This window comes from Shewanella metallivivens, from assembly GCF_028750675.1.
Lineage (GTDB): Bacteria > Pseudomonadota > Gammaproteobacteria > Enterobacterales > Shewanellaceae > Shewanella > Shewanella metallivivens.
On sequence record NZ_JAQQPZ010000006.1, the window covers coordinates 177108 to 228829 of the forward strand.

The 51722-nt window shown below is 42.3% G+C and carries 44 protein-coding genes, 1 tRNA gene and 2 pseudogenes (1 of these 47 only partly in view); 19 read left to right on the forward strand and 28 right to left on the reverse strand.

Annotated elements, in window-relative coordinates; translation table 11 throughout:
- Positions 1-328, reverse strand: the 5' end (the start) of a protein-coding gene (gene tyrS, locus PQR79_RS10190) for a tyrosine--tRNA ligase (protein WP_238102596.1). Its footprint begins 869 nt before the window's first position; only the first 328 of its 1197 coding nucleotides appear in the window; its start codon is at positions 326-328; the stop codon falls past the left edge of the window.
- Positions 329-453: 125 nt separating this feature from the next.
- Here tyrS and PQR79_RS10195 point away from each other — a divergent pair, with 125 nt between their 5' ends.
- From PQR79_RS10195 to PQR79_RS10210, 4 genes are all read left to right on the forward strand, one after another.
- Positions 454-1986, forward strand: coding sequence for a peptidoglycan DD-metalloendopeptidase family protein (locus PQR79_RS10195; protein WP_238102595.1), 1533 nt, complete (start codon positions 454-456; stop codon positions 1984-1986).
- A 39-nt stretch (positions 1987-2025) separates the two neighbouring features.
- Positions 2026-3141: an anhydro-N-acetylmuramic acid kinase gene (locus PQR79_RS10200; protein ID WP_238102594.1), complete on the forward strand. Its 1116-nt coding sequence runs from the start codon at positions 2026-2028 to the stop codon at positions 3139-3141.
- Positions 3142-3233: 92 nt separating this feature from the next.
- Complete coding sequence (locus PQR79_RS10205; protein WP_238102593.1) at positions 3234-3620, forward strand: DUF2750 domain-containing protein; 387 nt, start codon at positions 3234-3236, stop codon at positions 3618-3620.
- Positions 3621-3644: 24 nt separating this feature from the next.
- Positions 3645-4106, forward strand: a complete 462-nt coding sequence (locus PQR79_RS10210) for a hypothetical protein (protein WP_238102592.1) — start codon at positions 3645-3647, stop codon at positions 4104-4106.
- 75 nt (positions 4107-4181) lie between these two features.
- On the opposite strand, the gene erpA is transcribed toward PQR79_RS10210, so the two are convergent.
- Together erpA and PQR79_RS10220 are read right to left on the reverse strand one after the other, a co-directional pair.
- Entirely contained in the window at positions 4182-4532 is a 351-nt protein-coding gene (gene erpA / locus PQR79_RS10215; protein WP_055024237.1) for an iron-sulfur cluster insertion protein ErpA, read from the reverse strand.
- 21 nt (positions 4533-4553) lie between these two features.
- Complete coding sequence (locus tag PQR79_RS10220; RefSeq protein WP_238102591.1) at positions 4554-5327, reverse strand: DUF6776 family protein; 774 nt, start codon at positions 5325-5327, stop codon at positions 4554-4556.
- Between the two features lie 51 nt (positions 5328-5378).
- Here PQR79_RS10220 and PQR79_RS10225 point away from each other — a divergent pair, with 51 nt between their 5' ends.
- The 4 genes from PQR79_RS10225 to nhaD all read left to right on the forward strand — a co-directional run bounded on the left by PQR79_RS10225 (position 5379) and on the right by nhaD (position 11467).
- Positions 5379-7118, forward strand: a complete 1740-nt coding sequence (locus tag PQR79_RS10225) for a chloride channel protein (protein WP_238102590.1) — start codon at positions 5379-5381, stop codon at positions 7116-7118.
- A 239-nt stretch (positions 7119-7357) separates the two neighbouring features.
- The gene (locus tag PQR79_RS10230; RefSeq protein WP_238102589.1) at positions 7358-8377 is read left to right on the forward strand and encodes an aspartate carbamoyltransferase; all 1020 of its coding nucleotides are present in this window, start codon (positions 7358-7360) and stop codon (positions 8375-8377) included.
- Between the two features lie 26 nt (positions 8378-8403).
- Entirely contained in the window at positions 8404-9690 is a 1287-nt protein-coding gene (hemL, locus tag PQR79_RS10235) for a glutamate-1-semialdehyde 2,1-aminomutase (protein ID WP_238102588.1), read from the forward strand.
- A 529-nt stretch (positions 9691-10219) separates the two neighbouring features.
- Positions 10220-11467, forward strand: a complete 1248-nt coding sequence (gene nhaD / locus PQR79_RS10240; protein WP_238102587.1) for a sodium:proton antiporter NhaD — start codon at positions 10220-10222, stop codon at positions 11465-11467.
- A gap of 155 nt (positions 11468-11622) precedes the next feature.
- Here nhaD and PQR79_RS10245 read toward each other — a convergent pair whose 3' ends face one another.
- Together PQR79_RS10245 and PQR79_RS10250 are read right to left on the reverse strand one after the other, a co-directional pair.
- Complete coding sequence (locus tag PQR79_RS10245; protein ID WP_238102586.1) at positions 11623-12666, reverse strand: general secretion pathway protein GspB; 1044 nt, start codon at positions 12664-12666, stop codon at positions 11623-11625.
- Positions 12666-14315, reverse strand: a complete 1650-nt coding sequence (locus tag PQR79_RS10250; protein WP_238102585.1) for an ExeA family protein — start codon at positions 14313-14315, stop codon at positions 12666-12668. The genes PQR79_RS10245 and PQR79_RS10250 overlap by 1 nt, the downstream gene beginning before the upstream one ends.
- Positions 14316-14445: 130 nt before the next feature.
- Here PQR79_RS10250 and PQR79_RS10255 point away from each other — a divergent pair, with 130 nt between their 5' ends.
- Positions 14446-15678: a multifunctional CCA addition/repair protein gene (locus tag PQR79_RS10255; protein WP_238102584.1), complete on the forward strand. Its 1233-nt coding sequence runs from the start codon at positions 14446-14448 to the stop codon at positions 15676-15678.
- A gap of 279 nt (positions 15679-15957) precedes the next feature.
- The gene (locus tag PQR79_RS10260) at positions 15958-16224 is read left to right on the forward strand and encodes an Lpp/OprI family alanine-zipper lipoprotein (RefSeq protein WP_124017059.1); all 267 of its coding nucleotides are present in this window, start codon (positions 15958-15960) and stop codon (positions 16222-16224) included.
- 245 nt (positions 16225-16469) lie between these two features.
- Here the strand turns inward: PQR79_RS10260 and PQR79_RS10265 are convergent, their stop codons facing one another.
- The 4 genes from PQR79_RS10265 to folB form a co-directional block, all read right to left on the reverse strand.
- Positions 16470-17303 carry a putative RNA methyltransferase gene (locus PQR79_RS10265; RefSeq protein WP_238102583.1) on the reverse strand — a complete coding sequence of 278 codons (834 nt, stop codon included), beginning with the start codon at positions 17301-17303 and terminating at the stop codon, positions 16470-16472.
- 99 nt (positions 17304-17402) lie between these two features.
- Positions 17403-18200 (reverse strand): undecaprenyl-diphosphate phosphatase, encoded by a 798-nt coding sequence (locus tag PQR79_RS10270; protein WP_238102582.1) that lies wholly within the window; start codon positions 18198-18200, stop codon positions 17403-17405.
- Positions 18201-18225: 25 nt separating this feature from the next.
- A complete protein-coding gene (folK, locus tag PQR79_RS10275) occupies positions 18226-18750 on the reverse strand; it encodes a 2-amino-4-hydroxy-6-hydroxymethyldihydropteridine diphosphokinase (protein WP_238102581.1) in 525 nt (174 codons plus the stop codon).
- Positions 18751-18790: 40 nt separating this feature from the next.
- A complete protein-coding gene (gene folB, locus PQR79_RS10280) occupies positions 18791-19144 on the reverse strand; it encodes a dihydroneopterin aldolase (RefSeq protein WP_238102580.1) in 354 nt (117 codons plus the stop codon).
- A gap of 242 nt (positions 19145-19386) precedes the next feature.
- Here folB and plsY point away from each other — a divergent pair, with 242 nt between their 5' ends.
- A complete protein-coding gene (gene plsY / locus PQR79_RS10285; protein ID WP_238102579.1) occupies positions 19387-20013 on the forward strand; it encodes a glycerol-3-phosphate 1-O-acyltransferase PlsY in 627 nt (208 codons plus the stop codon).
- Positions 20014-20037: 24 nt separating this feature from the next.
- Here plsY and tsaD read toward each other — a convergent pair whose 3' ends face one another.
- A complete protein-coding gene (gene tsaD, locus PQR79_RS10290) occupies positions 20038-21054 on the reverse strand; it encodes a tRNA (adenosine(37)-N6)-threonylcarbamoyltransferase complex transferase subunit TsaD (protein WP_238102578.1) in 1017 nt (338 codons plus the stop codon).
- 302 nt (positions 21055-21356) lie between these two features.
- Between tsaD and rpsU the strand changes: the two genes are divergently transcribed.
- The 4 genes from rpsU (at position 21357) to rpoD (ending at position 25839) form a co-directional block, all read left to right on the forward strand.
- A complete protein-coding gene (gene rpsU / locus PQR79_RS10295) occupies positions 21357-21572 on the forward strand; it encodes a 30S ribosomal protein S21 (protein ID WP_006080725.1) in 216 nt (71 codons plus the stop codon).
- A gap of 7 nt (positions 21573-21579) precedes the next feature.
- Positions 21580-22023, forward strand: coding sequence for a GatB/YqeY domain-containing protein (locus PQR79_RS10300; RefSeq protein WP_238102577.1), 444 nt, complete (start codon positions 21580-21582; stop codon positions 22021-22023).
- A gap of 89 nt (positions 22024-22112) precedes the next feature.
- Positions 22113-23840, forward strand: coding sequence for a DNA primase (dnaG, locus tag PQR79_RS10305; protein WP_238102576.1), 1728 nt, complete (start codon positions 22113-22115; stop codon positions 23838-23840).
- A 151-nt stretch (positions 23841-23991) separates the two neighbouring features.
- A complete protein-coding gene (gene rpoD / locus PQR79_RS10310) occupies positions 23992-25839 on the forward strand; it encodes an RNA polymerase sigma factor RpoD (RefSeq protein ID WP_238102575.1) in 1848 nt (615 codons plus the stop codon).
- Between the two features lie 121 nt (positions 25840-25960).
- Here rpoD and PQR79_RS10315 read toward each other — a convergent pair whose 3' ends face one another.
- The gene (locus PQR79_RS10315) at positions 25961-28537 is read right to left on the reverse strand and encodes an FAD-binding and (Fe-S)-binding domain-containing protein (protein WP_274408475.1); all 2577 of its coding nucleotides are present in this window, start codon (positions 28535-28537) and stop codon (positions 25961-25963) included.
- A 1215-nt stretch (positions 28538-29752) separates the two neighbouring features.
- Here PQR79_RS10315 and PQR79_RS10320 point away from each other — a divergent pair.
- The 4 genes from PQR79_RS10320 to PQR79_RS10335 all read left to right on the forward strand — a co-directional run bounded on the left by PQR79_RS10320 (position 29753) and on the right by PQR79_RS10335 (position 32758).
- A tRNA-Ile gene (locus PQR79_RS10320) sits at positions 29753-29829 on the forward strand.
- A 388-nt stretch (positions 29830-30217) separates the two neighbouring features.
- The gene (locus PQR79_RS10325; RefSeq protein WP_238102573.1) at positions 30218-30844 is read left to right on the forward strand and encodes a GNAT family N-acetyltransferase; all 627 of its coding nucleotides are present in this window, start codon (positions 30218-30220) and stop codon (positions 30842-30844) included.
- Complete coding sequence (locus tag PQR79_RS10330) at positions 30837-31721, forward strand: ImmA/IrrE family metallo-endopeptidase (protein WP_238102572.1); 885 nt, start codon at positions 30837-30839, stop codon at positions 31719-31721. The genes PQR79_RS10325 and PQR79_RS10330 overlap by 8 nt, the downstream gene beginning before the upstream one ends.
- Positions 31718-32758: a beta family protein gene (locus PQR79_RS10335; RefSeq protein ID WP_238102571.1), complete on the forward strand. Its 1041-nt coding sequence runs from the start codon at positions 31718-31720 to the stop codon at positions 32756-32758. The genes PQR79_RS10330 and PQR79_RS10335 overlap by 4 nt, the downstream gene beginning before the upstream one ends.
- Here the strand turns inward: PQR79_RS10335 and PQR79_RS10340 are convergent.
- The 17 genes and pseudogenes from PQR79_RS10340 to PQR79_RS10420 all read right to left on the reverse strand — a co-directional run.
- Positions 32731-33333, reverse strand: coding sequence for a sce7726 family protein (locus PQR79_RS10340; RefSeq protein ID WP_238102570.1), 603 nt, complete (start codon positions 33331-33333; stop codon positions 32731-32733). The genes PQR79_RS10335 and PQR79_RS10340 overlap by 28 nt on opposite strands.
- A gap of 452 nt (positions 33334-33785) precedes the next feature.
- Positions 33786-35849, reverse strand: a complete 2064-nt coding sequence (locus PQR79_RS10345) for a replication endonuclease (RefSeq protein WP_238102569.1) — start codon at positions 35847-35849, stop codon at positions 33786-33788.
- A complete protein-coding gene (locus PQR79_RS10350) occupies positions 35842-36147 on the reverse strand; it encodes a hypothetical protein (RefSeq protein WP_238102568.1) in 306 nt (101 codons plus the stop codon). Before PQR79_RS10350 ends, PQR79_RS10345 begins: the two co-directional genes overlap by 8 nt.
- Entirely contained in the window at positions 36140-36397 is a 258-nt protein-coding gene (locus PQR79_RS10355; RefSeq protein ID WP_238102567.1) for a helix-turn-helix transcriptional regulator, read from the reverse strand. Before PQR79_RS10355 ends, PQR79_RS10350 begins: the two co-directional genes overlap by 8 nt.
- 85 nt (positions 36398-36482) lie before the next feature.
- Entirely contained in the window at positions 36483-37382 is a 900-nt protein-coding gene (locus PQR79_RS10360) for a hypothetical protein (protein ID WP_238102566.1), read from the reverse strand.
- Positions 37383-37400: 18 nt separating this feature from the next.
- Positions 37401-38636, reverse strand: coding sequence for a site-specific integrase (locus PQR79_RS10365; RefSeq protein WP_238102565.1), 1236 nt, complete (start codon positions 38634-38636; stop codon positions 37401-37403).
- Positions 38637-39001: 365 nt separating this feature from the next.
- Positions 39002-39724: a DUF599 domain-containing protein gene (locus PQR79_RS10370; protein WP_238102564.1), complete on the reverse strand. Its 723-nt coding sequence runs from the start codon at positions 39722-39724 to the stop codon at positions 39002-39004.
- A gap of 74 nt (positions 39725-39798) precedes the next feature.
- Positions 39799-40458: an RluA family pseudouridine synthase gene (locus PQR79_RS10375; protein ID WP_238102563.1), complete on the reverse strand. Its 660-nt coding sequence runs from the start codon at positions 40456-40458 to the stop codon at positions 39799-39801.
- An 83-nt stretch (positions 40459-40541) separates the two neighbouring features.
- Entirely contained in the window at positions 40542-42659 is a 2118-nt protein-coding gene (locus PQR79_RS10380) for a methyl-accepting chemotaxis protein (RefSeq protein ID WP_238102562.1), read from the reverse strand.
- A 127-nt stretch (positions 42660-42786) separates the two neighbouring features.
- Positions 42787-44061, reverse strand: coding sequence for a 4-aminobutyrate--2-oxoglutarate transaminase (gabT, locus tag PQR79_RS10385; RefSeq protein ID WP_238102561.1), 1275 nt, complete (start codon positions 44059-44061; stop codon positions 42787-42789).
- 11 nt (positions 44062-44072) lie between these two features.
- Positions 44073-45521 carry an NADP-dependent succinate-semialdehyde dehydrogenase gene (gabD, locus tag PQR79_RS10390; protein ID WP_238102560.1) on the reverse strand — a complete coding sequence of 483 codons (1449 nt, stop codon included), beginning with the start codon at positions 45519-45521 and terminating at the stop codon, positions 44073-44075.
- A gap of 72 nt (positions 45522-45593) precedes the next feature.
- Positions 45594-46880, reverse strand: a complete 1287-nt coding sequence (locus PQR79_RS10395) for an NAD(P)/FAD-dependent oxidoreductase (RefSeq protein ID WP_238102559.1) — start codon at positions 46878-46880, stop codon at positions 45594-45596.
- Between the two features lie 184 nt (positions 46881-47064).
- Positions 47065-47881 (reverse strand): annotated as a pseudogene (locus tag PQR79_RS10400) (ABC transporter permease subunit).
- Entirely contained in the window at positions 47878-48777 is a 900-nt protein-coding gene (locus PQR79_RS10405; protein WP_238102557.1) for an ABC transporter permease subunit, read from the reverse strand. The pseudogene PQR79_RS10400 and the gene PQR79_RS10405 overlap by 4 nt, the downstream one beginning before the upstream one ends.
- Positions 48774-49910 carry a polyamine ABC transporter ATP-binding protein gene (gene potA / locus PQR79_RS10410; protein WP_238102556.1) on the reverse strand — a complete coding sequence of 379 codons (1137 nt, stop codon included), beginning with the start codon at positions 49908-49910 and terminating at the stop codon, positions 48774-48776. Before potA ends, PQR79_RS10405 begins: the two co-directional genes overlap by 4 nt.
- 154 nt (positions 49911-50064) lie before the next feature.
- Positions 50065-51162 (reverse strand): annotated as a pseudogene (locus PQR79_RS10415) (polyamine ABC transporter substrate-binding protein); the annotation flags it as partial.
- Positions 51163-51425: 263 nt separating this feature from the next.
- Positions 51426-51722: aminotransferase class III-fold pyridoxal phosphate-dependent enzyme (locus tag PQR79_RS10420; protein ID WP_274408478.1), on the reverse strand; the 297-nt coding region annotated here is incomplete at its 5' end.

Below are 51722 nucleotides of genomic sequence, written 5' to 3' on the forward strand. Positions count from 1 at the left end.
TATAAACCTGCTCTTTGTACGTTTCAGCGTTAGCAAGTACTTGCTCGCGAGTGAGTGGAGGACGAGTACTGTTTTTCCCACTTGGATCGCCAACCATACCAGTAAAGTCACCAATCAAGAAAATCACTTCATGACCTAACTCTTGAAAGGTACGCATTTTGTTTAAAATAACCGTGTGACCTAAATGAATATCTGGAGCGGTAGGATCTGCACCTAATTTGATGCGTAAAGGACGCCCTTCTTTGAGCTTCTCAAGCAAATCCGCTTCAAGTAATATCTCGTCGGTACCACGCTTAATTTCTGCCAATACTTGATCTAAATTCGCCATCTCTACTGCAACTCCTAGGGCTTGCACAAAAAATAAAGAGGCCTATGTTACTTGTTAGCCACGGCAAATGAAAGAGTGTACACTTAGCATATAATAACGCGAGAGAGAAATTGGTACCTGAGTCAATGGCAAAGCTTCTAACTTTATTCACATTGTTGCCAAAAGCACATCAAATCACATTGTCTTTATTAGTGATGTTGACCGCGATTATTCTGATGTTTCCATCGGAAGACGCGCAAGCCTCTAAACAAACCGGTTTAGTCGATAAATCCGCCCCTCAAAAAAACATCGAAACCAACACGCGTTATACCGTTCCATTGGCCTTTAGAACCCCTTCTGCACCAAACGCTGACACCAGCAATAAAGAGCCCGCTGACAATATTTTTGATGACACAATCCAATCATTACAAGTTGACTCAGATAACAACGGCCAAGCCACCGCTGACGATGAGGCATTTAGCCAACATTTAGCCAAGCTAAAAACACGCCCTAACGACGTAGATGACGTCATTAATGAGCTTGATGAACAAGTTGCTAAACAAAAAGCGCAACTAAAACAGCAAGCGAGCAACGATGATGACAACGTAGAATATTATGAAGTGGTTAAAGGCGATACTTTAGGCGGTTTATTTAGCCGTGCAGGCCTTAGCGCAAAAGATGTATATGACATTACCCAATTGCCCTTAGCAAAAAAGAATTTGCTTAAAATCATGCCCGGCGAAGAAATTGCCATCACCAAAAATGACTTAGGTGAGTTAACAGAGCTGAGCTATCGTATGGACAAGGTTTCAACCTTAGTCATTAGCCACATAAATGATACTTACAAAGAAGTGGTTAATACCAAAAAAGTTGAAAGCCGCACTTCGTTCATTACCGCCACCATCAAAAGCAACTTTTGGAATGCCGCTGCTGACGCGGGTTTATCGGGGAATCACATTATGGAACTGGCCAATATTTTTGGCTGGGACGTCGACTTTGCCCTAGACATCCGCAAAGGCGATCACTTTTCATTATTGTTTGATCAAGAGTACGCCGACGGCCAGTTTTTACGTAACGGTAACATTTTAGCTGCCGAGTTTATTAACCAGGGTGAACGCTACACTGCTGTACGTTATACCGATGGTGAATATTACTCTGAAACGGGTAATAGTATGCGCAAGGCATTTTTACGCTCACCAGTTGATTTTAAATATGTCAGCTCTAACTTTAATCCTCGTCGTTTACATCCTGTCACGGGTCAAGTTAAGGCCCACCGTGGCGTTGATTACGTAGCCGCCATTGGCACTCCCATTAAAGCGGCGGGTAAAGGTAAAGTGGTAGAGTCAGGTTATAACCAATTTAATGGTAACTATGTATTCATTAAACACAATGAAACCTACACCACTAAATATTTGCATCTTACCAAACGAAAAGTCAGCCGTGGCGACACCGTTAAACAAGGCCAAATTATTGGTACACTTGGCAAAACAGGCCGCGTTACAGGTGCTCATTTACATTATGAATTTATTGTTAATGGCGTACATCGCAACCCTCGCACCATAGACCTGCCTAAATCAATGCCGATTAACCGTAATGAATTAGGTAAATTTACGTCTTTAAGCAAGCAGTTAATGGCGCAATTAAAATCAAATCAACAGCAACAATTGGCAAGCAATTAACTCGTTTGTCAATTCGCAACATCAAACAGAGAGCATTTCATGTCTAAGCCAGAATATTTTATCGGCCTGATGTCGGGCACCAGTATGGACGGTGTCGATGCCGTATTGGTTGATTTTGAAACTGAGCAGCCCAAATTAATTGCAAGCCATACCGAAGCGATCCCTAGCCATTTATTGAAAGGCTTACAGCGCTTATGCCAAGCAGCAACCGATGATGAAATAAACCGATTAGGTCGCCTTGACCGCAGTGTCGGAAAATTATTTGCTAAAGCCGTAAATAACTTACTCGCAAAAACCGATATCACACCAGAACAAATCATCGCGATTGGTTCACATGGACAAACTGTGCGCCACATGCCTAACTTAGAAATGGGATTTACCTTGCAAATTGGTGACCCGAATACCATCGCAGTTGAAACCAATATCGATGTCATTGCCGACTTTCGCCGCAAAGACGTTGCCCTTGGAGGGCAAGGTGCGCCATTAGTACCGGCGTTTCATCAGCAAGTATTTGCCAAACGGGGACACACCCGAGTCATTTTAAACATTGGCGGTATCGCTAACATTACCTATTTACCCGGTAACAGCGATGATGTGCTTGGCTTTGATACCGGCCCAGGCAATACCTTAATTGATTATTTTGTTAATCAAAGTCTCGGGCAACCATTTGATGAAAACGGCGCATGGGCGGCATCAGGAAAAACCCATCCTGCGTTTCTTGAACAGCTATTATCCCATTCTTATTTTGCGCTTGCAGCCCCTAAAAGTACTGGCAGAGAACTGTTTAACCAAGCATGGCTTGAACAACAACTTGCCGACTATAGTCACTTAGATCAGGAAGACATTCAATCCACGTTACTCGACCTTACTTGCCACAGCATTGCCAACGACATTAATAAATTATCGGCCACTGGCGAGTTGTTTATTTGTGGTGGTGGTGCACTAAATAGCGAATTAGTTCGCCGTTTGACACCCTTAGTTGCAGGTTACAAGGTCGATACCACTGGACGTTTAGGTGTTGATGCTAAATGGGTAGAAGGCATCGCCTTCGCTTGGCTGGCAATGCGTCATCATTATGACTTGCCAGCTAACTTACCCGCGGTTACCGGCGCGTCACGCCAAGCCGTGTTAGGTGGACGCTTTAAAGCAAGATAACTTTTGCAATGCGAGCCTCAATGTTATGATGACCGCAAATTTGCCAAACTGATAGGGGTTGGCAAAGCCTTTACTAAATAATGAGAGTCAATATGAGCAACAAAGCCAAAAGTGTATCAGAACTAATGAATCTAACCCCAGAAGGTCGTTACGATTACATGGTTGAGCAAGTTAAAGTCGAAAAAACCATTTGGACCCTGCAAGATCAAGATGGCTGCGTGATGTTGACCACTGAAGATGAAGATTGTATTCCAATGTGGCCGTCAGAAGAAACCGCTGCACTTTGGGCTGTTGATGAATGGAAAGATTGTGAGCCATTGGCTATCCCGTTATCTGAATTCCAAGAGCGTTGGGTTAGCGGTATGGAAGATGACGACCTGTTTATTGCGGTTTTCCCTGTGCAAGAAGATTTAGGTGTCGTAGTGCCGCCTTACGAAGTAAATGAGCGCTTAACGCCAAAGTCACAAGCTAAACATTAATCTGTACTTAATGAGTACAACAAAATGACACAAGAAACACCTCAACCAGACAATGCACCAGATGCAGTAAAACCTCATCTGCCTAAACGATTAATCGCGTTAATGCTGGTGTATGTCATTGGCTCTGTGACAGGCTTAATGTTAGTTCAATCGATGTCTGAACTCAGTGCAATGCTATGCATATTAACGTTGATGTTAGTGCTGGGCATTATGGGTAGACAAAAAGCGGCGCTTTATTTATTACGAACTTATAGCCTGCTGCAATTGGTGCTATACAGCATGATACCAATCATTATGTATGACCCAGAAAACCTAGATGCGGGACCAACCACCATGGACTTTGGTTTATTTCAAAGCGTGGTTCCCGAGTGGCTTATTTATAGTGTTTTTATCGCGTTAGCTATGTTGCAAGTGTGGATAAGTTTTAATAGCAAGGTAAAAGCGTGGTTTAAGCCGCGTGTTAACTTCAACATTATTGCAAGTTAACATGCAAATACGCACAAAAAAGCCGTCAACAAGACGGCTTTTTTATTGGCCTGTTATAATAAATATTAAAAACTATTACACCGAGAAACTTGCTCCACAACCACAGGTTGTTGTTGCATTAGGGTTTTTCACAAAAAATCGAGAGCCTTCAAGGCCCGAAGTATAATCTACTTCTCCACCCACTAGATATTGAAGACTCATAGGATCAACGACAAGCTGTACACCTTGTTTTTCAATAGTGAAGTCACCTTCGTTGACTTTTTCATCGAACGTAAAACCATACTGAAACCCAGAGCAACCACCGCCGGTAACATATACTCGCAGTTTTAATTCAGGATTCTGCTCTTCTTCTAACAGCCCTTTTACCTTAGTCGCTGCAGCATCGGTAAATTGGATCGGCATTGCTGCATCAGTTTGTTCAGTCATTACTACCTCTTACTTCGGTTTCTACTGAGAATTATCCTTTACCTGACTATTTTGTTCAAGTATTACCCGCAGTTCTTTTTCACCCATCAATAGCTCAGGTACATTATACACTTGCTCAATCTCACCACCCTTAACGCCACGACTCGCTTTCACCTTCACTTTCACGGCGATTCGTTGCAAGTTAAAGCCGTCAGGCAGAGCAAAATCACTGTCCATGATTTGAAAATAATTAAATTCAAAGTCTAACTTTTTATTAAGTAATTTATCTAAGGACAACTCTTTAGTTTGATCATTTTCTATCCCAATTAACATTACTTCAGCTTGCGCTTTTACTTTTGCTTTGCGTTTTTGTAACTGGGTTAACACTATTCGCAATGTAAACTGCTCAGCGGTAATGCCTTGTGATAATTCAACAGCATTAATCGCCACTCCTTCAACGTCGGCATCGGTCACCATAACACTGCGATAAAATGCCAACTCTTTTTCCAATGCTTTTTGGTCTGTAAGTTGGCGGCTAAACATGTCTTGCATTTCTTTATTGGCATTTTCAGCGATACTTAATGCCAAATTACGGCTGGCCAACACCTGCGCTTGCTCATCCAGTTGTTGCAATAATTTTCGTTTACCACTGGCACTATTTGAAGTGGTTTCTGGCGCAAATGATAACCATAAATTATAACTTAACGCACCTAATAAAAAAGACGCTAACATTAAGCTAATTAAGTATTTGCTCGACGTCCGGTTTTTATGCTGTAACACTTGCAGTCTGTCTAACCAACGGTGATAATTTAACATTAGGTAACAACCCTTTAAAAATACAAATGCCAATGAGCCTAGAGCCAAACAGTGCAATTTAAGATAAATAAAGTCGCTATTATTCACGCCAAAAGAGCTGCGCGCAAATATCTGCATAACGAATTTAGAGATAAGTTATCTCAAGCCAAAATTAGTGTGCAACTTTGTGCGCTAGCGCTGCTGTTTGCAATTATTGCCTCATTGGTGATTATTTTATTTCGACTGATTTTATTATGGGCCGAACAATATCTGCTTTCTGACACGAATACCATTAGTTCTACATTGTCAGACTGGCGAAGTTATCTGCCTTTAATAGGTGCGGCACTGATTTGGCTATTATCGTTAATCGGTTCGAAACGCTATCGCCGTATGGGTATCGCCTACGTGCTACACCGATTTAAACTCCATTACGGTAAAGTGCCTCTGCAGTCGGCTCCGGGGCAATTCTCACAAGCATTAATCGCCTTAATGACGAACTTTTCAGTCGGAAAAGAAGGCCCGGCGATTCATCTAGGGGCCGTTAGCGCCAGCGTGATGGCTGAAAAATTCAGCCTACCAGATAACAGCGTGCGTATTATGTGTGCCAGCGGAATTGCCGCAGGAATTGCCGCCATCTTTAATGCACCACTGGCAGCGGTGCTCTTCGTGTTTGAAGTGATAGTGCGCGAATATAAAATCCATTATTTCTTCCCCATTATGTTGTCGGCCATTTGTGGCGCTGTGTCGAGCCAGTTGGCGTTTGGTAACATTCACGAATATGAACTGATTAATGTGATCCGTATTCCACTCGACCATTACCCCATTTTACTTATCGGCGGCGTGGTATTGGGTTGTGTGGCCGCATTGTTTAATTTTTCTCTGTTAAATGTCACCGCTAAAGGACAAAATTGGCCGTTAATTTACCGCTTATTGATTGCCGCAGTGGTTACCACCTCGATTGGCCTAGTGATGCCGCAAGCTTTAGGTTCAGGTGACTTTGCGATTCACGAAGCCATTAGCGACCACCCAAGCTTGCTGTTTTTAATCGGTCTGTTACTCGCAAAAATGGTGGCGACAGTTGCCGCCATTGGGTTTGGTATACCGGGTGGGATCATTGGCCCTCTATACGGAATTGGAGCCCTAGTAGGCGCTATTTTAGCCATCATCAGCAGTTTACTGTTTCCCTCTATTGCCCCGTATGTAGGCTTGTATACCGTTATCGGCATGACAGCCATGATGGGAGTTTGTTTGAGTGCACCGCTAGCTGCATTGGTTGCACTGCTGGAGTTAACCAATGATGCATCGATTATTTTACCGGCGATGTTTGTGACCATTCCGGCCTATCTGATTGCATACCAGGGCTTTAACACCAACTCTATCTTCTTAAAACAATTAGATATTATGGGATTAGGCTATAAAGTTGCCCCATTAAACCAAGGCTTACAAAATAAAGGCGTTAGAGTGTTAATGGACCGACGTTTTGTGATTGTTAACGATGACGATGAACTGCTGCTTGAAGTATTAAAACGCGCCGAGGGACGACCCGTTTTGGTACGAAATAGCGAAGGTCAAATAGAAATGTTACGCCTCGAGATGCAATCGTTTGAAGACTCGACCACCTTGTCGCGCCACCCAATGCCAGGGTTGCCTGACAGCGCTACGCTCAATGAAGCCTATGAAGCGCTAGCCGCTAAGCGTTCAGGTGAGGTATATATTTATCGCTTCAGCCCTAATAATCCTAACAACCAAAAAGTGGTTGGGGTCATCAGTTGGTCAAACTTGTTGCAAGAGATCCGTTCTGGACAAATTTAATCGTTAGTGGCTAAAAGCTGTGCTCATTTTCAGCGAGATATTCTACACCTCAATCTCGCTAGGTTGTTCTATTTCAAAGCAAGTGAATCTTGTAGGACATATTTATCTGCTGTTTATTTTCTGCTACAATTTTGCCTCAGCCATATCGTAAAAAAACCACAAAATACCCTATAAAAATATCGGTGAAATAGCATGCTGTTCTGGTGAATATTTTACCCTACACTTTGGAAATTAGGCTGATGATGCAGTTCGAAGGTTCACATATCCTTTCCGTAAACCAGTTAGATCTGGATTCAATTAACACTATTTTTAATGTTGCCAACAAAATGACGCCCTATGCATTGCGTGAAAAACGCACCAATGTGTTAGATGGCGCGATTTTAGGCAATCTGTTTTTTGAACCCAGTACCCGTACTCGCGTCAGCTTTGGCTGTGCTTTTAACTTGCTTGGTGGTCATGTACGAGAGACAACAGGAATGGCTTCGTCGTCATTATCCAAAGGTGAATCTTTATACGACACTGCACGAGTGCTATCAACCTATTCAGACGTTATCGCCATGCGTCACCCAGATGCTTACTCAGTCAAAGAGTTTTCAGAAGGAAGCCGTGTACCTGTGATTAATGGTGGCGACGGCCCAAATGAACACCCTACTCAAGCATTACTTGATTTATTTACCATCAAGAAAGAACTCAGCCACGCAGGTATGGGCATCGATGGTATGCACATCGCGATGGTAGGTGATTTAAAATATGGCCGCACAGTGCATTCTTTATCGCGCTTACTTTGCATGCATAAAGACATTAAGTTCACATTGATTTCACCCAGTGAACTAGCAATGCCTGACTATGTGATCGCCGACATTGAAAATGCTGGGCATAAGATCACAATAACCGAACAACTTGAAGGTAATTTGCATCAAGCAGATATATTGTACCTAACCCGCATTCAAGAAGAGCGTTTTCCGTCACAAGAAGAAGCCAACAAGTATCGCGGCAAGTTTCGCTTAAATCACAATATTTATACGCAACATTGCAAATCAAATACCGTGATCATGCACCCGTTACCACGAGACTCGCGCGCCCAAGCAAACGAGCTCGACAATGATTTAAACAGCCATCCAAGTTTGGCTATTTTTAGACAAGCCGATAACGGCTTACTTATCCGTATGGCACTTTTTGCATTAACACTTGGGGTTGAAAATCAACTCGAAAAGTATGAGTGCCCAGTAAACTGGTATTCACGTAAAGCCGATAGATAATTGGCATACAAAATTAAGGATTAGACATGACCCGCTCCGAAGTCTTATTTGAACAGGCTAAACAAACCATTCCTGGTGGCGTAAACTCACCTGTTCGTGCCTTTAATGGTGTTGGTGGTTCACCGTTATTTATCGAAAAAGCCGATGGCGCCTATATTTTCGATGCAGACGGTAAAAAATATATCGACTATGTTGGTTCATGGGGACCGATGATTTTAGGCCATAACCACCCTAAAATTCGTCAAGCCGTGTTAGCAGCCGTTGAAAATGGGTTGTCTTTTGGTGCACCGACAGAACTTGAAGTCAAAATGGCTGAAAAAGTGATTTCAATGGTGCCGTCAATGGAACAGGTTCGTATGGTGAGTTCAGGTACTGAAGCCACCATGAGTGCCATCCGTTTAGCACGTGGCTTCACTAACCGCGACAACATTTTAAAGTTTGAAGGCTGCTACCACGGCCATGCAGACTGCTTATTAGTCAAAGCAGGTTCTGGTGCATTAACCCTTGGTCAGCCAAGCTCACCGGGGATTCCAGAAGATTTCGCAAAACACACTCTAACGGCAACCTACAATGATCTTGATTCTGTGCGTGCCATTTTTGAACAGCACCCAGACGATATTGCTTGTATCATCCTTGAACCTGTTGCGGGTAACATGAACTGTATTCCTCCAGTAGAAGGTTTTTTACAAGGATTACGTGCTATTTGTGATGAATTCGGTGCGTTATTGATTATCGATGAAGTCATGACCGGTTTCCGCGTATCAATGAGCGGTGCACAAGGTCACTATGGCGTAACACCTGACTTAACCACTTTAGGTAAAGTGATTGGTGGCGGTATGCCAGTGGGTGCATTTGGTGGCCGTAAAGAAGTGATGCAATTTATTGCGCCAACAGGCCCCGTTTATCAAGCAGGCACATTGTCGGGTAACCCAATTGCAATGACCGCAGGTTTAGCGCAAATGGATGCGTTATGTGAGCCTGGCTTATACGAAGCGCTTGCAGCCAAAACCAAGCGTGTAGCAGAAGGATTTAAAGCCGCGGCAGACAAGCACGGCATTCCATTAAGCATCACTTGTGTGGGCGGTATGTTTGGTTTCTTCTTTACTGAAGACACAGCGCCAATGACTTCATTTGCTCAAGTGACCAAGTGCAACATGGAACATTTCCGTCATTTCTACCATGCAATGTTAGATGAAGGTGTGTATTTAGCACCAAGTGCATATGAAGCCGGATTTTTATCAATGGCTCATGGCGACGAAGAAATTGACTACACCTTAGCCGCTGTTGACCGTGTTTTTGCTGCAATGAAGTAAGTACACCGAATTAACAAGAAAAGGATAATCAACTTAGTGGTTATCCTTTTTTATTTGTCCCCCAACTTCTCCTCTGCTTATACCATTTCGATTAATTATGTGATCAATCAGAGTCGCTCAGGCGGTTTTCAGTGCCTCCTATGCTGCTTAATAGCATTTGGGAGTACGACTGCATGGATGCAGGAGCTAGAGCAACGCAGGAGCAGTTGCCGAGAGCAACTATGCCTGCAATCCAATAACTTGCCTATAAGGCACAGAATTCCCGCTGAATGACCAGATAGTGAGTGGAATTGGTATTAATCTTCTCTGATCGACTTTGGTCTATTTTTGCTTAAATAAGTGTGATCTCTGTTGCGAAATATCCATTAGTGTGATGTGATCGCGGCGCAAAATAAAAAGCTTAATTTAACCTTAAAATGAGGTTGGGTTAAGTGAGCAAAAATTCTCGGTAATGATGTTAGGGCTTTGAACCAAGCTTGAACGCTCAATAGCACCTAATTACCTACAACACAAAGTTGGAATTGCAGTCATGCTACATACCTTTCTTATCTCTCTCGCGGTGCTCGCACTGCTCAGTATCGTGCTCGAAGAAGTTACTCATATAAACAAAGCAAAAACCACTTTATTCCTTGGCTGTATCGCCTGGATTACCTTGTTTATTGCCTCTGGTAGTCCAGAAAAAAGCAAACTGGTTGGTGAAGAATTGAATGAAAACTTGTTAGAAATTGCCACATTATGGTTATTTTTAATGTCAACCATGACCTTTGTTGCTTATTTAAACGCTAAAGGAATGATCCAGGTTTTAGTGCAAAAAATCTTTCCACAACAAGTCTCCGTGCGTATGTTGATGCTGCAAGTGGGCATGTTCGCATTAGTGTTATCAACATTTTGTGACAACGTCACCGCAACCTTAGTATCTTTAGGCCTGTTAACGACCTTTAATCTAGACAATCAAATGCGTCGCCGTATGGCGGTATTGATTATTTTTGCGGTTAACTCGGGTGGTGTTGCGCTTATTACCGGCGATGTCACCACATTAATGATTTTCTTAGCCGGTAAAGTGCATATTTCAGAGTTACTGGTATTGTTTATTCCTGCTGGGATCAGTGTTGGTTTGTTAGCGGTACTCTTTTCACTAAAAGCAGAAGGCCACGTCAGCACAACTCCAATTGCGCAAAGCTATAACACAGTTGATATCGTAATTGGAGTCATCTTTTTTGCGACTATTATTTTAACCATGGTTCTAAACGTACTGTTTGGCATACCGCCAGTGCTGACGTTCCTATTTGGTTTGTCGGTCATGTTCTTGGTTGGCCGCACCAGTAAGAGTAAAACAGAAGAGTTGCAAGTATTAGAGTATATTCGCCAAGTTGAGTTCGACACTTTATTATTCTTCTTAGGCATTTTATTACTCGTAGGTATGCTTAAAGAAATTGGTACGCTTAACTTATTGACCGACGTGTACGGCATGTACAACCCAAGTATTTCCAACTTCTTCACTGGTGTTGGCTCTGCATTGTTAGATAACGTACCGCTCACTGCTGCGCTATTAAAAGCAGACCCAGTGTTAACCACAGTGCAATGGTTAGGCTTAACTTACGCTGTAGGTGTGGGTGGCTCATTATTAATTATCGGTTCAGCGTCAGGCATTATTGCCATGAGCAAAGTAGAAGAGCTGACCTTTGTGAGTTATTTAAAATATGTACCTGCGTTGTTGTTATGCTACAGCCTAGGTTATGTATTAACGCTATTTTTAGCCAACCATATCCACGGTTAGAGCGACGTGAGTCATACTTAACAAACAACAAAGGCGCATTACGCGCCTTTGTTGTTTCTAGTCTATTGTAAGTCGATTCAACGCAGTTAGCAGAGCAAAGCACTGTTTGAAAGGCGTTTATTATCCCGAGTTGAGGTTAACTAGTAATCATAAAACTAGATGGCGGGCACCCTAAATTGCTCGCCATTAATATCCAATATAATATCCCTTGGTCGGATCTCAATGATCGTCAGTTTATTCTTAATCATGTCACCTTGCTGAAGCTCTGCACCATCTACATTTAACCACCGATTCTTTGGATCTGTGGAGTAAACATGTGCGTTAACATTAAACTCTGGCACCTGTAATTGCACACTTGCAGGTAAATCGCCATATCTAGGAATTTGGCGGTTACTCGGTGTCGGAATAGGGTCAAGCTTAGCCTCTGTCATCCGTTGATTAACTGATTCCTCAAACTCGACGTCTTTAAGTGCTGTTTCAAATGCGGCCAATAAATTATTTCGCTCTTCAACTGACGGTGCTTTCACTGACGCAAAATCAACTTCTTGAGCCGCTGCGTTCACTTGCATACGCAACGCTTCAAGCTCAGCAAGTCCACGACGGTTCGCATTAGCCCCTAATACTATCGGTTCTTGTTGCGATAATTCTGTATAAGTTTGCGTTTGCTGGCTGGGATTATTTTGTACAGGCGTTAATTGCTGCTGCGAATATTGCTGCGAGTTAACAGAAGCGATATTGGTCTGCGCAAACTCAGCAGAGCCTGTATCAAGGTTATTGCTTGCAGTTGCAAACATCGCCGTTTGATTAAACGGCTTGGCTATCGGTAGCGCAACTTTACCCGCTAAGCGAACATCATTGGTGACTGGGGCAAACGTGTCAGGAATATTATTAGCAACCACGACAACGGAAGTCACTGGATTTTCAGCCACAGATACTGACGGATTAACCGTTGCAGGTTTAGGTAAGTTTTTAACTGAACTTAATGGCGCAGCTAACTGCGTTGCAGAAGGTACAAGTAATAAACTCATTCCCCAGGCTGCACCAATACCAACAAGCACAGCAGTTGCCAGTAAACTGTACTTTTTCACCATTCCAGATTTTTTGGGTGGCGATGAATATTGTGGGGGTGTCGACAGTAAGTCGGCCACATTGCCTTGCTGTTGTTTATTACGATTAACGGCATCCAATAAAATCGACATTAACGACGTTCCTCAGAAGCGCTTAACCTAGGGCCTTGTTGGCTCAAATATAAATTAAGTTGTATTAGGGTTTGATTACCGGCAATGCCATCTGGTTTTAAACCATGTTGACGCTGAAACTGCATAAGTTGTTGTTCTAATTCTTTGTCAAATTGAGTTAATAAACGTGCACGTCGCTGGCTTACAATGGCTAAACTATTTTCTAACCACTGCACCTCGGACAAACTGGATGCTTGGCCAATTTCACGAGGTAAAATGCTGTCAGGTTGCCATAAAATTTCAAACGTGCCGCTAAAGTGACGATCAAACCAATCTTTATTCACCCAAAATTGTTGTTCACCTAACTGCAATAATATTTGATCAACTTGACGCTCAACAATTACACCGTAAAACACATTAGCTTGTGTATCCTGCAAATACACAACAGCAGGATAATTGAGGCGCATAATACTGTACCAATTACCTTGTTGTTGGTAACACGCTAGGTTTTGTTGTTGTGCAGCCTGGCATGCAGACAAGCCTATAATGGGTTGCTTACCCCATAAACCAAACAGCCCAGCAAAAGCATTATCGATACTGCTACTTTGTAGCATTGCCTGACGTAAAATTTGTTGCTCTGCATTAGTCGCAGGCGTTGGCTGCACTTGGCTAAGCGGTTGCTCTACAGTAGAGGTTGCCATGGGCTCATCTACGGGTTGCTGTGCTTGAGCCTGGGGTAATGCAGTTGCGGCACTGAGATTTTCGTCAATCGCTGTTCGATTAAACAAATAAAATGATAAGCCAAAAGCCAGTACCAGTGCAGCCGCGGCCACAAACGGCCAACGCTTTTCATTCGATTCGTCAATGTCACCCAATACTTCAATCGCCGCTTGATTAACCATTTTATGATCGATCGGTACTTTGCCCTGGCCATAACCGGCCATTAATGCACGCTCACATAATAAGTTAGTTAACCGAGGAATACCGCCAGAATGCTTATGCAGTGCCGCTATCGCTTTACGAGTAAACAAAGGTTCATGACGGCCCGCGACTTGCAAACGATGTAATACGTACAGTGCAATTTCTTCTTTATTTAACGGTAACAAATGATATCGAGCCGTGATCCGCTGAGCTAGCTGACGTAAGTCTTGGCGTTTCAATAATTGCTGTAATTCAGGCTGACCAATTAAAATAACCTGTAATAGCTTTTTAGTGTTGGTTTCTAAGTTCGTTAATAGGCGCAGCTGTTCTAACACTTCTGAACGCAAATGCTGTGCTTCATCAATAATCAAAACCGTATTGCGGCCATTTTTATGATTATTGAGTAAATACATGCTAATGAGATCTGTAAGCTGTTTTAGGGTTGGATTTTCACCATAACTGATTTCTAGCTCATCACACAATGTGGCTAACAACTCGAGTTCGGTTAAAGAGGGATTAAGAATAAAAGCGGTATCAGTATTCTCAGGGATTTGCTGCAATAAACAGCGTGAAACAGTGGTTTTACCCGTTCCAACTTCTCCCGTCAATAACACAAAACCACCGGTTTCACCCAAACCATAAGTTAAATGGGCTAGCGCCTCACGATGACGGTCACTTAAGAACATATAATGAGGGTTAGGCGCAATTGAAAACGGATTATCATTTAATCCATAGAAGGCTTTATACATTCGACCAAAAATCCTTATTTGAAACTGACGGCTCACGTTAATGCTTGTATCACAGCTTGTCAAAAGTTAGCCGTAAAAATCTAACTCTGGTAATATTTATCACACTTATTATTACACGTTGTGGTACGCCATGAAGATTTATTTAGTAGGCGGGGCCGTGCGCGATTCCCTTCTTAATCAACCTGTGGTCGACAAAGATTACGTCGTTGTGGGCAGCAATGTTGAACAAATGCTAGCACTTGGTTATCAGCAAGTAGGCAAAGACTTCCCCGTTTTCTTACATCCCAAAACACAACAAGAATATGCCCTGGCCAGAACCGAACGAAAAACCGGTAATGGTTACCAGGGATTTAGTTGTGACGCTAACCAACAAGTCACTCTTGAAGAAGACTTATTACGCCGCGATTTAACCATTAATGCCATAGCCCAAGATGAACAAGGTAAGTTGCACGACCCTTATCATGGCGTTAACGATATTAACGCTAAAGTACTGCGTCATGTTTCTGATGCGTTTATTGAAGATCCTTTACGCGTATTACGCGTTGCACGCTTTGCCGCTCGTTTTCATCATTTAGGCTTTAGTATCGCAGCAGAAACATTACAGTTGATGAGCGATATTGGCAATAGTGGAGAACTTGACCACCTCACCCCAGAGCGCGTATGGCAAGAATGCGATAAAGCATTAGGTAGCCAAAGCCCGCAAGTGTTTTTTGAAGTGTTAAGGCAGTGCCAAGCGTTAAAGGTGTTGTTTCCTGAAATCGATGCTTTATTTGGTGTACCACAGCCTGAAAAATGGCACCCAGAAATTGATAGCGGCATCCATACCTTAATGGTGTTAGAACAAACCAGTAAATTAAGTCCAAACAAAGCAGTGCGTTTTGCGGCGTTAGTCCACGACTTAGGCAAAGCATTAACCCCCAAACAAGATTGGCCAAAACATTATGGCCATGGACAAAAAGGATTAGCTGCAATTAAAAAGCTATGCCAACGAATACGAGTACCTAATGAGTACCGCGATTTAGCGTTATTAGTGAGCGATCAGCACCAAAATATTCATAATGCCTTTGAACTAACAGCAAAGACCATAATCAAACTGTTCGACAAGGCTGACTTTTGGCGAAAACCACAACGGCTAACAGACTTATTATTATGCTGCCATGGCGACATAAGAGGCCGTACTGGGTTTGAAGAAGCAGAGTATCCACAGGCTGAGTATTTACAGCATTGCTTGCAACTGGCAAACCAAGTTGATGTGCAATCGATTATTGCTGAGGGACACCAAGGCGCTGCGATAAAAAACCAATTACAGTTAAAACGCATAGCACTTGTTAATGAGTATAAATTACAATTGATTAAAAAATAACATTCACGTTACAACTATCGTTATTGCTTCGATAGTAAAAAAGCGAAAAAATGCAATTTTTAGCAGTGAATAAGCAATAAATCACTAAGATTTATACAAAATCGATAAAAAAGAGTAGTTTTAAGTCAGTAGACTTGCAATTTTCATTTATTTCGCTATTTTAGATAAATAATCTTATATTTGCCTATAGCAAATAAAAAAAACTGTGACATAATTACGCCGTTGCAAAGGCACACGCCGTTGCACTATTTAACAACCTATATATTAAGGGATTTACCCATGAACAAAAAAGTACTGATGATTGCTGGTGTTGCGATGACTGCTTTATTAGGTGGTTGTGCTAACACTACTGCTTTAGAAGAAAGCGTAGCAAACCTAGGTAACAAAGTTGATCAACTATCAGCAGAAGTTGGTTCTTTAAAGTCTGAGCAAAGCAAGCTATCTGCTGATGTTAAAGGCGCTAAAGCTGCTTCTATGGACGCACAAGCCGAAGCTAAACGTGCTAACGACCGTTTAGACAACATGGCTTCTTCTTACAAAAAGTAAGAATTGCTATTAAAAATTAGCTTATATTAATAGGTTGATTATTAGGGCTTGATTGTTGATTAACTACTTAGGTAGCCTTCAACGTCAAGCCTTAATTGTTTGTGCTTTTTAAACATTCAAACACGAACAAGCAAACACATCATCGCAGTTGCAGTTAATGACCCGGTCTTAGTCAACCGCCAACATAGCTTGGTTAACCCCAATATACACAGCATCATTCCCATCACCTGATGACGTCATTTACGTTAACGTTTTTTAACAACGATAATGTGCCAATCAAACTCCAACGCTTCAATGTTAGTCGATTTAATCTGATGCTTTAATTCATCATTGGCGCGCCAGCCAAAAACAGACATATCTAATAGCGTAAATGCTTGCTCACCACTCACCTTTTGCGTAAAGCTCACTTGCTGTTGCGCTTCAATCACCAGATCATTAGGTAAGTTTAGTTGTAGCGGCTTTTCAACAAGATCAGGATACACTTGTTGTTTAATTTGCCACAAATGACGTACGCCCGGTTGCAGTATCACAATATGGCCATCATCTTTTAACACCCTAATGCACTCCTTACCTTTTAACGGTGAGTCGAGCACAGTAATTAAATCAATAGATTGGCTCGCAAAAGGCAGCTTTTTAAGTCCGGCTAAAATCAGTTTTGCTGGGGTTTGTGCTTTCGCCGCGGCAAAAATAGCGTTTTCAGCATCGGTAATCCCCCAAAATTGGCAGTCTTGCCGTGCATTGTCTAATGTCGGCACCAATTGGCGTAAATAGTAGCCGTCTGCACATTGATAATCGAGATAGTGAAAATCCGCTTGTGACGCCACATTAACCCGTTGCAATAATAGCGTTTGCAACGTTTCAATAAGCGGAGTGAAAAGCCCTGACTCGAGTAAGAAATGGCGACCGCGCATTTGCTGGCGAGATAACACTTGTGGCTTAGTTTTACTATTGCTTAATAAAGGCCAATAACCTTGCGCATGCTTATCAAAATGGTGTTTATTGTCACAATAAAACCCTTGCGAAGCTTGGTGTTGTTTTATGGGCGTAGCACACACAGGACATAATAGCGGTAGTGTCATTGTTGACCTTTACTCGAAAATTCGATTATCTGAAATAAAAACAAAAACGGGTATTGCTACCCGTTTTATAAATCTAACAATAGCCTGAAGCTCATTACCTTAAAGGTAAAGCATCCCCAGTAATAAACCTCCTAATAGTAGGCGATAAATCACAAATGGGGTCATACCAATCTGGCTAATAAATTTTAAGAAGTAGTGAATACATAAATAAGCCGATACAAACGACACCACAACCCCTAATCCAAGTGCCTGATAATCGATTGCCGCAGGGCTTTGAACTAAATCTTTAGTCACTAATAGTGCTGCACCAAAACTCACTGGTATCGACATTAAAAATGAAAATCGTGCAGCTGCTTCACGGGTTAAACCAAGCATAAGTGCTGCGGTCATCGTAGCCCCTGAACGTGATGTACCAGGAATAAGCGCCATTGCTTGAGCGACACCTATCAACAACGCTTTTTTCCAACCCATTTGAAACTCGTTTAATTGCGCTTTTGACATCCTGTCGGCAAACCATAACAACAAACCAAACACAATGGTGGTCGTTGCTATTACAAGTGTGTTTCTAAAATGAGTTTCAATAAACTCTTTAGCCGTAAAACCGACAATCACTGCAGGAATTGTCGCTAAAATAATCCACCAAGCCAGCTTACTTCCCTCGCTGGGTTTGCCTGCAAGACTAATAAACCAAGCTTTAGCTAAGGCAACAATATCGTGGCGAAAGTAAATCACTACCGCAAATAAAGAGCCGGTATTGACCGCAACATCAAACGATAAGCCTTGATCAGACCAACCTAAAAGTTGCGACGGTAAAATTAAATGTGCCGAGCTAGAAATCGGTAAAAACTCGGTTAAACCTTGAATTAATGCCAGCAGAATAACTTGAAACGTTTCCATATTTTTCCTTGTGAAGAACCACGCTTTAAAGGGTTGATAATGTTATATTGGGTTGTAACTCAGCAGGGAACTCAAACGCTATAGGCCATAATTTTTGACGTTGTTTGTCATAAGCTTGCCACAGTGTGAGATAGCTCTTTTGCACGACTGGATGCTTCAAATTAGGGGCAACCTCAGCAAGAGGCCATAGTACAAAGGCATTAAATAAAATTTCACCACGAGGCAGCTCTACTGGCGTTTCACAGATCTTGTCATCATATAAAAGTAAATCAATATCTAGGCTACGAGGGCTGAACTTTTTTTCACCTTTAATTCGCCCATTCGCTTGTTCAATACGCTTAAACGTTGCAACAACCTCAGCAATGCTCAGTTCGGTTTCAGCCACTGCCACCATATTTAAAAAGTTGGTGCCTTTAAAACCAACAGATTCACTTTCAAATACCCGCGACAACTGCAAAGGACCAAAATATTGCTGAAGATCTAATAAGCCAGCGTTAAGGTGTTCTTCAGGCGATATGTTCGTGCCTAAACTGATGTAAATACGTGCCATTAGCTAACCTAAATTGCGAATAAAATATATAGAAACACTGTTAAATACGGCCACGTTCAATCTCAACACCCACAGATGCGGCATGTGGCACTGCACCGGGTTTCATTACGACAACTTTTACCCAAGGCACGTTAAATTCATCTTGAAGGCAGTCGGCAATCATTTCCGCAACGGTTTCAATCAATTCGATAGGTTTTTCTGTAACCAAAGCCGTTAATCGATTCGATACGGTTTCATAACACAACGCATGCTCATAATTGTCACTGGCAGCCGCTAGACGGTTGTCCCACGCCATATCTAAATCAATTAATAATGTTTGATGAAGCTTTTTTTCCCAGTCATAGATACCTATCACGGTTTCTATGGCTAACTGACGTATAAGCACCTTATCCATGTAACTACCCACCTTGAACGACTGAAAAAGACCCTAAGATCATCCTAATCAAACTTTATTACCGATTATATGCTTAATAATACACATTTAACCTTTTTCCTAATGAATTAAAGCAGTAGGATAAGCGCTATTGTGCAATTAACATCTTTTTACTGATGTGAATTTGCCCAGAGTCAGCACAGTTTATTGCAGACTTGCAAATCAATGCGCGATGATACCCTAAGAAGACTAAGGAAACCAATTTGAACACCGTTATTGTCACAATATTGATGATCATAGCCGCTTATTTAGCAGGTTCGATCTCAAGTGCCGTATTGGTTTGTAAAATAAGAGGTTTACCTGACCCAAGAACCAGTGGTTCTGGTAATCCTGGGGCGACAAATGTATTGCGCATAGGGGGCGTTAGTTCAGCAGGATTAGTGCTGTTTTTTGACATGCTAAAAGGCGCACTTCCCTCTTATCTCGGTTATAAAATGGGTTTGGATGCCGCATCGCTCGGTTTTATTGCCGTGTGCGCTTGTCTTGGACACATCTTCCCACTGTTTTTTGGTTTTAAAGGCGGCAAAGGTGTGGCGACGGCATTTGGCGCAATGGCTCCCATTGGTGGCGATTTAGCACTGTGCCTTATTTTAACCTGGGTGGTGGTTGTGTTAATCACTCGCTACTCATCTGTTGCGGCAATGGCTGCGGCAACGTTGGCACCTTTTTATACTTGGTGGCTAGATGATAGATTTATTTTACCAGTAGCGATGCTTTCAACGCTTATTTTGATCCGCCATAAAGACAATATAGGCCGTTTACGAATTGGTGAAGAAACTAAAGTTTCCCGAAAAAAATCCATAAAAAAACCTAACTCCACCAAGCGTTAGGTTTTCATATCGCCAAGCTAAAGTTTAATCAACAGCAGGCAAAGTATCTAATGGCCAGCGAGGTTGACCTTTAACGGCTAAATCTTCAACTTGCCCTGCACGTAACCTTTGTATACCCGCATAGGCAATCATGGCGCCATTATCGGTGCAAAACTCACCACGAGGGTAATACACTTTACCGCCCAAATTAGTCATCATTTTTGCTAATGATTCGCGTAAACGTGTATTTGCACTCACGCCGCCTGCAATCACTAATCGTTTGTAACCCGTTTGTTTTAAGGCTCGCTTACACTTAATGGCCAATGTATCCACCACAGCCTCTTCAAAAGCACGGGCAATATTCGCACGAGTTTGGTGATCATCTGGTTCAGCGGCAATGGTATTTGCGGTAAACGTTTTTAAACCAGAAAAACTAAAGTCTAAACCGGGTCTGTCTGTCATAGGCCGTGGAAACTTATAACCTGCTGGTAATCCTTCCTGAGCCAACTTGGCCAGGCGCGGTCCACCTGGGTAATCTAATCCCATTAATTTAGCGGTTTTATCAAATGCTTCACCGGCTGCATCATCAACCGACTCTCCTAATACCTGATAACGGCCAATGCCTTCAACTTGTACCAACATCGAATGGCCGCCAGACACTAAAAGCGCAATAAACGGAAATTCAGGAGCATCATCTTCTAACATAGGAGCTAATAAATGCCCTTCCATATGGTGGACACCCACAGCAGGCTTGTTCCAAGCATAAGCTAAAGAGCGCCCAACACAAGCGCCAACCAGCAAAGCACCAATAAGACCAGGCCCCTTGGTATAAGCAACACCGTCGATATCATCTAAGCTTGAATTAGCTTCACTTAAGGCCTGCTTGATTAATGGCACAATTTTACGAACATGATCACGAGATGCGAGCTCAGGCACCACACCGCCATAATCGGCGTGCAACTTAACTTGGCTATAGAGGACATGCGACATTAAGCCTAACTTATCGTCATACACCGCAATCCCAGTCTCATCACAAGATGTTTCTATACCTATAACCCGCATAATCTCTCGTCTTCATCAAAAATAAGGCCGCTAATTCTACCCGTGTCAGCTTAAATACTCCAACATTTCAGCATTAAAGCCGATAATTATAAAAAAATGAAAGTGTTAGGCCTTAGTCAAAGAGAAACTCAATCAGGGGTTTACAAATGGACGCTGCTCGGTGTAAAATTCCGCACCATTTTAAATAGCCTTTGGATTGAGTTGAGGTCCTGCTGTTTAATGTCTGTCATTAATTTATGCCAGCAAAATTTAAACCGTAGACTTAGCCAACCAACATAACTACACCTAAGGGGTGATGGCGTATGCCAATTATTAAAGTACGTGAAAACGAACCATTCGACGTAGCTCTTCGTCGTTTCAAGCGCTCTTGTGAAAAAGCTGGTATTTTAGCTGACGTGCGTGCTCGTGAATTCTACGAGAAGCCAACTACTGCTCGTAAGCGTGCAAAAGCTGCTGCAGTTAAGCGTTTAGCTAAAAAGCTTTCTCGCGAAAACGCACGTCGCGTACGTTTATACTAATCTCATTATGAACTTAACCGATCAGCTAAAAGACCAAATGAAAGAAGCCATGCGCGCTAAAGAAAAAGTGCGCTTGGGGACAATTCGTATGGCACTTGCCGCCATCAAACAGATTGAAGTGGATACCCGCGAATCTCTGAATGATGAACAAGCGATAGCTGTATTAACCAAAATGGTCAAACAACGTCGCGATTCGATTGCTCAGTATGAAGCAGCCGGACGTCCGGAGTTAGCCGCAGCAGAGGCAGAAGAGATTCAAGTTATTGAAGCTTTTTTACCACAACAACTAACCGAAGAAGAAGTTGCAACGATTATCGATGCCACTATTGCCGAAGTTGGTGCTGCATCCATGGCGGATATGGGTAAAGTAATGGGAGCATTAAAATCAAAAGTTCAAGGTCGTGCAGATTTAGGTGCTATTGGCGCCATGATACGTGCTAAATTGAAATAATTGCTTTTTAATGTTGAATAAGCCGTGCACTTGCACGGCTTGTTTGTTTAAATCAGTTGATAAAGTAAATTCGAGAACAATAGCAATCAATGGCGATACCTCGTGATTTTATCAATGAGCTTATAGCTCGCATTGACATTGTTGATCTAATTGATCGCAAAGTCCCTTTGAAAAAAGCCGGTAAAAACCACTCGGCTTGCTGCCCTTTTCATAGTGAAAAATCACCTTCTTTCACCGTCAGCAGAGATAAACAGTTTTACCATTGTTTTGGCTGCGGCGCCCACGGCAATGCTATTGACTTTGTCATGGAATACGATCGCCTCGAATTTGTTGATGCCATTGAAGAACTTGCAAGTCAACTCGGATTATCCGTACCAAGAGAGCAAGGTACAGGAAAAAGGCCAGACCAAGGTTTAAGCCGCGATTTATACCAATTGATGGAAGAAGCCAATATCTTCTACCAAAGCCAGTTAAGACAACACCAAGATAAACAAAAAGTAATTGATTACCTTGAGTTTAGAGGCTTATCAAACGACGTAGTTGAACAATTCGGTATTGGGTTTGCCCCCGATGGCTGGGACGGTTTACTTGGACGTTACCGCCAAAATCAAGCCGCACAAGATAAATTACTGACAGCAGGCATGCTCATTGCCAACGATAACGGCAAACGTTATGACCGTTTTCGTGACAGATTAATGTTCCCAATCCGTGATCGCAGAGGTCGCGTTGTCGGATTTGGTGGACGTGTTTTGGGTGAAGGTACCCCAAAATACTTGAATTCTCCAGAAACGCCCATATTTCATAAGGGTAATGAGCTTTATGGTTTATATGAGCTCAAGCAAAAACACCGCGATCCACAGCACGTTTTAATTGTTGAAGGCTATATGGATGTAGTCGCCCTAGCGCAATTTGGGGTAGATTATGCGGTAGCCTCACTAGGCACGGCAACCACAGCTGAACAATTTCAGCTTTTAGTGCGTAGTGCTAAACAAGTGATTTGTTGTTATGACGGCGACAGAGCCGGTCGAGAAGCAGCATGGCGAGCACTAGAAACAGCCCTGCCACTGCTCAAACCTGGCGACCAAGTAAAATTCATGTTTTTGCCTCAAGGCGAAGACCCTGACACCATGGTCAGAAAAATTGGTAAAGATGCATTTGAAACATTAATGCAGCAAGCCATGTTACTACCGGAGTTTCTTTTTGACACGTTAAGTAACAACCATGGTGCAGACAAAGGGGCATTAGCCAAGCAAGCTATTGGCCTAATTGAAAAGGTACAAGATACTGTCCTACAAAATTTGTTGCTAGAAAATTTAGCACACAAACTGGGCATGAACAGTAGCGAAGATTTAAAGAAAAAATTAGGTTTTGCGGTAAAAAAAGCACAACCACTTAATGCAAAAGGCTTACAAGGCCGTGGCACACCATTAAGGCTAGCCATTGCTCTGTTGGTTCAACACCCTCATTTAGGGTTTGGATTAAAAGAGCAAGCAGCATTAAAACGACTAAAAATGCCTGGAGTTGAATTACTCGGGCACTTGTTAGAAATAACTCGTGAACAATCGTTAAACAGCGCACAACTACTTGAACTACATAGAGAGCATGAACAAAAAAGCACTCTAATAAAGCTAGCCCAATGGGACCATCAAGTGGCGGATGAAAACGTATTGCTAGAGTTTAAACAAACCCTGATTTGGTTATACAATCAATCAATTGAACAACTTTATCAGGAACTAAGCCTTAAGCAGACTTTGACCAAAGTTGAAAAGCTTCAACTAACAAAGCTGATTTCGATAATAAAAGGCAAGGCAACATAGTACTCATTGATTGTTCAACAATCTGCGTACAAAACGCTGCCATGGACTAGCTAAGATTAGTCCACACAGTTATAATTGACGATTTGCGCGCCACTTTAGCTCGGCTAAATGGCCTATCGTTTTATCAGTTACCCAAACTTGGATGATATCTATGGATCACACTCCGCAGTCGCAACTCAAACTGTTGCTCGCTAAAGGTAAAGAGCAAGGTTACTTAACCTATGCTGAAGTGAACGACCACTTACCAGCAGACATGGTCGATTCAGATCAGATTGAAGATATTATCCAGATGATAAATGACATGGGTATCCGCGTTTTTGAAGAAGCGCCAGATGCCGATGACATGATGATGTCGGAAGACAACACAGACGAAGATGCTGCAGAAGAAGCTGCAGCAGCACTCGCAACCGTAGAAAGTGAGTTAGGCCGTACCACTGACCCTGTGCGTATGTACATGCGTGAAATGGGTACAGTTGAGCTACTTACTCGCGAAGGCGAAATTGTTATTGCTAAGCGTATTGAAGAAGGTATCAACACTGTACAGAGCTCTGTGAGTGAATACCCTCAAGCGATTGCAATGATCTTAGAGCAATTCGACCAGTATGAAGCTGACGAATTACGCTTGTCTGATATTATCTCTGGATTTATCAATCCTGACGAAGACGATGTTGCCCCAACAGCAACAAACATCGGCTCTGAACTCTCTGAAGATGATCGTGATGATGACGATGATGACGATGATGACGACGATGACGATGATTCTGACGACGAAGAAGAAGGCAACAAAGGCCCGGATCCTGAAGAAGCTAAAGAGAAGTTTACTCAATTAAGAGAAGCTTACGAAAAAAGCTTAGGCATTATTGCTGAAAAAGGCCGTGACCACCCTGAAGCCATTGGTTCTTTATTTGTTATCGGTGAGTTATTCAAAGAATTCCGCCTTGTGCCTAAACAGTTTGACCGTTTAGTAAAAAGCATGCGCAACATGATGGATCGCGTTCGTGTTCAAGAGCGTCTAGTGATCAAGCTTTGTGTTGAACAAGCTAAAATGCCGAAGAAAAACTTCATCAAAGCATTTACCGGTAATGAAACTAATCTAACTTGGTTTGAAACCGAAAAAGCCAGCAGTAAGCCTTACGCTGAAGGTCTTCGTATGATCGAAGATGACGTTGCACGTTGTGTTGGCAAGCTACTCGCGATTGAAGAAGAAACCGATTTAACCATCGCAGGTATTAAAGACATTAACCGTCGTATGTCGATTGGTGAAGCCAAAGCACGTCGTGCTAAGAAAGAAATGGTTGAAGCCAACTTACGTCTGGTTATCTCTATTGCGAAAAAGTACACCAACCGTGGTTTACAGTTCTTGGACTTAATCCAGGAAGGTAACATCGGCTTAATGAAAGCGGTTGATAAGTTTGAATACCGTCGTGGTTATAAGTTCTCAACTTATGCAACCTGGTGGATCCGTCAGGCGATTACTCGCTCGATTGCAGACCAAGCACGTACGATCCGTATTCCGGTACACATGATCGAAACCATCAACAAGCTGAACCGTATTTCACGTCAAATGCTTCAAGAAATGGGCCGCGAGCCGTCTCCTGAAGAATTGGCAGAACGTATGATGATGCCTGAAGATAAGATCCGTAAGGTACTTAAAATCGCTAAAGAGCCAATCTCAATGGAAACCCCAATCGGTGACGATGAAGATTCGCATTTAGGTGATTTTATCGAGGACACGACCCTCGAGCTACCATTAGACTCAGCCACAAGCGAAAGTCTAAAGAACGCCACTCACGAAGTGCTAGCCGGCTTAACAGCCCGTGAAGCAAAAGTACTGCGTATGCGTTTCGGTATCGACATGAACACCGACCACACATTAGAAGAAGTGGGCAAACAGTTTGACGTAACACGTGAACGTATTCGTCAGATTGAAGCTAAAGCGTTACGTAAGTTACGTCACCCTTCTCGCTCAGAGATTTTGAAGTCTTTCCTAGACGAATAAATAATCGTCATAGTCTGCAAAGGCAACATCAAAAAACCCAGCTAAATTGCTGGGTTTTTTATTGCGTGCAAGCCCAAAAAAAGCCCACGCAATTGCGTGAGCTGTAATTGAAATCAACCTGTTACAGTTGCTTTCTGCTCGATGCCTTATCGAGTAACGTTAAGATATTTTTATACGGGATACCGGAGTGGGTGGTTAAACCAACATCACAAGTCGCTGAAACAGAATAACCATGGGTACAACCCTTATCCTTTGTTTCCTCTTTTAAGTGGCGTAAACCATGCTCATTGAGCTCAGGGTAATTCATACCACGGTTACCCGCCATACCACAGCAGCCCACTTTTTCGGGAACCACAACATCTGTAGCGCACAGACGGGCTAAATCTGCGAGTTTCTCAGCCATGCCTAACTTACGAGTTGTACATGTTGGATGCACTGCAATTTTATCGACAATTTTATTGATTGAAAGGCGATCAACCAAAAACTCAAAGGCAAACTCTTCAGGACCGTACATTTTCAAACGGCTATCACAAGCACGGCGCATTCTTTCAAGGCAAGCGGTTGTTGCCACCAAGATAGGATATTCGCCATTGTTTGACGCCTGTAATAACCACTTTGAAAGCTCATCAGATTTACGATCAGCCGCTTCATCATGACCATAAGACTCCCAAGGTTGACCACAACACAAGCCCTTAGGCTTCTCACCAGACACCATTTCGATGTTGGCCTTTTCGAATAGACTCACAATCGTTTCAGGCAGTGAGCGTTGGTCGTCATGCTTAGCACTGGTGCCCATCATACGGTTCAAACACGCAGGGAAATATACTGCTTTTATGTCTCCCTGAGTCTTAGTTTTTGGCAATGCTTTACCACGCGTAGGCATACCTTCTGTCCATAATGGCACAGGCATACCCGGTGCAATACTGCGAACAATCTTAGTGATTGCCCCCATACCAGATTCACCGATAATTTTACGAGAAATGTCTGTTGCACCTAAAGCAAATCGAGCGACAGACTCCATTGTGCCAAAACGATCAGCGGTAAAGTCTGAGATTTTCTTATCCATACTGCTTGCGCCTTCAGCGCGCAGCACTTTGACATATTTACCGGTATCAATGCCCATTGGGCAACCCAATTTACATAAACCATCAGCCGCACAGGTATCAATTGCGTAGTAAGGATAATTCTTTTTCAACTCGGCCAATACTTCAGGCTCTTTGCCTGTTGTCTCTAGGGTTTTCATCACCCTTGAAACAGCAGTACGTTGACGAGGAGACAGGGTCAAACCATGGGCGACACAGTGCGGTTCGCAGAAGCCACATTCAATGCATTTATCAACAATGTCGTGTATGGCCGGCATAGGTTTAAAGCCTTTGGCATGACAAAATGGATCATCATTAATAATCACGCCTGGATTTAAAATACCGCTTGGGTCGAGGGTGTTTTTCACTCGTTTCATTAAGTCGTAGACTTCGGTGCCCCATTCTTTTTCAACAAATGCAGCCATACCAAATCCAGTACCGTGTTCAGCTTTAAGCGAACCGTCATACCCTACGACAAGGTCAACAACCGCTTGCATAAAGCCATCAAAACGGTCGACTTCAGCTTGAGTCGAAAAGTCTTGAGCAAAAATAACATGATAGTTACCCTCTAGCGCATGACCATAAATTACCGCATCGTCATAACCATGTTTAAATGACAAGTTTTGTAAGTCGATTGTCGCTTGAGGTAACACTTCAATTGGAAACGCAATATCTTCAATAATACAAGATGTTCCAACAGGTCTCATTGAACCCGCTAATGGGAAAATCGCTTTACGAATAGCCCACATATTAGTGATTTCAGCGGCATCTTGAGTAAACTCAACATCACGATATAAGCCGTGCTTTTTCATAATGGCAGACATTTTGGCAACGTTAGCATCAATCTGCTCTTGGTTATCACCAAAGGTTTCAAACAATACTGCCGTGACATCTTTATGCACATCATTTAAAAAATCTGGCGTGTCATATTTAGACTCAGCAACCGCTTTAAGCGCAAAATTGTCTAATAGCTCTGCAGCGTTGGTCTCGTTAAATGCTTCTCTGCGTAGCTCAACAATCGACTCACAAGCGCCACGCAATGAATCAAAGTAAACCATTGCAGAAGCCGAATGGCTTTTTTTCTCTACACTGTTCAACGTGATTTCAGAAAGGAAACCAAGCGCACCTTCTGAGCCCACCATAAGATGCAAAATAATGTCGATAGGGTCATGGTGTTCAACAAAAGAGTTCATACCAAAACCGGTCACATTCTTAATTGAATACTTACGCTTAATACGCTGCACTAAGGCATCGTTAGACATAATGTCATCGCGAATAGATTCAATACCTTGTACCATCTCTGGGTGTTCTTTTTTAAACGCCTCACGGCTTTGCTCACTTGCCGTATCTAAAATTGAACCATCAGCAAAAACGATTCTGGCCGAATCAATTAACTTATATGAATTATGATGAGTACCACAGTTCATGCCAGAAGCATTGTTAGAGACAATCCCACCAGCCATTGCAGAGGCAATCGTGGCTGGGTCAGGGCCAAACTTCCATCCTAATGGCGCTAATGCGGCATTAATTTTAGCGCCGATAACCCCAGGTTGCATTTGTACTTTTTTCCCGCCGTCCAACACCTTGAATTTATTCCAATGCAGGCCCGCAACCATTAACACCGAATCAGAAATAGNCYKRACCGCAAAGTGCAGTACCGGCAGCTCTAAAGGTCACTGGCGTGTTAGTTTGATAACATTGTGATAAAACGCTAGAAGCCTCAGCTTCAGTTTTTGGGTGGACAACGATTTGTGGTCGTTTTTGATAAAAAGAAGCATCAGTACCCCAAGCGATGCGGCGGAGGTAATCGGTGTAAACTCGTGAAGGCTCAAGATCTTGGCCCAATTTATCTGCAAGAACTGTCAAATTAGATTGCAACATGTGAATCCCCATTCATGTCATCAATATGTGAGAAGAGCTCGATAAGCTCCATCTAAAGAACGCTATGCCGACGCTATCCCCTAGCAGGGAAACCGAGACATATATCAAGGTGAGTTTATTGACCAGACATGTCGTATGCTCATGAAGCACACGAATGTTACGCAAATATCAATCTCGAAACAGTTTCTGTTAATCTTTATTGCCCGCGCTTGTCATATTTCTTATTTAATACAAGCTCAAGCCTCGCTAAAACGATAAACTATTCATAAACAGCAGACGAACCCACGAGCTAGTTAGTGCGTTATAACGGGGGTTGCACATGAGTTTATTGACTGACACAATCACACCTTACTTAATCTTTTTAGCAGNATAATCTATCAACATACCGCAAACACAGTAGCCCTTAGTTTGAATCTTTAAATCAGCTCAAAATTCACACAGTTAACGTGAACAACCGCCCAAACCAAAGCCGCCTCACACCAACCAATCTCACACAACGACCCAGAAAAACCACCTCGATCACGGTGATAAATCACAAAAATCGGTTAAATTAGTGATTAAACACACCCGCAATTGCGCAATATCATCACAGCCCATTTTTTGCACTCATGTTATCGAAATTGATAACGGTTCTCGTTAGTAATTAACCTTAAAAACCCATTCGTCAACTTCTGGTAACAATGACAGCTAACAATCACTAATTTCAATAACCAGCAAAGATATGCGGCATTTAGCATTAGCCATTTCAAATATTCAGCTTCACAGTGAGTAAAATGCTTAAGCTTGCACAAAGGGTCATAAGCAACAAACATATCGCCAGTAATGTGGAGACTGATTAACAGATAACCACTTGAGTCATTTAAGCTAAATTCATGTACAAACAGAGGTGACAAGCGGAAATAAACTTCGTATACTGCATCCGCTTTTGTTAGTGACGACTAGCTTAAGTCGGCCCCTTAGCTCAGTTGGTTAGAGCATACGACTCATAATCGTCAGGTCCCCAGTTCAAGTCTGGGAGGGGCCACCAATTCAGATAAGCCGTAGCAGGTTAGTACTTGCTACGGTTTTTTCGCATCTGGAGTTCTGTGTAGCAAATATGTAGCAGATTTATCGGTCATGTAGTTGCCTTTATGCAGAACTGCCCATACCTATCTTTAAATTATTTTCTTACTCTACTGCACTAGTAATTCCTTGGCTTACATAATTAAGGCTCCCAGCTACAATGTGAGTTTTATAATGACGTTCATTTTTTTCTCTTTGTTTATCTGTGCAACAATCCAATGAATACGAAACAAAATAAGCCAGCAACATGTTTATCACCGTTGTTAGTTACACTGATAAAAAACAAGGTTATTTTGAAAGTGGAGAAATATGATGTAGTATGGAAAAATTCTTAATTTAATCAGAGTTTTGTCGTGATCAATATAATCGCAAATGGAAGTGTTGCTGGAGAAGATGGAAAAGCTCACCTTTATGAAGTAAAGGAAGGCATAGATTTACTTAAGACAATGAAAATTCAATCTGATTGGACAGATGCTTTTATTAAGAGATTTTCCCAACTAATAATTGACAACCCAAGCACAACCCAAGCTGCACTAATCACTGACAATAATCTACAAGATAGTCATTGGGACTGGATAAATAAAGCAATACACTTAAATACAAGTGATTATATTTGGTTTAGCTTAGAAATTGATAACCACATACAAGCAGTTGTTGTTATCTTTCACCCTAAAAAAAGTCGTATAGAAGATAGAGATGTATACTACATTGACTATTTGGCTGTTGCTCCTTGGAATCGAGTAATAGGACAAGATCAACGACAGTTTAAAGGGCTTGGTAGCTTGCTACTCAAGGAAGCTGGTAAATATATCGATTCTCACCTACTGTATCAATACGGGTTTTCATTGCACTCCCTCCCGCAAGCTGCAACTTATTATCAACGAATTGGCATGGTTGATTTTGGACCTGACCCCACAAAGGATAATTTGCATTATTTTGAGATGGACTCAGTCAAATCGGAGGTGTTTGTATATGCCTAGAAAAAATTATGATGGCTTTGATGACCTAACAGTGAACTCATCCCCACTCAAGTCAAACCCTACTATAGATCTATATAACTACTTATTGAGTGTTGAAGATAAATTACCTCTAAAGTCTTTAGCCAAAAGTGGAGTTATTGCTTCTCCTGAATTGTCGTCTTTAGTCGCACTATACTCAGTTAGCGGCATTAAAGACTCCGGTAATTTTTTTAAAAAAGCTACTGACTCAAACTCTATTCATGCAGATGTCTGGTCTAAAGTAGTTCTTAAAGAAGTAATGATTAAAGAACTTTCTAATAAATGGTGTGATTTCAATGTTGAAAAAATTGATGTTCGCTTAATAACTCGTTTAAAAGAACTTTCAATAACTGCTGAAGGAATAAAATCTGTATCTGAAGTCCTACAGAGTATTGGAGTGATTTTGGTCTATGTACCTACTGTAAATAGTGCAAAAATCGACGGAATGGTTGGAAGAACTAATACGGGCAGACCATATATAGCTATGACCCTGAGGCATAATCGCCTTGATAATTTTTGGTTTTCTTTATTGCACGAAATAGGCCATTTAAAGTATCACTTTCTTTTACTGGATAGCCCAATAGTTGAAAACTTAGATGAGGTATCCACTAATGATATGGAGATTGAAGCAAATAAATTTGCTTTAACAGCCTTTATTCCTAGAAGATTATGGAGCAGAACTTCTCTAAAGTTTGGGTTACAGAACAATGAAAAATTGTTTGAAGTGTCTAATGAACTTGGTGTCCACCCATCCATTGTCGCAGGCAGACTGAGAAGAGATAAACAAGATTATCGCCTGTATAGTGATGTTATTTCTGAGTTTGATACTAGAACTATACTGTTTGAGGGTAACAAATGAACTACGTCCCTTTTCTAAAAGGTAAACAAAACGAATTTCTTGCTTTAAGAAGCTTAAGTTCAGATGCGCAAAATCAAATCAAACCATTTATAGATATTCCTCGAGGTGATGATAACTCGGAAGGAGCTATAAAGAAAAAAATTAAAACAGCTTTTGTAAATACAACCAGAATGTACAAAGAATATCCACTTCCTTTTTATTTGGATACTTATGACTTGCCTGCAGGGACATTTATCGATGGTGTGTATGTATATGAATATGTGCTTAATACCTTTTCTGGATTTGAAATAACTCCAGTATTGGGTTTAGATAGAGATCAAGAACATATAGATGCTGCAAAAAAGTACATCTGTTCAAAAGGCGGAAATGTTGCGATTAGATTATTGTCAGATGATATTGATAGCTTTAACTTGACTAAGGATGAAGTCGAGGACGTATTAACTGACTTTCCTGCAGATATGATGGTAGATGTGATTTTTGATTTTAGGGTTGTTACTGCTTCAATAGTAGCGAATATTCTTCCAAAATTGAATTTATTTTTATCTAGAATCAATGAAATTAATAACTTAAACCACGTCATTATTACAAGTTCTAGTATACCCGCTGTCGTTACAGAACTAACAGCTACTGGTAGCGACAACCATGTAAATAGAGATGAATGGGACTTATGGCAAGGAGTTGTGAATAAGGACTTTGATGAGTATTTTTATGGTGATTATACTGTTGTTTCCCCTGAATATTCAGATAATGATATAGCTGTAGAATTAATGCGAACGGTTCAGACTCCAAGGATTATTTACACTAAGGAGACTGAGCTTTACATCACACGAGGGAGAGCATTAAAAACTCATGGTGATAGTCAATATTTTAACCTTGCAAGAATGGTGCAGGTATGTGGATTTTACAGGGTTGGAAATTCCGATGGCGAAATCTATATAAATGACGTGGCACGCAGAAATTCCGGCAGGTGTGGTAATGCATCTAAATGGATTACTACTACAGTCACTTGTCACATAGAACACTTTTCTTCTATTTGAAAACTCCCACTCTGGTTCTTATCACCTAAGAACCTTTTCCGAAGTAGGCTGAATAATTCATGAGACACTATATTCCCATTTGATTCTGAACCTATTTTTTTGGCGAGTTCAGCTCTAGACGTTCTAGGGCTTGAATGTTTCTTGCTAATTAAAGTATCCAATTCTAATAACTCATTTTTCCAAAGAGATAATAAGGCTTTTTCAGCTTCCCAGTTAGGGTTTGCTTTCGGACATCTCTCTTTGTAAAAATTTAACTGACCATCTTCTATTTTAGCCAGTAAAACCCCCCAGTATGAGGGTATATGTTTGTCGATTTTATTTATAAATTTATCTGTTACAACAATGGATACCTTGTTGAAAGTATAATCATAATACTCAATTTGATTTTTTAGTCTGCAAAGTGAATCTCTATCACTCTTAATTTCAAAGCAATGTATTTCATCGTAGAAGGCCACCAAGTCAGCTCTAGCGTTCCCGTTATGTACATTCATTTCGTCCACAATTACTTGTGGGAAGGGGGCGTTAGAATTTAGATAAATTTTAAGCTCTTTTCGTATTGTTTTATCATCTAACACGTTAGTTTCTCCTTCGAAGACATTTAGCAGATTTTAGCATATAAACAGATAAAAATAGTTGATTAATGCCCTTATAATTAGATCTCTAACACCTCGATCTAGTCCAAGAATCCAATATTTCTCTATCTGCTTTTTCAACATACAGTTATCTGATTACTTTGGTAACTTTAATTTATAATTTGTAAATGTCAGCATGAAAGTCGAATACCATCTATCAAATCAGATTTTAGTAGTTGAGGGTACAGTTATTTACAGAACTCCAAGTAAAAGCACTTTAACCATGCTGGCTAGCTCTCAAATCAAGGGATAAAAAACAGATATTCTGAATTGTTGTTACTTTCGAAGCTTAAGAAAGAAGGGGAAGCTTCGTGATACTTGATGATATTTACATTACGATTATAAAGCATTAGCTTGAAACTTTGATGTTACGCCTAACAGTCTCATTGAAACACTTATACTTTGTGTACTCTCCATTGGTACAGTCTTGTCACTATCGTTTGCCCTGCGAACCACAGCCCCTTAATTTTAGTGGTAAGTTCACCATCATAGTAACTCGGTAAGCACTCACCAGTTTGTTCATCAATGTTGAGCTCATAATGTAATTTGATAGGTCTATCTTTTAGGTTAATTGAGATACCTCCCATAGCAGCCGTGTAAGCTTGCCAATCACTGTTATCCGCTGCAAACCTTGCTTGCTCTAGCACTGAAGAATTATTTTCATCAGCTGTCTTAAATAGCTTTTCACGGAGTCTTCTCAGTTCACGCCAAACCGATACGCTAGCACCACCAATTTGCTGAAATTGACGAATACACCAGCAAGAAGCCCACGCATCAATACGTTGAGCGACTAAAACTGAATCATTGCCAAATTGGTCTTCACCTAAACCTTCACCATCAATATTTTTAACGATGTATTTTAAAATATAGCCCGTAGCAGAGCCCTTACTTGGGTCAATGTTCTTAAAGTCACAGCGATTCTCTTGAGCCCCTTTTTCATCACCATCAACCTCTAAGGCGTAATGACGAATAATATCTTGCATTGCATCAAGCTTTTCAGCTTCTATAAAAAATAACATATGCCAATGAGGAGTCCCGTCATGTTGTGGCTCAACCACACGAAAACCATATGGATTGATATCATTTCGCTTGAATTCAGCTCTTGTCTTTTGCCACTGATGATTTAAATAGGCATTGGCTTCATCAGGCATTAGCCCTTGCCATTTAGGATTAGGTGCACCTGATTTTGAAAATGCTCGGTGATACTTTGAAGGACATGTAATGGTAATAAATAACGCCTCATGCCCCTCATCTTTAGCCAAGTTTTCAAAGCCTCTAGCACGGCAAATTAGCTCGTCCTTTCTGATTTTTGGATTAGACACATTTAGGTCTGATACCTCCTTTAATGTGTAACGCTGCCCTGCATCGTTAATGATGATGCTAGAACTCAATAATTCTTCATTTCTCAACCGTTGAGTTATTCGGTTCTTGGTAGTGATATTGCTAGCGTAAATCTGTCTTTTACTATTAACAAAATTGAGATGTAATGCCGCTTTTTCATTGGCCTGAGTAATAACTTTACGAAACTTCTTTAACCACCAGCGCTTATCTGAATACCGTTTTATACAACCTGACATTTTAATCGATTGATTCAGCTCTAACCGTTTAAGACCAAATGACTCAATGTACCTAGATAGAAACTCATACAATGTTTGCTGTTGCTTCGAAGTTAAATCTGCAATCAACTCCTTTGTATCAGCAGAGCAATCTTTTATCTGACTTTGGTTAAATGCAGGAAGCCATTCGGTATCATTCCCGCATTTCTCGGGATGGACTTGGTCAATTGCAGGAAGCAATCCGGCATCATTCCCGCATTGTTCAGGATGGACTTGGTCAATTGCAGGAAGCAATCCGGCACCATTCCCGCATTGTTCGGGATGGATTTGGTCAATTGCAGGAAGCAATTCGGTATCATTCCCGCATTTCTCGGGATAGATTTGGTCAATTGCGGGAAGCAATTCGGTATCATTCCCGTATTTTTCGGGATGAATTCGGTTAAATGCAAGAAGCTGTTCGGTGTCACTACCGAGTGTTTCTGGCATGCTTCCAAGATTAACCTTGTTATTTATATGAGATTGAGTTTCATGGAGCGCTTGATGATGAATGCTGATAAATTGAACGGCACTAGGGTCTATCACAATACGCCTGCAATATTCAGCACACTCTTTGGCTTTGAGATTTATATCGTCATCAAAACCAAAAAACATATGCGCTAACTTTTTCGGTAAAAGCTTAAACAGCTGTGAGGTGGTGTCTAGAATATGACGATTTCTAAGATAGGGCGTTGGTTTAGCAAATGCTTCCTCTAATATAGTTCTTTTTATCAAATTAGGAAAAAGCGAAAGTCTCCTAGAAATAAAAGCAGCATCAGCACCTTCCACTTTAGACAAATAGGGTGATAGAACCTCATCACCACTATCCATTGCCTTAACAAGATTACTCCTTCGAAACTTATCCATTTGAGCAAGTTCCAAACCTGAGTTTAGATAGGTAATTAGCTCCTTGCTCGGTCAAAAAGTAATGCTCATACTTAATGCCAAAAGGAAATACTATCTCACTGGTAACAAATCCCTCTTTAACAAGTTTAGTGAGTGTTCGCATATCAAACTTATATCGCTGGCCATGCTTGCTAACGTAGCGATCTAACCCATTTGTTTTTCGGTATGAATTGCCTACTTCACGGCAAATTTCAAAGTGATTGCCATTTAATGAAAGCCAAATTAAAAATCGATTTTGCTCCTTTGTTAACTTAGGCATGTTTACCACCTATGGCACTCTGCCCTAAGTGTTCCATGCGATAAAAACTATCAAGCCACTGGTCTAAATCTTCTTTAAGATAGCGAACTGCTCGACCAATTTTGATAAATGGTGGGGCTGGGGTTCTATTATCGCGATTACCTTCCATACGCGACTGACGTAGGAAGGAACGACTCATACCGATATATTCGGCTGTTTCTATTTCAGATAGTGCGCGTTTGGTTTCTGCGGTGGGTATTGCTGTTGGCATGTTTGCCTCCATGTACGTTTAAGTTCATGGAGGACAATAAAAGGCGTTTCTAGTCCTAGGAGTCCTTCTAGGACTGCTAGGACTGCTAGGACAAAGTTTTTTTCAGTTCTCGTATTAAATTATAAAAGCTCTTTTTCTTCATCTGTTTAAGCTCAGACTTTATGTCGAACCAGTACAATATATCATTACCAATTTCATCAATAATTTCGTCAGTATCAAACTGTCTAGGATCATTCAAAATATCTTCTCCTAGCCGATTCCAAATCTGACTTGCTTGCTCATCAGGGTATTGCTCAAGCATCGTCTGCAATAAAAGGTCTATAGGGCGACTATTTTTTTGAGTTGAATTCGCGAGCTGTTTGGGCTCATCATCTTCTAAATTGTTCCGAATATTGCGTGAAAAATAACTATTAGCTTTCTTAAGCTCTTCTGAAGTGATGCAGGCATCATCTAGCGTAAAGCTCTGGCTATGATGAAATAACTCTTTCTTAAGTGGCTTTGGAGGCTCACAGGGCGTTGATGTATCCCTGCTACTTGCTACGCCCTTACACATGTTCTCAAACTCTTTTAACATGCTGGTACGCTCTTGAGGATAAAAGTAAAAAGGCATGTATTCGAAAGGGATCTTATCAAAAGGTGTAGCTAACCATTTTTCAATAACGGTATTTGGCACCTCAACAGTGAACGGGTAGTCGGTCGAATAATGGGAAATTTTGTTTTGTTGCAATATGGTCGAACTGCCGACATATATTTTGCTTTTTTCAAACAATTCAGTTTGCTGATTTTTAGTCATTGAAATAAGCCCTGCATACTTCGCTTGGCCGAAACAGCTAAACTTACCCTTTACCCAACCGCCAATCAGCACATCTGTTGATTTGCAGTATAGGCAAAATGATACTTCGGTATCTGTGCTTAAATACTGAATATCCGCATCAGACAGCCCACAAGTTTCATTTAATTCTGATAGTCGATAATATGCTTTCAAGTCATTCCCTTACTTGTATTAACCAATCAAGTTTACCGCTGCCGCTTTATGCTCTGGTGCTAAGTGAGCATACCTTAATGTCATCGTCATATCTGCATGACCAAGTAACTCTCTCACAGTGTTTAGATCAACACTCTTCATCACTAATTGACTAGCAAAATGATGCCTCAAATCATGAAAATGAAAGTCCTGTAACTCTGCATCTTCAACCACCTTAGCAAACCCTTTTTTAAAATCGGTTAACGGCTTCCCTTCATTACCTTCAAATACAAAAGATGTAAACGGGTTTTGCTCACGCCATTTGGTCAGCACATTGAAGGCTGCATTGTTTAGTGGAATATGCCTAGTTTTACCAGACTTTGCCGATTCACCTTTAATCGTTAACACTTTTACTGAAAAATCTATGTTCGACCATTTGAGCGATAAAATCTCCCCTCTTCGCATACCTGTATTCATTGCAAGGATGACAATTGGCTCGATGTGATCTGCGTAGGTATGACTGCTAAGGCATGGTTGCTGCGGGTAACCGCGCTTTTGTCTATGCTCATTAGCACTCAAACGCTTTAACTTTATTAGCTTGTCACGTTCGGTCAATGTACTTAACAGAGCTTTCTCTTCTAATGGGTCTAGATAGCGAGTTCTGTTGTTGTCGAGCTTATAAGCCTTCACTTTGCTTAACTCATGAGAGTCTATAACTCCCCACTCAACAGCTCGACTCAAAGCCCCTTTTAAGGTGTTTACGTTATAGTTGATGGTTGCTTCAGCTTTATTGAGCTTTTTGGCTTTAGAGCGCCATTGCTCAATGTGCCATGCTGAAATCTCTGATAACTGCATATCAGCGAGTTCTTTAAAATTGTTAAGTAAAACACTTTTGATTTGGTCGGCTGTTCGAGTGCTATTAGCAATGAGCCAAGGGTGATACTTCTCTTCGACATAGACTGAAAATTTATTAAACTTTTTGGCTAACTCTTTTGCTTTAGCTGCTTTTTTATCTGACTGAACATTAACACCTGATGCAACCTTGCCTGCTTGGGCTTTAGCCATATCACGAGCCTGAGTAGGAGTAATTGCATTGCCCTTGCCTAATAGGAAATTTACCTGCTTGCCGTTGTGACGATAGAAGAGATAATAGGAGACAGCTCCCTTTGCTGAAATCCGAGCGTGGAAGCCCTTAATCTCGGTATCGTTGAGCCGCTTATCTTCAACAGTTAAGTTCTTTATCGAGGTCGCATTAATTTTTGATAAGATAGCCATACCACTCCCTGTGTAGCAAATATGTAGCAGATTGAAAGTATAACCAAGTTACGCGATGAATTACAGTGAACAAGAGAAGTAAAATTAAACCACTATAAATCAGGCACTTAATCGACAACCAAGATATATCAAAGTGCATTAAGGTTCACTGGGGTTTAGCTAAAAATCAGACTCATAATCGTCAGGTCCCCAGTTCAAGTCTGGGAGGGGCCACCAATTTAGATAAGCCGCAGCAATGTTTCATTGCTGCGGCTTTTTCGTTTGTGGTGTTCAGGGTTTTGATAAGCGACGAACATGAGCTTTGGACTATCGAGATGATGTCACACCACGCCATGATCAACATGGCGCGGGGAGTACGAGCTAAGCTAATCTTTGTGGATGTGCAGTGGGCTTTTTTCTAAATGGCTTTGAGCGGCGGTGATAGCGACCACGGCCTTTGAGTTAAATTCACGTTGATACAGGGTGTAAACCACAAATAAGCTGGCTACGATAAACATCCATGGATTGAAAAACCAGCACAAAGCGGCCATCGAATAATAATATGAGCGTAAACCATAATTGTACGAATGTGCAGCTTGGTCTTGCACAACGGCCATTTGGCGCGCGTAGGCAACAAGGTTTTTGTCGGTGCCGCTCTTATCGAGTGGCGCAGCACCAATCATCACATTAACAAAACCATACTGGCGCATTGACCAAGTAAACTGGAAAAACGCCAATACAAAAATGCCAACCAACAAGCCCAGTTTAACTTGTACTAAAGCGTGATTGGGTGGTGCGGCAAAAGGGATAGAGGCGATTACTGTTTCAAGTTTTTCGACTTGTGAGAATAACGTCAGCACACCCGCTAAAACCAGTAATGTCGTTGATGCAAAAAAAGCGATATTTCGTTCAAGGTTAGCCAATAACGCAGCCTCACCTACTCGGTTTTCTTTACCAATCACTTGCGACATCCACATAATGCGCTGCTGATGCATTACCCTTGCAATACAATTGGTCGTCTTTGCTTTGCGGCGTGCAAAACTGGTATAGCCGACCCAAGCAATAAAAAACACAATAAAGGCTAACGAATCTATCCAGGCAACCATCATGTTAATAACCTTTTAACATAAATTAATGGGTTGATTATGCATCAGTTTTCATCATCCTTAAATCAGTTTTTGGTTTAAAACGGGCTTGAACAAATACAATTCATCTTCTCAAGTGTTATCGGGTGAATAAAGCTCAGGCTTGTGGCATGCAATAATAATCGGGGGGCCATCTGTTGTGATTGCTGATTATGGTATAAATCACAACCCAGTATGGGGTGGCCAATCTGCTGACTATGAATACGTAGCTGGTGTGTTCGCCCGCTAATGGGTGTAAAGCGCACTCGGGTTGATAAACCTTGTGGATGCCTACCTATGACCTGGTAATGACTTTTAGCAGGCTTGCCTGTGTCGTGGCAAATTTTCATCAACGGAAAATGCTCAACGTCTTTGGCGATGGGTAAATCGATTTCACCCTGCTCATTGGGCAAGTCACCGTATAACACTGCAGTGTAGGTTTTACCAATGGTACGTTGCTGAAATTGCTGAGTGAGCAAACCATTAACCTGTTTATTTAACGCCACTAGCATAATGCCAGAAGTGCCAAAGTCGAGGCGATGCAATAAGGTTGCGGTGGGAAAGTCTTGCACTAGACGATAATGCACAGCGTCTTTATTAAGTGGATTTTTACCCGACAGGCTCAACAGCCCTGAAGGTTTGTTAATCAGCAGTAGATGTTCATCTTGGTATAATATGTCGATAACACCGTCACAAGGTGGCGCAATAAATTCAGCCATACAATCTTCGTCTTCAAATCAAGCGCTGATCATAATCGCAAAGGTGACGACAAGCCACCTTTGCCCAAGCTAATCGTCATTAATTAAGTTCGCAAACGACCAAGCTGTTGGTGTTGTTGACGAACTAATTCCGCTAAACTGTCACTGCTTTGTTGGGCGTCATCAGCAAGTTGTGACAATTCAGATGCTGAATCTGAAATCCCAGTGATATTACGATTAACCTCTTCGGTTACTGCGCTTTGTTCTTCTGCTGCGGTAGCTATATGCGTCACCTGACTTGATACTTCATTAATTTGTGACACGATGGCATTTAATGACTGTAATGCTAACTGGGTTTGTTCAACAGCTTTGTTCGCGCCTTGAGCGCCTTTATCAATAATTGTCGACGCATTTTTCACTTCTTTTTGTAATGATTCAATCAAGGTACTGATTTCATCTGTCGATTGCTGGGTTCTTGATGCTAAGGTCCTGACTTCATCAGCAACCACCGCAAAACCTCGCCCTTGCTCTCCAGCCCTAGCTGCCTCAATTGCGGCATTTAATGCCAGCAGGTTAGTCTGCTCAGCGATGGCGCTGATCACCTCTAAAATCCTGCTTATATTTGCGCTACTATGCGACACTTGAGCAACGGCTTGCTGGGCTTGCACTGACTCTTTTGACATATCTTCAACATATGTCATGGCATTTGTTAGTCGAGACTCACCTTCTCTAACATTCACAGTCATCGACTCGGTCTCCATCGCAGTTTGCTCTGAGGCTTTTGCCACTTCAAGCGCGGTTGCACTCATTTGATTCACTGCGGTAACGACGCTTTCAATCTCGCTATACTGACGGTTAACACTTTCGCGAGTATGTTTAGCAATGTCGGCCGACTTAATACTTTCTTGTTGCGAGCTATCGGCCAATATTTTCAACTCCGCAATCAAATGGCGCAGCTTAGCGATAAAGGCGTTAATGCCACCACCAAGCGCAATCAACTCGGCATGCGCGTCAACCTCGATAGTTTGAGTTAAATCACCTTCGGCGCTAGCCAAGTTTTCAACCCGCGTTTGAATCATATGCAACGGCGCAATAATACTGCGAATGACCATACTGATAATAATCACGGCAATCACCGTGACCGCAATGCCAATCATCAGTAGTAAACTCCCCAGTGAGACTTCCATTGCGCTCATAGCATCATTCATTTGATTAACCGCCATAAAAGCCTGGCTTTTAGGCACCTCAATAATCAACGACCAGGTAGTATCAGCCAGTTTAATCGCAATGGGGTACCCTACCGCAATGCTGTCTGGCTCATTAACAAAACCAGATGTACTCTTTAACGCTAATAATTTTTTAGCCAACTCAGGTTTTACTGACTCACTTAGTGGCCGTGCGAATTTAGTATAATGACTTGCCGCTACCACAAAGCCCTTTTCGCTAACTAACGTGACTTTAGCTTGGCCCTGGTACAAGCTTTGAGACAATTGCATAATCATCGTTTGAAACTGAGGGAGGTTTATATCAACGCCCACTAAGCCTTTAAACTGATTATCGATTAGCACAGGTACAGTAAGTGAGGTCATTAATGCTGTATTACCCGGGGTAATTTCGTATAAGTACGGTTCCATTAGGCATGGCTTTTTTGCATCTTTGGCACACAAATACCATTCCGCTTCACGTACACCAAACTCATTGAGAGTATCGATGTATTTTTCTGCGGCGTCATCAACCGATTGTTGCTCAACCGTACCATCGCTGTTGCGGGTGTAATAAATCTCCAAGGTGCCTGCATTTGGCACACTGTGGCTGCCTCCTTGACGATAAAGATCATCGAGATTGTCATAGCCATTAGGCTCAAACTGGGCATACATTGACGAAATTTGAACATTTTTTTGTAATACGGCAGCCAGTGATAATTCAACACGCTCACGCGTGAGCGGATCTTGTTTCGACGTCTGTTCAATTAAACCGGTAAACGAATACGGAATACGATACGCCTCATTAATAAAGCCAGCGACACGTTCACCGTACTCACCTGCTCTGGCTGAGAGTTTGTCATTAATTTCTTGCTGTAAAGCCACTTCAACCTCGGCAGCTAAACTATTATTTTTATCTTTAAGCACTATCCATAAACTGATTGAAAGGGTAATAACGGTAGCAATAAATAATGCCGAGGTGATCCATAACAACTTTGACCTAATGGATAATGCTTTCATGCCATTCAACTCCCAGTGTTTATTCGATTTTTTAAGTGTAGTCAGCTTTAAAGGTATATTGCAAAGCCACATAAAAAATCCCGCTCGCTGCGGGATTTTATTTTACGTTTGCAGGCGCTATTCAGACTTAATTAAATACAACTTGAAAGGTACTGTCCATAATCGCTAAACCTGCATCAATTTGCGCATCAGGCGCCGTTAGCGGCACGAGTACGCGGATCACATTACCGTAAGTACCACAGGACAATAAAATCAGCCCACGGTTACGTGCTTCAGCCAAAATTTTAGCACTGTATTGTGGCGCAGGTTTGCCGTCTTCCATCAGTTCAATGGCAATCATCGCGCCTAAACCACGCACATCAGCAATTTGCGAATATTTAGCCTGCATATCAGTTAATGCCGCTTTAAGCTTATTGCCCACCTCGTTGGCTCTGGCCAGTAACTGCTCTTCTTCAAACACTTCAATCACCGCAAGTGCGGCGGCACAGGCTAATGGGCTACCACCGTAGGTTCCGCCCAAGCCACCGGCCGTAACGGCATCCATAATATCGGCTTTACCGGTAATTCCAGACAGCGGAAAACCGCCGGCTATCGATTTAGCAAAGGTGGTAATGTCAGCGGCAACGCCCATTTGTTCCATGGCAAAAAAGGTGCCGGTACGCCCTGCGCCCGTTTGCACTTCATCAGCAATTAATACGATGCCATGGTTGTCGCATAATTCGCGTAAACGTTGCATAAACGATGGCGTCGCAGCGTAGAAACCGCCCTCACCTTGCACAGGCTCTAAAATAATGGCCGCAATATCTGTAGGCTCTGCATCATTTTTAAAAATACGTTCAATTGACTCAATCGCATCATCTTCAGATACGCCATGCATTTCACACGGAAACTCTGCACGAAACACATTAGCCGACATCAACCCCATACCTTTACTGTACGGCGCAACTTTGCCGGTTAGGGCCAATGCCGCCATCGTACGGCCATGATATCCAGAAGTGAAGGCAATCACCCCTGCGCGCTTGGTGTAAGCCCGAGCGACCTTCACGGCGTTCTCAACAGCTTCTGAGCCACTGGTAAATAGCGCCGTCTTTTTGGCGAAGTCTCCGGGCACTAAGTGGTTAAGTTTTTCACATACACTAATGTAGCTTTCATAACCTAATACCATAAAGCAAGTATGCGAAAAGGCATTTAGCTGTTCAGCCACTGCCGCTTTGACTTTGGGGTGTAAGTGCCCCGTATTCAGTACCGCAATACCGCCAGCAAAATCGATATATTCACGGCCTTCTACATCCCATACGGTTGCGTTTTCTGCACGTTCAGTAAAAATAGGGTGAATTTGTCCTACACCTTGAGCCACCGCCGCCTGGCGACGCGCCATTAGTCCATCGTTTGTTTTAGTCATTGCCCACCCTCTTAAACTGACATGCAGATATATTTCATTTCAAGGTATTCTTCGATACCAAACTTAGACCCTTCTCGGCCCAACCCAGAGGATTTAATGCCACCAAATGGTGCCACTTCGGTGGAGATTAATCCGGTATTTACGCCCACCATGCCGTACTCAAGTGCTTCAGCCACTTTGTAGACCAGTGAAATGTCACGACCATAAAAATACGCCGCTAAGCCAAACTCGGTATCATTGGCTTGCTTAATCACATCATCAACAGTGTCGAACTTAAATAATGGCGCTAACGGGCCAAAGGTTTCCTCTTTGGCCACCAACATCGACTTATCTACATCGCGTAAAATAGTGGGTTCAAAAAAGAATCCGCCTAAACTATGGGCTTTACCCCCCGCCACAACACTGGCACCTTTTGCTACGGCATCCGCTAAATGACTTTGCACTTTTGCCACTGCAGCTTGATTGATTAACGGGCCAATATTCACCCCATCATCTGCGCCGTTACCCACATTGAGTTTAGCCACTGCTGCGGCAAATTTTTGAGTAAATTGCTCATACACGCCCGCTTGCACATAAATGCGGTTAGCACACACACAGGTTTGGCCGGCGTTGCGGTATTTTGCAATCATGGCGCCTTCCACTGCGGCGTCAATATCGGCATCGTCAAACACGATAAACGGTGCATTGCCGCCTAATTCAAGCGACAGTTTTTTAAGCGTTGGCGCACATTGCGCCATTAATTTTATGCCAACAGCTGTTGAGCCCGTAAACGATAACTTACGCACAATTGGGCTTTCACATAATGTGTTACCAATGGCAATGGCATCGCCTGTCAGCACACTAAATACTCCCGCAGGAATACCCGCACGATGAGCAAGTTCAGCCAACGCTAATGCGGTAAAGGGCGTTTGCGGTGCCGGTTTAACCACCATAGTGCAACCCGCAGCAAGCGCTGGCGCCGCTTTACGGGTAATCATTGCTGCGGGGAAATTCCACGGCGTAATGGCCGCAGTCACGCCAACAGGTTGTTTAATTACTGTCAGTCTTTTATCAGCTTGATGCCCTGGAATCGTGTCGCCATAAATGCGCTTGGCTTCTTCAGCAAACCATTCAATAAAAGAGGCAGCATAAGTCACCTCGCCTCGGGCTTCAGCGAGAGGCTTGCCTTGTTCTGTGGTCATCATGATCGCAAGATCATCAGCATGTTGGTTAATCAATTCAAACCAACGGCGTAACTTTTGGCTACGCTCTTTTGCCGACAGCGCACGCCAAGCTGGCAGCGCTTTATTCGCTGCAGTGATTGCCGCTTGAGTTTCAGCCGCGCCCATCACAGGCACATGGCCAATTAACTCTTGTGTTGCAGGGTTGGCAATCGCAACGGTTTCACCGCTGTTAGCACTTACCCACAAACCATCGATATAGCATTGCTCGTGCAATAAGCTGGGATCATTTAAAATCACAACGCACTCCTACTCAATTTGATAAACAACTTAATTCCCTGTAAATAATCTCAACTCAGTGACTGAATAAGATTAAATACCAAACTTGTCGCGCATGGTGTAATACCAAGCCCCTAACGCACTAAACGGTACTCGTAAGGCGTGACCACCGGGGAATGGATAATGAGGTAAAGCAGCAAAGGCATCAAAACGGGTCGCTTGACCATTGAGCATTTCGGCAATTAATTTGCCCGCCAAATGAGTATAGGTAACCCCGTGACCGCTACAGCCTTGCGAGTAATAAATGTTATGTCCAATTCGGCCCACTTGAGGCAAACGTGACAAAGTCATTAAAAAGTTACCCGTCCAGGCATAATCCACTTTAATGCCTTTTAACTGCGGAAACGTCTTTAATAATTTAGGCATAATCAAGGCTTCGACGTTAGCAGGGTCACGAGCGCCATATACCACGCCGCCACCAAAGATTAAGCGTTTATCACCAGATAGGCGGTAATAATCTAACAGGTAATTACAGTCTTCTACGCAATAGTCTTGCGGTAATAAACTCGCGGCAATGTCATCAGGCAAAGGCTCGGTTGTCACCACTTGAGTACCACATGGCATTGACTTAGCTTGTAGCTCTGGCAATAACTTACCAAGGTAAGCATTACCAGCTACCACCACAAATTTACATTTAACCTGGCCTTTTTCGGTGTGCACCACCGGAGACTCACCGTCATCAACTTTAATCACTGCAGAGTCTTCAAAAATTTGTCCACCCAGTGATTCAACGGCACGAGCCTCACCTAAAGCCAAGTTTAGCGGGTGAATATGACCGCCGCTTTTATCGAGTAAACCGCCCACATATAATTCGGTATTCACCACATTTCGAATGCCGTCTTTGTCTAGCATCTCTAAATGGTTGTGATGCCCATGGGCTTCCCATAAGTTTTTTTGTGACTGTAAATGGCCCATTTGCTTGGCGTTCATCGCCGCGAACACTCCGCCGTCTTTTAAGTCACAATCGATATTATATTTGGCAATACGGTCGCGAATAATTTGGCCGCCTTCAAACGCCATTTGACCAAATAGTTTGGCTTGTTCTTTACCCACCACTTTTTCTATGCTGTCGATATCGCGGCTAAATGAGTTAACAATTTGCCCACCATTTCGGCCCGATGCGCCCCAGCCAATGCGAGCCGCTTCGAGGATAACCACTCTCATGCCGCTTTCTAATAAATGCAGCCCAGATGACAACCCTGTATATCCCGCACCAATGATACAAACATCCGTTTCTATTGAAGATTCTAAGCGTGGGCGTTCGACTTTATCATTAGCCGACGCAGCATAATATGAACTAGCATGAGGTGTGGCGGACATAGCGCTTCCTTTATAGGTTCGAGACGAAATACAACATGATCATCGTACACTTAAGCATATTTAAAAACTAGCATTTAAAGTGTAATTTTTGACACTTTGTAGAATATATTTAACACCCTGACGTCACCTTGGTAAAAAAAAGCCACACTTAAAAAAGCGTGGCTTTAGCAATGGTTCGCTCAGATTACTCCATTGCTTCTTTAGCTTTGCGTTCTGAGCGTCGGGCTAAATACCACGACAAGAACGCAACCAAAGACACACTCAGAATAATAATGGTGGCTAAAGCATTAATTTTAGGTGAAACCCCTAAGCGCACCGATGAGAACACCACCATAGGTAACGTGGTAGACCCTGGTCCAGAGGCAAAGCTGGCAATCACTAAGTCATCTAACGACAAACTAAACGACAAGAACCAACCGGCAATTAACGCCGGAGAAATCATCGGCACTGTGATTAAAAAGAAGGTTTTAAAACGCGTTGCACCTAAGTCCATCGCCGCTTCTTCAATCGACAAATCAAGTTCTCGCAATCTTGACGACACCACCACAGCAACATAAGCCGCACAAAACGTGGAGTGAGCAATCCATACGGTTACCATTCCACGCTCAGCAGGCCAACCAAGCAAGTCGGCCATTTCAACAAACAGCAAGAGTAATGACAACCCGGTAATCACTTCAGGCATAACCAGTGGTGCGGTTATCATGTTAGACAAGGTTAACTTTKSCCMARRNGCGGCGAAAACGCGTCATCACAAATGCTGCCATGGTGCCGATAATCACTGCCATGGTCGAACTGTAGAATGCAATGCGCAAGCTGGTCCACACCGCTTCGAGTATTTGAGTATCTTTAAATAACTCGCCATACCATTTAGGTGAAAACCCACTCCACACTGTCACTAATTTTGATTCGTTAAACGAGTAAATAACCAAAATAAACATCGGTGCATACAAAAACAGTAAGCCAAACCACAACATCACTTTAGAGAAACTGAGCTTCTTCATACGGCGTTCTCCATATTACGTGACTGATAACGGTGGAATAAGGTAATAGGAATAATCAACAGCGCTAACATCACAATTGCTAATGACGAGGCTACTGGCCAGTCGCGGTTATTAAAGAACTCTTGCCACAATACTTTACCAATCATCAGCGAATCTGGGCCGCCCAATAACTCAGGGATAACAAACTCACCTACCGCAGGAATAAACACCAACATCGAGCCGGCAATCACGCCCCCCATTGACAAAGGTAAGGTGATTTTCCAAAAGGTATTAATGCTGCGCGAACCAAGATCTGAAGCCGCTTCTATTAAGCTTAAGTCCAATTTCACCAAGGTGGCGTACAGCGGCAAGATCATAAACGGCAAGTACGCGTAGATAATCCCAATATATACAGCAAAATTGGTATTGAGCATTTGAATAGGCTCAGAGATAACCCCTAACCACATTAATGCGTTATTGATTAAGCCGTTATTGCTTAAAATCCCCATCCAAGCATAAATACGGATTAAAAATGAGGTCCAAGACGGCAACATCACCAACAGTAAAAGTACCGTTTGCAGCCTCGCGGGTGCCCTCGCAATGGCATACGCCATCGGAAAGCCCAAAATTAAACAACCTAAGGTGGCCACAAAGGCCATTTTTAGCGAAGTCAGGTAAGCCATGTAATACATCGAATCTTGCAGTAACAATAAGTAGTTACCAAAATTCAGTGCAATATTAAGTATTTCATCTGCGTAGCTAAAGGTCGCTTCGTATGGCGGAATCGCAATCGCCGCAGACGAAAAACTCAGCTTTAACACAATCGCAAATGGCAGCGCAAAGAACATCAATAACCATAGGTAAGGCACCCCCATGGTCAAATAACGACCTTTGATTATTTTCAGTGGATTCTTCATGAGTGTAATACAACCCCGCTGCTGTCTTCCCAACTGATGTACACCTCATCTTCCCACGTTGGGTGGTCGGCGCGGCGTTCGCGGTTAATCATTGAGCATTGTACGATTTGCTTGTTTTTCAGTTTAATGTAGTACACCGACAAGCCACCAAGGTAAGCAATATCGTGCACAACACCGTGAGCCCAGTTGTATTCAGAGTCTGGTTTTTCACGGGTAATAATGGTTTTTTCAGGACGTAGCGCTAAAAAGACGTTTTTGTTTTCTAAGCTGGTTGAAATACCATGGCCGATATAAAACTCACGTTCTAGGCTGGCTGACTTAATCACAGCGTGATCCACTTCATCGGCAATAATTTCACCGTCAAATAAGTTCACGGTACCAATAAACTCAGCCACTAAACGACTGGCTGGCGATTCATAAATGTCCATTGGACTACCAGTTTGGGCAATCCAACCTTCATGCATAATAGAGATCCGATTAGCCATGGTCATGGCTTCTTCTTGATCGTGGGTCACCATCACGCACGTGACGCCTACTGCTTCTAAAATATCGACCACTTCTAATTGCATTTGAGTACGCAGCTTTTTGTCTAACGCGCCCATTGGCTCGTCAAGTAACAACAATTTAGGACGCTTAGCCAATGACCGTGCCAATGCCACACGTTGACGCTGACCACCAGACAACTGATGCGGTTTACGTTTACCGTATTTTTCCATGTGCACCAGTTTAAGCATTTCTTTGACACGCACTTCAATTTCTGCTTTTGGCATTTTGTCTTGTTTAAGACCAAAAGCGATATTTTGCTCTACCGTCATATGTGGAAACAACGCATAAGACTGGAACATCATGTTAATTGGACGTTCGTATGGCGGCATATCAGTAATGTCGACACCATCAAGAAAAATACGTCCTTCTGTGGGTTTTTCAAACCCGGCCAACATACGTAATAATGTTGACTTGCCAGAACCTGAACCACCTAGCAGAGCAAATATTTCACCACGATTAATGGTAAGTGACACATCATCTACAGCACGCACGTCATCAAACAGCTTGCTTACGCGCTCAATTTTGACCAGGACTTCATCTTGCGTCTTTGTGGTTGGTTTATTCGTGACGCCTGAGGTGTTTCCCATAATACTGCTCCGCCTTTTTGAAGTATGACCATCACAACAATGACTCTGTTATGCACACACTTAACCGTTCTATAGTGGCTAAATTAGCCATCAAAAGTAGATAAACAAATGTAAAAAGTGAGGGCGAGTGTCCTCGCCCTCGTTGTGNAGSNTATTGGCCTGACTTCACTTTAGTCCAAGCACGAGTAGCCGCACGTTGCACTTTTAAAGGTCGAATGTCACCAATGTATAGGTTGTCAATTACCGACTGAGGTGGGTAAATGGCTGGGTCGTTACGAATCGCCTCATCAACAAGCTCTTGAGCAGGAACGTTAGGGTTAGCGTAAGCGACATAGTTACTGATAGGTGCAATCACATCAGGACGTAACAAGTAGTTGATTAGCTTGTGGGCGTTCTCAACGTTAGTTGCATCCTGAGGGATGGTTAACATATCAAACCACAAGTTAGCGCCTTCTTTAGGGATTGAGTAACCAATTTTGTTACCGTTTCCGGCTTCATCAGCACGAGCAGCTGCTTGGAACACGTCACCCGAGAAACCAAACGCCACACAAATGTCACCGTTGGCTAAATCAGAAATGTAGCGTGAAGAATGGAAGTAAGTCACATAAGGACGCACTTTGGCTAATACTTCGGCCGCTTTTTCATAATCAGCAGCATTTTTGCTGTTAGGGTCTAGTCCTAAATAAATCAATGCTTGTGGCAACATATCGTCTGCTGAATCGAGCATAGCAAAACCACATGAACCAATTTTTTCAGCGTATTTAGGGTTAAAAATAAGCTCTAAAGAATCAAACGGAGCATCTTCACCAACGGCCGCTTTCACTTTATCGACGTTGTAACCAATACCGTTAGTACCCCATAAATAAGGCACTGAGTACAAATTACCTGGATCGGCTTTTTCTAACTGCTTCATCAAGTCAGTTTTTAAATTGGCATAATTAGTCAACTTAGTGCGATCTAACTTTTGAAACGCACCCGCTTTAATTTGTTTTGCCATAAAGTGGTTTGAAGGCACCACAATGTCGTAGCCGCTACGGCCAGACAACAGTTTAGCTTCAAGCACTTCGTTGCTGTCGAACACGTCATAAATGACTTTTATGCCGGTTTCTTTTTCAAAGTTAGCTAATGTATCTTCGGCGATATAATCTGACCAATTATACATTTTGACCACTTCCTCGGCCTGAAGCGCAGTGCTTGAAAACACACTTGCTGTAATGAGGGCCAATGTGGATAGTTTGTTTAGTAGCTTCATATTTTCTCCCTTTTTGGATAATGGTCAGTGCGACGCTGACGTTAGTTTTTTCGCTAGCTATACCAGCGTGTAAAATCTTCTTTCTATTGAAAGAAATTATCCAATGCTACAACTTAACTATGCATCGGTATGATTACAGCAACGGCATGCGCTCCCATAATTTTGCGGATTTTATCAAAAACATATTCGATTACTAGACATTGAAATGCTTTTGGTTAAAAAATCACTATTTTACAATATTCATTCACCTAAAAAAGCAGTGGTTATTGCCCTTGAACATACTGATATGTGTCATTGAGCGCCAACATTGCCTTAGCCACTAACTCGTCAATTTCACTGTGAGTCATTGTTAGCGGTGGTGAAATGATCATGGTGTCGCCCACAGAGCGCATCACCAAACCATGCTTTATACAGGCGTCACGACAAAACGTACCAACGCCTGTTTTAGAGTCAAACTTTTGCTTTAACTCTTTATCTTTTACCAGTTCAATCGCTGCAACCATGCCTAAGCCGCGCACTTCACCCACTAAAGGGTGTTCGGCAAGTTCTTGCAAACGAGA

Bases quoted from the DNA above. Each gene is read 5' to 3' on its own strand.
- PQR79_RS10195 (WP_238102595.1), top strand. From the start codon at position 454: ATGGCAAAGCTTCTAACTTTATTCACATTGTTGCCAAAAGCACATCAA.
- PQR79_RS10200 (WP_238102594.1), top strand. From the start codon at position 2,026: ATGTCTAAGCCAGAATATTTTATCGGCCTGATGTCGGGCACCAGTATG.
- PQR79_RS10205 (WP_238102593.1), top strand. From the start codon at position 3,234: ATGAGCAACAAAGCCAAAAGTGTATCAGAACTAATGAATCTAACCCCA.
- PQR79_RS10210 (WP_238102592.1), top strand. From the start codon at position 3,645: ATGACACAAGAAACACCTCAACCAGACAATGCACCAGATGCAGTAAAA.
- erpA (WP_055024237.1), bottom strand. From the start codon at position 4,532: ATGACTGAACAAACTGATGCAGCAATGCCGATCCAATTTACCGATGCT.
- PQR79_RS10220 (WP_238102591.1), bottom strand. From the start codon at position 5,327: ATGTTAAATTATCACCGTTGGTTAGACAGACTGCAAGTGTTACAGCAT.
- PQR79_RS10230 (WP_238102589.1), top strand. From the start codon at position 7,358: ATGATGCAGTTCGAAGGTTCACATATCCTTTCCGTAAACCAGTTAGAT.
- hemL (WP_238102588.1), top strand. From the start codon at position 8,404: ATGACCCGCTCCGAAGTCTTATTTGAACAGGCTAAACAAACCATTCCT.
- nhaD (WP_238102587.1), top strand. From the start codon at position 10,220: ATGCTACATACCTTTCTTATCTCTCTCGCGGTGCTCGCACTGCTCAGT.
- PQR79_RS10245 (WP_238102586.1), bottom strand. From the start codon at position 12,666: ATGTCGATTTTATTGGATGCCGTTAATCGTAATAAACAACAGCAAGGC.
- PQR79_RS10250 (WP_238102585.1), bottom strand. From the start codon at position 14,315: ATGTATAAAGCCTTCTATGGATTAAATGATAATCCGTTTTCAATTGCG.
- PQR79_RS10255 (WP_238102584.1), top strand. From the start codon at position 14,446: ATGAAGATTTATTTAGTAGGCGGGGCCGTGCGCGATTCCCTTCTTAAT.
- PQR79_RS10260 (WP_124017059.1), top strand. From the start codon at position 15,958: ATGAACAAAAAAGTACTGATGATTGCTGGTGTTGCGATGACTGCTTTA.
- PQR79_RS10265 (WP_238102583.1), bottom strand. From the start codon at position 17,303: ATGACACTACCGCTATTATGTCCTGTGTGTGCTACGCCCATAAAACAA.
- PQR79_RS10270 (WP_238102582.1), bottom strand. From the start codon at position 18,200: ATGGAAACGTTTCAAGTTATTCTGCTGGCATTAATTCAAGGTTTAACC.
- folK (WP_238102581.1), bottom strand. From the start codon at position 18,750: ATGGCACGTATTTACATCAGTTTAGGCACGAACATATCGCCTGAAGAA.
- folB (WP_238102580.1), bottom strand. From the start codon at position 19,144: ATGGATAAGGTGCTTATACGTCAGTTAGCCATAGAAACCGTGATAGGT.
- tsaD (WP_238102578.1), bottom strand. From the start codon at position 21,054: ATGCGGGTTATAGGTATAGAAACATCTTGTGATGAGACTGGGATTGCG.
- rpsU (WP_006080725.1), top strand. From the start codon at position 21,357: ATGCCAATTATTAAAGTACGTGAAAACGAACCATTCGACGTAGCTCTT.
- PQR79_RS10300 (WP_238102577.1), top strand. From the start codon at position 21,580: ATGAACTTAACCGATCAGCTAAAAGACCAAATGAAAGAAGCCATGCGC.
- dnaG (WP_238102576.1), top strand. From the start codon at position 22,113: ATGGCGATACCTCGTGATTTTATCAATGAGCTTATAGCTCGCATTGAC.
- rpoD (WP_238102575.1), top strand. From the start codon at position 23,992: ATGGATCACACTCCGCAGTCGCAACTCAAACTGTTGCTCGCTAAAGGT.
- PQR79_RS10315 (WP_274408475.1), bottom strand. From the start codon at position 28,537: ATGGTTGCGGGCCTGCATTGGAATAAATTCAAGGTGTTGGACGGCGGG.
- PQR79_RS10330 (WP_238102572.1), top strand. From the start codon at position 30,837: ATGCCTAGAAAAAATTATGATGGCTTTGATGACCTAACAGTGAACTCA.
- PQR79_RS10335 (WP_238102571.1), top strand. From the start codon at position 31,718: ATGAACTACGTCCCTTTTCTAAAAGGTAAACAAAACGAATTTCTTGCT.
- PQR79_RS10345 (WP_238102569.1), bottom strand. From the start codon at position 35,849: ATGGATAAGTTTCGAAGGAGTAATCTTGTTAAGGCAATGGATAGTGGT.
- PQR79_RS10350 (WP_238102568.1), bottom strand. From the start codon at position 36,147: ATGCCTAAGTTAACAAAGGAGCAAAATCGATTTTTAATTTGGCTTTCA.
- PQR79_RS10355 (WP_238102567.1), bottom strand. From the start codon at position 36,397: ATGCCAACAGCAATACCCACCGCAGAAACCAAACGCGCACTATCTGAA.
- PQR79_RS10365 (WP_238102565.1), bottom strand. From the start codon at position 38,636: ATGGCTATCTTATCAAAAATTAATGCGACCTCGATAAAGAACTTAACT.
- PQR79_RS10370 (WP_238102564.1), bottom strand. From the start codon at position 39,724: ATGATGGTTGCCTGGATAGATTCGTTAGCCTTTATTGTGTTTTTTATT.
- PQR79_RS10375 (WP_238102563.1), bottom strand. From the start codon at position 40,458: ATGGCTGAATTTATTGCGCCACCTTGTGACGGTGTTATCGACATATTA.
- PQR79_RS10380 (WP_238102562.1), bottom strand. From the start codon at position 42,659: ATGAAAGCATTATCCATTAGGTCAAAGTTGTTATGGATCACCTCGGCA.
- gabT (WP_238102561.1), bottom strand. From the start codon at position 44,061: ATGACTAAAACAAACGATGGACTAATGGCGCGTCGCCAGGCGGCGGTG.
- PQR79_RS10395 (WP_238102559.1), bottom strand. From the start codon at position 46,880: ATGTCCGCCACACCTCATGCTAGTTCATATTATGCTGCGTCGGCTAAT.
- PQR79_RS10405 (WP_238102557.1), bottom strand. From the start codon at position 48,777: ATGAAGAATCCACTGAAAATAATCAAAGGTCGTTATTTGACCATGGGG.
- potA (WP_238102556.1), bottom strand. From the start codon at position 49,910: ATGGGAAACACCTCAGGCGTCACGAATAAACCAACCACAAAGACGCAA.